The sequence below is a fragment of the Halodesulfovibrio spirochaetisodalis genome (genome assembly GCF_001672295.1).
Lineage (GTDB): Bacteria > Desulfobacterota > Desulfovibrionia > Desulfovibrionales > Desulfovibrionaceae > Halodesulfovibrio > Halodesulfovibrio spirochaetisodalis.
The window spans coordinates 1-57,671 of the sequence record NZ_JXMS01000008.1; the positions used below are offsets into that span (position 1 = coordinate 1).

The following is a 57,671-nucleotide window of genomic DNA, read 5'->3' on the forward strand; positions in this document are numbered from 1 at the left end:
CATGCAGGACAGCCCTTTTTCTTTTTTCAAATATATGTAGAGAAGAGTATTCTTACTAGCGTTCGAGCCAGTCTTCGAGAACTTCTTTGTACTCTTCATCTGTGTATGTCGGCTGATCATATTTACCAGCAATCTGGCGCTGTCTGGATGCTTCAGAAAGGATTACAGCAGCAGCTACAGATACGTTAAAGCTCTGGATCATACCGAACATTGGAATGTACACTTCACCGTCGGCAACTTCCACAAGCTCAGGGTCTGTGCCACGATGCTCATTACCCATAATAATAGCTACAGGCTCTGAAAGATCATAATCGCGGAGCGGTTTAGCACTTGGGGAACAGCTCGTAGCGAGAACCTTCATCCCTTTTGCACGCAAAGACTTCATAAGATCATCAGTATTATCGTGGCGCTCAGTATCCACCCATTTGCGTGCAGAAGCAGACGATTTATTTCCGAGCTTCGGAAACGGAGTATCTGTGTAGTAGAGATGCACCTTAGGCACACCAAAAGCATCACAGCTACGCAGGATAGCAGATACGTTGTGGGGGTCATGTACATTTGCCATAACCAGAGTCAGATCTTTCTGACGAAGTTGTAATACACGCTCAAGCTTTGCAGTTCGTTCAGGAGTTCTTTCTTTTGTCATCTGCACACCATATATCCATGCCCACCGGCATAGTTCCGGCAGCTAGTTTGTTGTTATTGTAATACTGTATGTTGCCGCACAATACACACTGACAACACTTTGTAATCATATGCTCATACGCAGCAATCACAAAAATTTTGTAGACCGTACAATCCAGCAGCACTTCAACCTAATATCCATTTTAGCTGCGGCATACGTTTCTTTCTTGTAATGTTGCGCGAGTTGGGTGTACAGCCTTTTGCAACTCTTGTCACGTAATGGAAACAAGGTGCATCCGCTGATAATTCGTATAGTTTCAGAAAAAACACTTTGAACACCTAATAAAGCGATTTTCAAAAATAAACAGAGTAACTTGCTGCAAATTATATTTTTTTGCACTGAATCTATTGAAATATGCATTATGTGCGAGTAAAAGAACCCCTTGTCTTCTAATCTAATCCAAAGAAGTTAGTAGATATATCATATCCTATTGAACCCACAAGCAATAGCCGAATGTCGATAGTTGTCTTTGTTTATTGAACATTCTGAAGATATATCTCGCTTTGTATCTTTTTGATACACAATTTGTATGAAGGAGTCTTACGCTGTGTTTACCTTTTTGAAATCTAAAGTTTTTTCAAGCCTTAGCCTTGCATTAGCAGGATTGTTGCTTCCTGCCATGGCTTTTGCTTCTGCTTCTGCAGGCGCACCGCATCTTGATGGTGCTTCTCTTTCCGCGTTATGGGTTGTTCCATTCGCGTGTATGTTGCTTTCCATTGCAATCGGTCCAATTGCTGCGCCACACTTCTGGCACAGTCACTTTGGTAAAATTTCTGTATTCTGGGCGCTTTGCTTCCTCGTGCCTTTCACTATGGCGTACGGTTTCTCCCTTGCGTTATACGAAGCACTGCACGCACTTCTGCTTGAATACATCCCGTTTATCGTACTGCTCCTCGCACTGTTTACAGTAGCAGGCGGCGTTCGCCTTAAAGGTAGCCTTGTGGGCACTCCGCTTGTGAACACAGTAATCCTGCTCATCGGTACCCTGCTTGCAAGCTGGATGGGTACTACCGGTGCTGCAATGCTTCTCATTCGTCCACTTCTTCGTGCGAATGCGCATCGTAAATTTAAAGTACACACCGTTGTATTCTTCATCTTCCTCGTAGCAAACATCGGTGGTTCCCTTACTCCTCTTGGTGACCCACCACTCTTCCTCGGCTTCCTGAAAGGTGTTTCCTTCTTCTGGACCACTACTCACATGCTGCCGCTCATGCTGTTTGCTGCTACTATCCTTCTTGCTGTTTACTTCGGTCTTGATACTGTTCTCTTCGCTAAAGAAGGCAAGCCAGTACCTGCTACCGAGTGTTGCGAAGAAGAGACAAAAGAAGCTGTTAAAGGCCGCTGCCGTTTCGAAAACGGTCGTCAGGTATACGACTGCGGTGCAGGTCCTAAACTTGCTCTCGACGGTAAAGTTAACCTCATTCTGCTCCTCGGCGTTATCGCAGCTGTACTTATGTCCGGCATGTGGAACCCGCATGTAAGCTTCAACGTCTACCATGTACATGTTGAACTGCAGAACGTTATCCGTGATATCATTCTCCTGATTATCACAGGTCTTTCCCTTAAACTTACTGACGACGAAAGCCGCCGCCTCAACGACTTCAACTGGTTCCCGATTCTTGAAGTTGGCAAACTCTTCATCGGTATCTTCATGTCCATGATTCCAGCTATCGCTATCCTGAAAGCTGGTGAGAATGGTGCTCTTGCTTCTGTAATCAACATGGTTACCAGCAACGGCGAGCCTGTAAACGTAATGTACTTCTGGCTCACCGGTATCCTTTCTTCCTTCCTGGACAACGCACCTACCTACCTCGTGTTCTTTAACACCGCTGGTGGCGACGCAGTTCACCTTATGGGCGACATGGCAAGCACCCTGCTTGCTATCTCCGCTGGTGCTGTATTCATGGGTGCTAACACCTACATCGGTAACGCACCGAACTTCATGGTTCGTTCCATTGCTGAAGATCAGGGCGTAAAAATGCCTAGCTTCTTCGGGTACATGGCATGGTCCTTCGGTATCCTTATCCCTCTCTTCGTTCTTATCACCTTTGTCTTCATCGCATAGACTCAGGCTTGAATGATTCTAACGCCCCTGCGCACAGCGCAGGGGCGTTTTTTATTGCTTTACTATCAGCCGATAGCCATGTTTTTATCCCCGTTAAATCAAAAGCCCGCACCTCTTATCGACCAGAACAAGCACATACTATCTCAACCAGCCACTGACAGAACTCACGCATCACCAAAATCAAGGCGTCATAACGTCCCATCAGCCTCCTCAATCACTAAGGTAAGCCACTTCCTTTTTATGCATTTTTTAAAAGCACTTTGTTTGATTGACAAACAATTTCCGTTTAGTTAGAGAATCAAACTGTTCAATTCTGTTCACCTTAACAAACGCGCTCTGCACGTAAAAGTGAACGCCGAACAGCATGGTACTTTTTTGTTAATGTACCTTACCCACGTAAATTGATTTGATTTTTAATAACGCTTGAATTGCTGAAAGGAATTTCAAAAAATGTTGAAGTGTAATCCTTACCTTCTGCTGGTAAAAACGCTCACAGTTATTGCCACGTTACTGCTTCCATGCGCTGTGTTTGCAGCTTCCGCAGGTGCACCGCATCTCGACGGAGCAGCGCTTTCCAGCTTGTGGGTTCTGCCATTTGTCTGCATGCTGCTTTCGATTGCAGTATTGCCGTTAGTTGCGCCACACTTCTGGCACAGCCACTTTGGCAAGATTTCTTTATTCTGGGCTCTTTGTTTTCTTATCCCGTTTACTCTTAAATTCGGCTTCTCGCTTGCTCTATATGAAACATTACATGCGCTTTTATTAGAGTATGTTCCGTTCATTATTCTTCTGTTAGCACTCTTTACAGTTGCAGGTGGTGTGCGTCTTACTGGAACTCTGGTAGGCACACCAATTGTGAACACACTTCTTTTACTGATCGGAACCGCACTTGCCAGCTGGATGGGAACAACCGGTGCTGCAATGCTTCTCATTCGTCCACTTCTTCGTGCGAATGCACACCGTAAGTATAAGGTTCACTCTGTTGTTTTCTTCATTTTCCTTGTTGCAAACATCGGTGGTTCCTTAACTCCGCTTGGTGACCCGCCACTCTTCCTTGGCTTCCTGCAGGGTGTGGACTTCTTCTGGACAACAAGCCATATGCTGCTTCCAATGCTTGTTGCGGCATCAATTCTCACCATCGTATACTTCTTTATTGATACATACTTGTTCAATAAAGAGGGTCGTCCAGCTCCTGAAAATGTGGATGCTTCCAGCTCTGAAAAGTTAGGTTTGGAAGGCAAAGTAAACCTTCTTCTCCTGCTCGGTGTCATCGGCGCGGTACTTCTCTCCGGTATGTGGCATCCGAATATTGAATTCAACGTATACTACGTACATGTTGAGTTGCAGAACCTTGTCCGAGATCTGCTTCTCCTTTGTATCACTGGCCTTTCCTTAAAACTCACCAGTGATGAAAGCCGCAGATTGAACGATTTTAACTGGTTCCCGATTATAGAAGTGGGTAAACTCTTCATCGGCATTTTCCTGTCCATGATTCCAGCAATCGCTATCCTGAAAGCTGGCGAGAACGGTGCTCTTGCTTCTGTAATCAACATGGTTACCAGCAACGGCGAGCCTGTAAACGTAATGTACTTCTGGCTCACCGGTATCCTTTCTTCCTTCCTGGACAACGCACCTACCTACCTCGTGTTCTTTAACACCGCTGGTGGTGATGCTGCACACCTCATGGGCGACATGGCGAGCACCCTGCTTGCTATCTCCGCAGGTGCTGTATTCATGGGTGCTAACACCTACATTGGTAACGCACCTAACTTCATGGTTCGAGCCATTGCGGAAGATCAGGGTGTGAAAATGCCTAGCTTCTTCGGCTACATGGCTTGGTCCTTCGGTATTCTTATTCCTACCTTCATTCTCATTACCGTTATCTTTATTTCATAACTTCGAGATTGGATGATTGTAACGCCCCTGTACTCTGCGCAGGGGCGTTTTTTTATTTGTATAAAAAAGCCTTCTTTTTTCTCAAAAAACATGTATTTCAAGGAATTACACCGAAAGACACCTGCACACCAAAATGATTGACTATTCAAATAATATCAAACCCTTAAAACAAAAAACTGATTGCGCAACATGATCGTTTTTTACAAAAACACAATATTGTGTTTGGATTTCATCAAAATATCCTTTCAAACTTACATTTTCATCAAGCTCAGAAAAAACAATCTATCTCCCAAAGCAAGCGCTAACATGCAGAACACGTTGACTCTTTCTCGAAAAGCATAGTATGCGCGAAAGCTAAATCAGTTTTTATAAAACGCTGGGATTGATAAAAGGAGTTTGAGTTTATGTTGATGGGTAAACCTTCTATGCTGTTTGCAAAATTGCTTACAGTCGTTGCAACGCTTCTCCTGCCGTGCGTTGCTTTTGCTTCCGCTGCTTCAGGCGGCCCGCACCTTGATGGTGCGTTGCTGTCCGGCTTCTGGGTTATTCCTTTTGCATGCATGCTGCTTTCTATTGCTGTTTTTCCACTGCTTGCACCGCACTTCTGGCATAGCCACTTTGGTAAAATTTCCATGTTCTGGGCACTGTGTTTTTTAGTTCCGTTCACTATAAAGTTCGGCTTCTCGCTGGCATTATATGAAACTCTGCATGCGCTGCTGCTCGAATACTTTCCGTTCATCATCCTGCTTTTGGCACTCTTTACCGTAGCTGGTGGTGTACGCCTTACAGGCACCCTTGTGGGCACCCCGCTTGTAAACACACTTATCCTTATCATCGGTACTGCTCTTGCCAGCTGGATGGGAACAACCGGCGCTGCAATGCTGCTCATCCGTCCCCTTTTGCGTGCCAATGCACACCGTAAACACAAAGTTCACACCGTTGTATTTTTCATTTTCCTTGTGGCAAACATCGGTGGTTCCCTTACTCCACTCGGTGACCCGCCACTCTTCCTCGGTTTCTTGCAGGGTGTTGCCTTCTTCTGGACAACAACCCACATGCTTGTACCAATGCTCTTTACCGTAACCATTCTTACAGGCGTCTACTTCCTGCTCGACAACTACTTCTTCGGTAAAGAAGGACGACCGACCCCTGAAGGACTGGATGCTTCCAACACCGAGAAACTCGGTCTCGAAGGTAAAGTTAACCTTATCCTTCTCCTTGGCGTAATCGGCGCTGTTCTGCTTTCCGGTATGTGGCATCCGCACGTAACATTCGACGTTTACCATGTTCCTGTTGAACTGCAGAACCTCACCCGTGACGTGCTGCTTCTGGTTATCACCGGTCTTTCTCTCAAACTCACAGATGATGAAAGCCGCATTAAAAACGACTTTAACTGGTTCCCTATTGTGGAAGTAGGTAAGCTGTTTATCGGTATCTTCCTCTCCATGATTCCGGCAATTGCCATCCTCAAAGCAGGTAAAGACGGAGCGCTTGCATCTGTGATCAACCTTGTGACAGGAGCAAACGGCGAGCCTGTAGATGTTATGTACTTCTGGCTTACCGGTCTGCTTTCCTCATTCCTTGATAACGCGCCGACCTACCTTGTGTTCTTTAACACTGCCGGTGGTGACGCTGTGCACCTCATGGGTGAGATGGCAAGCACACTTCTTGCCGTTTCTGCCGGTGCGGTTTTCATGGGAGCCAATACCTACATCGGTAACGCACCAAACTTTATGGTACGTTCCATTGCGGAAGATCAGGGCGTTACAATGCCTAGTTTCTTCGGTTACATGGCATGGTCCTTTGGTATTCTTATCCCGACCTTTGTTATGGTTACCTTTGTATTCTTCTAAATCGACCTTAACTTCAAAAGCCCTCCGGTATGTCCGGAGGGCTTTTTTTGTTAGCATCCTGCTTGTCACAAGAAAACTGTCGATCACTTTTGTGCCTCTATTCCAGTGCTTTTTATCGCGTGTCATTTTTTTAAATTCGTAACACGTTGACGATACCCTTCCCTGAATGGTATCAAACAGCAATCCAATAACCTTACATCCACTGGAAAAGATTATGCACATAGCCGAAGGTGTTCTTCCTCCTGTTATTCTTGCTTCCTGCGCCGCTTTATCCGCAGCCGGAGTCTGTATCGGAGTTAAGAAACTTGATTACGACCGTCTTATGACTACAGCTATTCTTTCGGCTTCATTCTTTGTGGCTTCGCTTATCCACATTCCCATTGGCCCTGTATCCGGTCATCTCATACTGAATGGCCTGCTGGGGTTACTTCTTGGATGGGTTGCTTTTCCAGCCATTCTTGTAGCGCTGGTGCTTCAAGCGATTCTCTTTCAATTCGGGGGCATCACAAGCCTTGGTGTCAATACTCTCAACATGGCATTACCACCGGTAATCTGCTTCTATATTTTCCGACCAATGCTTACTAACGGCTCCACTTCACTACGGTTTGCAGCCTTCTTCTGTGGATTTACCGCTGTTGCGCTCTCTGCAATTTTTACATCTGGCACACTGGCACTGGGCGGAGACAACTTTATCAACTCTGCAAAAATCCTGCTGGCATCAAGCGTTCCTGTCATGATTATTGAAGGGCTTATCACCGCAGTTGTTGTGAGTTTTATTGCTAAAGTCAGCCCGCAATTGTTCCCGTTTACTATCAATACTCCACAGGCATCTCCAACCACACAATCAGCTGCAAGCTCAACTGCTGAGTAATCTATGACGCTTGAATCATTTGCTGAAGGTACAAGCCCGCTGCATTCTATGGATGCGGCTGCCAAGCTTGTCGCAGCTACAATATTTTCTGTCTGCACAGCGTTGTTAACAACCATAGAAGCAGCCTGCGGTGCCTTGCTTATCGGCTTACTGCTACTTGGCATTGCAAAACTGTCTGCACGCACACTGGCAAAACGCTTGCTGTTTGTTAACGCTTTTATCGCATTCCTTTGGCTTACCCTTCCGGTATCAACAGCCGGAACACCCTTATATTCATGGAATGGATTTACCGTTACCCATGAAGGTATTCACATAGCACTACTGATTACACTCAAGTCCAATGCGATTGTTACGGCGTTTATCGCGCTGCTTGCCACATCCAACATTACTGATATTGGTACTGGTCTAGCTAAACTCCGTGTACCACAAAAACTCAGCTTACTCTTCTTGTTCACATGGCGCTATCTCCACGTTATTCTTGAAGAGTATAAGCGCCTGTCTACCGCCGCAACGCTGCGTGGTTTTGTCCCTGGAACAAACAGCCATACATATAAAACCTATGCGAATCTTATCGCAATGGTGCTCATTAAAAGCCATGACAGGGCTGAACGGGTTTCCAACGCCATGAAGCTTCGCGGCTTCAATGGCACATTCCACACTCTGTACACCAGGCAGTCTTCACCTTTTGACTCAATATCAGCCTGTATCATTGCACTTTCCGGCATTGCGCTGCTCGCAGCCGATCATTTCCAGATTATGGAGTTACTCTAATGTCTACCCCGCTACTCTCATTGACAGATATTCATTACATATATGCAGGTACTGCAACACCTGCACTTTCCGGGGCAGACCTTGAACTGACGTCTTCATCTCGTCTTGGAATGCTTGGACACAACGGCAGCGGCAAAACAACTCTCTTCCTTACAGCTATGGGAATACTCAAACCGTCAAAAGGAACTATCACCTATGCCGGAACCCCTCTTGTGCACGAAAAAGACTTCCGCACATTACGGGCTGAAATCGGCTACCTTTTTCAGCGATCAGATGATCAACTTTTTTCACCAACCGTTATTGATGACATCGCGTTCGGCCCTCTCAACTTAGGAAAAACTCCAGATGAGGCCCTTAGCATTGCAGCCGACACGCTCTCCATTGTCGGACTCCAAGGTTTCGAGCACCGGATAACGCACAAGCTTTCAGGCGGTGAAAAAAAAATGGTTGCCCTTGCCTCTGTTCTGGCAATGCAACCTAAAGCACTTCTTCTGGATGAGCCTACCAACGACCTTGATCCGGCAACACGTGAACGATTAATTACAATCCTTGCCGATCTCGACCTTGCACTCTGCATTATTTCACACGACTGGGATTTTCTGGATAAAACCTGCACAAGTTTTCTGAATGTAGAAAACGGCACAACCAAGCCTGCAGAATGTATCCCGCACACACATGTGCACACACATCAAGGCGGAAATGTAGCTCATAAGCATGACTAGCCTTCCGGAGAGTCCTGCACTTTTTTTCTCTCGTCAAAGCCCCTTAGAGGGCTTTTTCAGACGCTACATTTTACGGCACAGCTCTACTCAAAAGACTACGTAGTTCCTTTCGTCTGCGCTGCGGCATTTTCATCAGCCATATTCTGTGCTGCGGCAGAAAGCTCTTTCTGTTGTTCAGGGGTTAAATTCGCACCTTCCGGAACATGAACCCCCACTGTCGGCCGTGCGAATTCAATGCCTTCCTCTTTGAATATCTTGCGCATCTTATCGTAAACAACTTTTCGTATGCTCCACTGCCCGCCCGGTTTTGTCATAAACTTCACGCGCATCCGCAGACCGTATTGCTCAATTGACTTAACGCCTTGAGATTTAATGTCATCAAGCAAGAGTGCATCCAGTTCAGGATCCTCACGAACTTCCTTATTAATCCGTTTCATTATCTGCTTAATTTTTTTCACATCCGTATCAAAAGGAACAAGATACGGAAGCTTCATTATTGCAAACCCGCGGGACATATTCGTAACAAAGCTGATAGTCCCAAACGGGATTGTATAGAGTGCCCCACGTGGGTGACGAAGTTTTAAAGCACGTATTGAAATTTCTTCCACAGTACCCATGGACTGCCCGATTTCAATGTAGTCATTCACACGAAACGCATCGTCCATCAGGAAGAATATGCCCGAGATAATATCTTTGACGAGTGTCTGTGCGCCAAACCCGATGGCAAGACCGAACACACTGGCACCGGCAAGTAACGGAGTTATATCTATCCCCAGTGAAGACAGGATGATGAGCGAGACAACCACCACCAAAAATCCGAACAAAAACTTGCGGAACAATTGAAGCAATGTCGCAAACCTGTCTCCGCCAGCACCACCGCCTTCTCCACCGGTCTCAGCCTCTTCAGTACCGTGCGAATTAATTTTACGTTCAATGGCAACGCTGATGAATGCCCACACCATATACGCAACAACCACTGTAAACAAAATGCCTATAAATGATTGAGCCGTCTGTAATCCTAATCGAACAGGTACCCCCCACATGAAGAGCAGCCACATGAACAGAACCAGAAAAATGGCAATGCGGAAACTGGTCTTCAAAATATTCTGAAAACGTACTGCAGAAAGAAGGTGTGAACCGGAACCATGTATCTCTTCTGCCCCAGCCTGCTCCTTTTCGATGATAAGAGACGCAGTACCACCTGATGCCGCCTCCTCTATACTCCCCGCCTGCACTTCTTCATCTCCTTGCTCACCTTTCTCAATTTGCGCAGAGTCCAGTGCCGCTCCTTCCACAACTTCCGGCTGACATGAACCAGTCTGCAACGCCATAACACTCATACAATCAACAAGCTGCTGTGCCAGCCAATTCGCCACACAATACGCCGGAACGCTCAATATGGTTGCAACAGCTGGAATAACAGCACTGGAGCCACGAACCATCAGTATAACCAGCCAGAACATCCACCCGATAAATAAAGCCGTTATCAGCATAACATGCCAGATGCCTGCAAGCTGATAACGTAAAGAGCCTTCCTGCGTATTCTTACGCAAAGTTTCAGTACCGTTACGGGCTTCCCATATAATCAGCAGTGAGATGCCACACAGGACTAAAAAGCTGGTAATAGCAAGGGACAACAGATACCAGCGTTCTGCTTCTCCTTGTAAAAGAATGAGAAAGGAAATCAGTAAGCCTAGTGCACCTATACGACTTATCCATTGCGTCCATGTATACACCGTCATGGCTGTCTGATTTGAAAGAGGAAGGTACCGGAGACCTTCTGCCTTCGGAACCAGAACAAAACGTGAAAGCAAACCCACAAGGTCAACAATGACCACTGCGATAAACCATGAGATGATAATCGGCTTGGCTTCGCTGCTTTGCTCGTAATAGATAAGATACACAACCAAAATTACAACACTTGAAAGCACAATGCCCATCAAGTCGATACCTGCCCGCATGCCAAGGCGCGATATCTTTCTAAAAAATCCCCATTCTCTAGGTGTCGTCTCTATTATACCGCGTAACTTTCGTGTCTTGCGTCGATACGCAAGGCGTACTCCAAGCCATAGAAGGGATAAAAAGAGCAGCCCCCTGGCAAGACCCGCAAGTGGTACTTTTCCGCTGCCGCTGACTGCGTCGTACAACACATCAGGCATATCCTGCACTGTCTTTGCTGCATCGCCAAACAGGTATTCGTATCTGTCATGCACTCTTGCGAGCATTGCAGAAAAGGATGCAGCAAAGGTTATATCCGGTTTTGCCGCAGCAGTAGCTGCAGCTTCTTTTCTGAGTTCATTGATAAGCAATGCACGCACCTGTTCATCACTCATTCCCGCAAGGATGGCGTCCACCTGCTCACTTGTCGCATTGGCAGGAATCTGCGGTGTCGGCTCCGCTGCCCTACTGATATTCACAAGCAGGCACCCAAGAATAATTAGAACCAGCGCAATAACAATTTGATTACGTATACTCACGGTACTCTCCTGATCATTATCCTGTAATCATACTCCTTTTTCAGCTTTTATTCCCATGACATAAAAAAAGAGCAGAATCTGAGATTCTACTCTTTTTACCGTCCCATGGTTACGTTGCTATGAACTCAGCATGACGTAATCCATATTTATTGTACGGAATGCGACAACATTATTTCTTTTTTAACGGCTTACCACAGCACTGTAACGGCACAGAGCAGTGCTGATCCATCTCACCGTCATTTTTGCAAGCACATGTCTTTTCCACCTTGATTTCCAGATGGCATGAACTGCAATAGTAAATGTCGCCTTTCTTCATTTCATTACAAATTGCCATAAAATCCTCCTTGGAATTGTGAGCAGTGTAGCACAATCAAGGGGACAATGGAGTGTATACTTTTACGTTGTAAACAGCTTTTTGCTTGCATCCGCCCATACCATTTCAGGGGTAATGGAATGCATGCATTTAAAATGGCCTTCAGGACATGTCTTTGGCCCGTGCAAACCACATGGACGACACTCCAAGGAAGTTTCAAGAACAGTCGAAGATTCACCACGCGGATAGAATCCAAGTTCACGAACTGTCGGGCCAAAAATGGCAGTCACCGGTGTACGCTGTGCCCATGCAATATGCATCGGCCCTGAATCATTTGTGACATAACAGTTCAGCTTATTAAGAAAGGCAGCAAGATTAACCAACGTCAGTGCACCGGAAAGGTCAATAAGCCTATCAGAATCCTCTACACCGCTTTTGGTAATTACCTCCTGCGCCATGGACTCTTCGCCCGGCCCTGCAAACACCATGACCTGCGCTCCAGCATCAATAGCTTTTGCTACAACCTCTGAGTAATATTCAGCAGGCCAGCGTTTAGTTGCCCATACAGAACCAGGATGCACGCCAAGAACTGGTGCCGTAATATGCTTTTCCCAAAACGCATCTGCTTCGTCATATCCTGCCTGAGGCAATACCATTTCCGGCCATTCGAGCGTGTCAGTAATAGACAGAGGCTTCACCAGCTGCATAAGCCTGTCTATTTCTTCCAGCTCTGAAAATTTTCTATCTACGGTTGTGGTGTAGAGCCAGTTATTAAACAACGGTCTGTTATACCCGATACGGGTATGCGCTGAAGTCCAACGCGCAATCACACCGCTCCGCAAACTGGTATGGGCAGAAATCCACAGGGAATACTTTTTCTTTGCCAGTTCCCGTCCATAGCTCATTGCAGCAAAAATAGATTTCTGTGAACCGCGTTTATCGTACGCATATACGTTATCCAGTTCCGGCTGAGCAGAAAAAAGAGACTCCACACCTTTGCGGACATAAAAATCAACCGGAGAATCAGGAAATGCAGCTTTAACCGTACGGATGAGCGGCAACGTGAGAACTGCATCTCCTAAAAAGGCAGTATTCCAGATTCCTATTCTGCCCATTTAGACAGCCCCTTTTGCAAACTCATCTGTAATCCACCGGGATGCTGCAGAAAGATCTTTCGCCACAGCAAGAGTCCAGCCATTTTCTGTGGATACTGTTATGTAGCCTGTGGTCTCATCAACTTCCGGCAATTCGAGTTTTTGACGTTCTTTTTCACCTTTACCGGTGAGAACAAGAATAGAGGCGGCTAATCCAGCATTTTTACCAAGATCAACATCTGCCTGCTTATCACCGATCATGACAGATTCTTCTGCCGCCAATCCGTACATGTCTTTCAACTGATTCCACATGCCGATGTTTGGCTTACGACAATCACATTCGTCCTCAGGAGCGTGCGGACAGTACACAGTATCTTCAATCATGGCACCAAACAGCTCTGCAAGTTCATCTAATCGCACTGTGCAGGCATGCAGATCATCTTCTGAAAAATACCCGCGACCTATACCGGACTGATTCGTCAAAACATACAGGCGCATTCCAGCCTGCTGCAATGCAGCCAGCGCTCTGCCTCCGTCAGGAACAAGCTCCACTCCTTCAGGGTCAGATAAGTAATGTTTATCTACAATCACAGTGCCGTCACGATCGAGCAGTATATTTTTAATCTGCGCCATTTATTTTTTCCCTGAGTTTCTGTTATCAGTTATACTGGATTAGCGTTCGCGACTCTTTCGCACGGCATTCTATTTTTTGCAAGAAAATGAGGCGCAGATCACATTTTGCATCACTATTTCATGGTAGAATCTGCTACCTTCGAGAAACATAACATGAATCTCAGACAGTTTTTACACCGTAAGTATATTGCTATCTCCCCAGTAAGTTAATAATAATAACATGTACCGGAGCCAATAGGCCACTCCTGTCAGCGCTTAGGAGTCACTTCCGAGTCCCTGCGCGACAACGTCTGCTGGACTGAAAACGCTTCCTACGCATCGCATCACCAGTCGCAGACAGACCAATATCCGATACTGTTTTTACTTTATCCGAAGGAACTACATGTTTGAGTTAATCACCGCCGTAACATTTTCAATCATAATTTCGGCAACGTGCTCTATTACTGAGGCAATTTTATATTCTGTTCCGTGGAGCCATATAGAGCAGCTCCGAAACTCCGGCTCAAAAGTCGGTAGTACTCTTTTTAAACTCCGCAGCGATGTTGAACGCCCTATTACGGCGATTCTTACACTTAATACTGTTGCTAACACTGCTGGTGCAACTCTGGCAGGTGCCGCGTTCACAAAGGTCTACGGCCCTGACCTTATGCCGTATTTTGCCATATGTTTTACCATCAGCATCCTGCTTTTTTCAGAGATTCTGCCTAAAACAATCGGCGTATCTTACGCACGGCAGCTCAGCTCGTTCATCGCAAAGCCATTAAGTTTTCTGGTGTTCATGCTCACTCCTGTCATTTATGTCTGCTCATGGATGACACGAAAACTCACTCCGTCGCACACGGAACCAAATGCAACAGAAGAAGATATCCGCGCCATTGTAAGCATGTCCAAGCGCGCCGGTGAAATCGAGCAGAGTGAAGCTGATTCCATCCAGAATATTCTCTCACTTGATAACAAGCACGTGCACGAGGTCATGACTCCCCGCACGGTTATCTTTACCCTACCTGTTGCGCTCAGCGTCAAAGAAGCGCAGCAAGAACTGGATATTAAACATTACAGTCGTATTCCTGTGTACGCTGATGACAACGAAGATATTGTCGGCATTGTCATGCGTCGCAGAATATTTGAAGAACTTGCCGCAGGCCGCACCGAAACAAAACTGTCGGAACTCATGCGACCGGTACATTTTGTCCTTGATTCTGTTACACTTGATAAAGTGCTCAGAAACTTTCTCGAACGGCGGGATCACCTTTTTGTAGCCATTGATGAATATGGTGGCGTCAGCGGGGTCGTTTCGCTTGAGGACGTTCTTGAGGAAATTCTGGGTAAAGAAATTGTGGATGAAACGGACAGAGTTGATGACATGCAGCTTCTTGCAAGGAACAAAAGAAAACAACTTGGTAAGAGCAAATTGCCTAAACACTAATAGTAATATATAGCAAATAAGACAAACTACTGTGCCTGATTTCCCTTTTTCTGCTGAAGAACGGAAAAGGTACGGCATATGTCCAAAACTATTTGTTGCAATGAAGCACCAAACCAATTATTCGGAAAAGGCATCTGAACCGGGGGAGAAAGGCTCAGATTGCACGGACATTTTCAGTCCATAAACCCGACACTGTCAGGAGACACTATGGCCAAGAAAAACGGAAAAAGCGTATATATTGCTGCCCTACTGCTTTTTTTAGGCGGTTTGGGGTATTTGCTTTTCACCGGTTTTTCACAGAACAGCGTATACTTCCTCGAAGTTTCCGAGGCTTTGGCAATGACACCGGATCAGCTTGGTTCTGCCCGCCTTTTCGGCACCGTTAAGGCAGACAATATCAAGCGTCATGAGGAGGGTCTGGGAGTCAACTTCATTCTTGAAGATGCCAATGACAAGAGTCTTGTATTACCTGTTGTGTTCAAAGGCGCCGTACCGGATACATTTAAAGCCGGTGCCGAAGTCATTGTTGAAGGTAATATTGATGACGCCACAAAGGCGTTTCAAGCTCGTACGCTTATGACTAAATGTCCATCGAAGTACGAAAAGAAAAACAGGGAATAACCGGCTGCACACCGGTATTACATTCTCTGGTACTACTTCCCCCATCTTGCCGTATATCGGCTGAAGGAGCATTATGCATCTCTTAGCATTTTTGCTGCTGGTGGCGTCTTTGCTGTTTGCCATTGGCTTCGGCGCTGCCGCTGCATTGCAGATTTGGCAGGGACGCTCTACCCTGCTGCACTGGATTGAAAAATCACAGATGATGATCACAACGCTCATCACTGTCAGTTCTTTTATCCTGTTATGGGCACTGGTTAACTTTGATTTTTCAAACTACTATGTTGCAAGTTACACCAGTCTCGATCTTCCTCTTTTCTACCGCGTTACTGCTTTCTGGGCAGGACAGGCAGGGTCTTTGCTTTTCTGGGCATGGTCTGTTGCTCTGTGCGGTATCATTTTCCTTTACACCAACGCGTATCAAGCGCTTTCAGACGGCACAAAAATGTGGTTCTGGATGCTCTTTCTTACGTTTATCGGCTTCTTCTTATTCCTGTTGACCACATGGTCCAACCCGTTTCTCCTCATCAGTCCGGTTCCGGCTGATGGTAACGGCTTGAACCCGCTCCTGCAGAATCCGGGTATGATTTTCCCCCCGCCGCTTCTGTTCCTTGGTTATGGTGGATTCACTATTCCAAGCTGCCTTGCACTTGCACAGGCTCTTAACAGAAAGCAACCAAATGAAGGCAGTTGGACAGACGCTTCCCGCAACATGATCCTGTTTGCGTGGCTTAACCTTACCGCAGGTATTATTCTCGGTTGCTGGTGGTCATACATGGAACTGGGCTGGGGTGGCTACTGGGCATGGGATCCTGTGGAGAACGCATCCCTTATCCCATGGCTCGTAGGGTCTGCATTCCTGCACACCTCTGTTATCGAATCCCGCCGTGGTAAGCTGCACAGAACAAACACATTCCTTGTAGCGCTCACTACCATTTCTGCTGTATTTGCAACGTACCTTGTACGCAGTGGCGTAGTTGAATCGCTGCATGCTTTCGGTGACGGTGGCGTTGGCACACCGCTGCTCATTTTTGTTCTCTTCTTTACAGCGTTATCCTTGTTTGCTTCGATCACCAGCAAAAATCCTAATGCACGACCAATGGCAGAGCTCTTCAGCCGTGAAGGTCTCTTACTGGTTGCTGCATGGTTCCTTATTGCGCTTGGCGTTATCATCCTCATTGCGACAATGTGGCCAGTATTCTCCAAGTTCTTTACAGAAAACCCGCAAGGACTTGATCAGCAATTCTACAACAAAGTCTGTATGCCGCTGGCAGCTATCATTTCAGTACTGTTAATGATCTGCCCGTGGATGAAATGGAAAGGTGGCGTTAAAAGCGGCATCATGCTTGGTGTAGTAACCGCTGTATTTATCGCTACTGGTGCCGCAATGTATTTTGCCGGTTACCAGATTCCTGTTTCCATTCTTGCTGTCGGCTCTGCTGCCGGGTGTATTGCAGGCATTGTTCTTCTGTTTGCAACTGACCCTGCCGCCCGTAACAACCGAGCTATCGGCGCGTATGGTGTACACCTTGGTGTCGCACTTATCGTTATCGGCATCGCATTTTCAGGTCCGTACAAAAAAGAAATTCAGACGCAGATCAGCCGTGGCGAAACCGCGACTCTCGAAGAATACACGTTCAAGTACAAACAGCTGTACGAAGGTGAAGCACGAGAATACATTTTCCTTCAGGCTGAGATCGACGTCTATGAAGACGGCAAGTTGCTAGGCACACTTGAGCCGCAGCGCCGTCTGTATCATAAATTCGGTAAAAACAGATCCTTTGCAGAAGTATCCCTGATCCCGTCCCTTGGTGAAGAGATTTACTCTTCCCTCCTTGGTGCAGATGCCAACGGTAACATCACTGTGACCCTGAGCATTGAGCCGATGGTTAACTGGTTCTGGATTGGCGGTACCCTTATGTGTCTCTTCCCGTTCATCGGGTTCACCCGATTCCGCAAATCTGAAAAGGTAACGGATGCTGCTTAAACTGGACAAGGTTGCCAAATTGTATGGCAACCGTCTGATTATCAAGGATGTTTCCTGCACTATAGAACCGGCCACTGTAACATTGCTTGCCGGTCCTAACGGTGCGGGTAAATCAACCTTGCTGAAGATTATGGCAGGACTTTCCGAGCCTACTGCTGGAAAAGTCGAGCTGAATGTAGAAAATGACAACATCGGGTATGTCGGTCACCAGACTTTCATCTATCCGGACTTGTCTGCCATTGAAAACTTGTCTTTCTGGTCTTCCCTGCATGGAAAGAAAACAGATGAAAAGACACTGCTTGCCGCACTCGACCGTGTTGAGTTGAAACGCTTTGCGTTTGAACGTGCTGGTTGCTTTTCCCGCGGCATGGCACAGCGACTGAATCTTGCTCGCGTCTTCTTGCTCCAGCCTTCCCTTATCCTGCTTGATGAGCCGGGTACAGGGCTTGATGTCCGCTCAATGGGTATCTTGCATAATGAAATCGCTGCTGCAAAAAAACGTGGTGCAGGACTCGTATGGATCAGCCACTCTGTTGCTTCCGACCTTGTGCGCGCAGATATGGTACTTGCAATCCGCGACAAGCAGGTTGAGTACTTTGGCGAAGCACAGGACTACACACCGGAGGCAGTATGCTAAAGGCTGCTGTTTCAATCGCTGCAAAAGACCTTAAGCTTGTGCTTGCACGAGGCACAGGTCTTATTCAGGCTCTCCTACTCGGCTTGCTGCTTATCTTTGTTTTCAGCTTGTCCCAGCAAATTGGTGAAAAAATGAGTGCACAGGCTGCGGCCGCCATTTTCTGGCTGGCATCAGTCTTCTGTCAGGTACTTGTTTTCAATACATTATTCAGCCTCGAAGAACAAAACGGCGCTCGTTTTGGCCTACTCCTTTCACCTGCACCGGTGCAGGCTGTCTGGATAGGCAAAGCGCTTGGCGGATTTGTTCTTCTGCTCTGTGCACAGGCAGTATTTTTACCGGCAACAATTGTCTTCCTTGGTCAATCTGTATCCCACCTGTGGCATATCGGACTGGCAATGCTCATTGCCATTGATCTTGGACTGATATTGCTCGGTGCTCTGCTTGGCGCACTTTCACAGGGACAGGCAGCAAAAGAGTCTTTACTCTCCATTATCCTGTTCCCGTTGCTTATTCCTATTCTTCTTGCAGGCGTACGTATCGGCTCCGCTACATTTTCCGGTATTATTCCGGAAGGTTTCGGCGACTGGCTGGGTATAGCCTGTGCGTTTGACGCACTGTTCGGTGCTGCGGGGCTCTTGCTCTTCGGCTTTATCTACAGTGGCGAAGAATAATAACGCAACACATACTATAAAGACATTGTCAGTAACTGAAGGTTGTTATTATACAAACCTCAGATACACAGATAAACAGTTACAGAGGATATGATGCGAACAAAATGGATAGCACCAGTGGCACTTGCAGCCGCACCGGCAATGGCATTCTGCCAGTACCTCATCTACGAGTATGCCCCTGTCGAACAGGTTATGGGCATTGTACAAAAGGTGTTCTACACTCATTTGCCGCTGGCGTGGTGGTCACTCTTCAGCTTCTTCTGCGTATTCATTGCCTCCATCCTGTACTTGAAAACCCGCAACCGCTTCTGGGATAATTTCGCAGCAGCATCCGCTGAAGTAGGTGTTCTTCTCAGCGGGCTGGCTCTTGTTACAGGTATGATCTGGGGACGCCACAGTTGGGGTGTCTGGTGGACATGGGACCCGCGTCTTACCACAACTCTTGTTATGTGGTTTGTTTACGCTGGCTACCTTATTCTACGCTCCATGTCGCTCTCAGCCGAACGCAAAGCTGTTGTCAGCTCTGTTGTCGGCATTGCAGCATTCATTGACGTCCCTCTCGTATTCCTTTCCGCCCGCCTCTGGCGCTCCATCCACCCAGCCGTTTTCAACAGCAAAACAGGGGGACTGGAGCCGGAAATGAAATTGACTGTTATCACATGTGTTATCTGCTTTGGTCTTGTATGGGCTGTTCTTGTGGGACTTCGTTCCTCACAGATGGCGCTGTCAGACCGTATAGACAACCTGACAACACACGACGAAATATAACTATCTGTCTGAACTGAGTTACAACGGTACTACCAATGAACATGCCTAGCTGGTTATTCATGACGAACATTGCAGTTATTATCAGCACAATTTGCTTCGGCTTTATTTGTGCCGCATTGATCGGTATCCGTTCATCAAAGGTTGCCAGAGCAGATAGAATAGAAGAATTAACACCTCAATATAAAAAATAACTGCCTGAATTTAGCAGGCACCAAGGAGATTCATCATGGAAAGCTCCAACTGGCTCCTCATGGCTAACGTTGCAGTTTGGGTTGGCATTGCAGGCTACCTCTTCGTTATCGCTCGCAAACACTGTGAGTTGAGCAAACGTGTCCGCCAAATGGAGATCATTAATGACTAATGCTCCAGGAAAGCAGCCGAATACGGCTGCAAAAATAGTCCTCGCAGCAATCCTGCTGGGATTTGTTGCAATGCTTGTGACATCGGGTATCTACCGTACCAGCAACCCGAGCCTCACTAAATTTGTCCAGTCCCGTAATGCCGGTTCCGGCGAAGCTAAGACTGACAACTCAGCACACATTGCGGATCTTATGGGTAAACTCAAAACAGATCCGAACAACGTAAAGCTGATTGAAGAAATCGCCCAACACTTTATGGAAGACGGCGAATACAGTCAGGCGCGAAAATTTATTCAGCGTGGCATAACAGCCAAGCCGGGTAATGCACACCTGTTCTATATGCTTGGCATGGCAAACTTTAAGCTGGAAAGTTACACAAAGGCCGCCAAAGCATTTGAAACATCATTGTCTCTGGAAGACGACCCTTCTGCCCGATACAATCTCGGTGTACTGCTTAAGTACTATCTGGATAAACCTGCTGAAGGCAAAATACAGTTCCAGAAAATTCTCGAGTCCGGTGCCGGAAGTGATCTTAAAGCTGCAGCACAAAAAGAGCTCGACGAGAAATAATATGCTTATGTTACCGTAAGATACAAAGCGCATTGCACCTGCAATGCGCTTTTTTTATAGCAGGCACAAAACAGCTCTGAACGTATCTGTCTCATGCTGTATCAGAGTATATTTTCTGACTATTATGCTATAGTGCCTGTGAGATCGGTTTCACTAGCAATAAAAAATATAATCAACCGTTGACATAGCACCCAAGGGCGCATACGCTAACGGGATTACCTAAAGTACTATCCGCCTATGTGAATAGGAAAGAAAGTACTGTACCTCCAGGCCGGTTAAATGCGTGAATTTACGCTACTGTGGCCTTTTTTAATAGCTACCCAAAAATAATTTGGAGACCCACACCATGAGCGTAATCTTAGGCAAAGCACTGACTTTTGACGACGTGTTGCTTCTTCCTGGTTATTCAGAAGCCACGCCGGATCAGGTGGAAATTTCCACCCAGCTCACTAACTCCATCGCGTTGAACATCCCAATGATTTCAGCTGCAATGGATACTGTCACCGAATCTGATATGGCTATCGCAATGGCCAGACACGGTGGCATCGGTGTTGTTCACAAAAACATGCCGCTTGAGCAGCAGTGCCTTGAAGTAGAAAAGGTTAAAAAATCCGAATCCGGAATGATCCTTGACCCTGTAACTGTAGAGCCGTCCCTCACCATCACACAGGCTCTTGAAGTTATGTCTACTTACAGAATTTCCGGCCTTCCTGTCGTTGAAAACGGCAACCTTGTCGGTATTATTACCAACCGTGACGTACGCTTTGTCGACAATCCGGACACTACCCTTGTTTCTGAAATGATGACCAAAGACAAGCTGGTGACAGTTCCTGTGGGCACTACCTTAGAGCAGGCCAAAGAGCATCTCCATAAGCACCGTATCGAAAAACTGCTCGTGGTTGATGCAGAAAACCACCTGCAGGGTATCATCACCATGAAGGATATTGAAAAAGAAATTAAATATCCTAAGGCATGTAAAGATGAGAACGGTCGTCTCCGTGTTGCTGCAGCACTCGGAGTAGGAGCAGATTGTAAAGAGCGCGCACAGGCTCTTCTTGATGCTGGCGCAGATGTTCTTGTTCTTGACTCAGCACACGGTCACTCCAAAAACATTCTTGATGCTGTACAATCTATCCGCACCTCCTTCCCTGAAGCGCAGATTATTGCAGGTAACGTTGCAACCTACGAAGGTGCAAAGGCTTTATTCGAAGCTGGCGCAGACACCGTTAAGGTTGGCATCGGCCCTGGCTCCATCTGCACTACTCGTATTGTTGCGGGCGTTGGTGTTCCACAGATTACAGCGGTTCAGGAATGCTGCAAGGCAGCCAAAGAATTTGGCCGTCACATTATTGCTGACGGTGGCATCAAGTACTCCGGCGACATCGTGAAAGCGTTGTGTGTCGGTGCATCTTCCATCATGATCGGTTCCCTCTTCGCAGGTACAGACGAATCTCCTGGTGAAACTGTTCTTTATCAGGGTCGTCGCTACAAAAACTACCGTGGAATGGGTTCCATCGATGCAATGAAAGCTGGTAGTTCTGATCGTTACTTCCAGGAAAAAAGCAAGAAGCTTGTTCCTGAAGGTATTGTTGGACGTGTGCCGTACAAAGGCCCTGTTCAGGACTCCATCCACCAGCTTTTAGGTGGCCTTCGCTCCGGCATGGGCTACATTGGCGCAAAAACTATTGCTGACATGCCGGAAGTTTCCAAAATGGTTGAAATTTCCGCAGCAGGTCTTCGTGAATCCCATGTTCACGACGTAATTATTACGAAAGAAGCTCCCAACTACCGAGTTGAGAACTAATTTCTCTTTTTAGAGGACATTATGGACGCACTTAGCAAAGTCATTATTGTTGACTACGGCTCTCAGTTTACTCAGCTTATCGCACGCCGCGTACGTGAAGCGGGCGTATACTCTGAGATTCACCCTTGCATCGTAACAGCTGAAGAAGTCAAGGCAATGAACCCTTCCGCTGTGATTCTTTCCGGCGGTCCTTCCAGTGTAGGTGACGAAGACGCTCCTGCTCTCGATATGGGTCTGCTCGAACTTGGCGTACCAGTACTCGGTATCTGCTACGGTATGCAGCTGCTCGCCCACAACCTTGGTGGCGAACTCGCAAGCTCTGAGACCCGTGAGTACGGCCCTGCAGACTTCAACATGACTGCAGACTGCCCGCTGTTTGCTGACCTCAACCGTGAAGATTCCTTACGTGTATGGATGTCCCACGGCGATAAGGTTAAATCTGTACCGCCTTCTTTCGAGATCATCGGTTCTACAGAAACTCTTGAAGTTGCTGCTATGGCGTGTGTAGAAAAAAATATTTACGCACTCCAGTATCATCCGGAAGTTCACCACTCCGAGGGTGGCGACATTATGATCAACAACTTCCTCTTCAAGATTGCAGGCATAAAACCGGACTGGACCATGTCCGGCTTCATTGACGCTGTAATTAAAGATTGTCAGGAAACTGTTGGTCCTGAAGGCAACGTTGTTTGCGGCCTCTCCGGTGGCATCGACTCCACTGTTGTTGCTGTTCTTCTGAACCAAGCAATCGGTCATCGCCTCCACTGCATCTTTGTAGACAACGGCCTGATGCGTCAGAACGAAGTTGAAGAAGTTTCCAGCTACCTGCGCGAACACTTCGACCTCAACCTTACTGTTGTTGATGCACGCGACCGTTTCCTTTCCAAGCTTGAAGGCGTGGAAGATCCAGAAGAAAAACGTAAGATCATCGGCTACGAATTCATCGAGGTATTCGATGCAGAAGCAGCACGTATTGAAAACGTTAAATTCCTCGCACAGGGCACCCTGTACCCTGATGTGATCGAATCCATCTCCCACAAAGGGCCTTCTGCTGTAATTAAAAGCCACCACAACGTTGGCGGTCTGCCTGAAGATATGGAACTTGAACTCATCGAACCTCTTCGTGAACTGTTCAAAGATGAAGTGCGTAAAGTTGCTATCGAACTCGGCATGCCTGACTCCGTAGTATGGCGTCATCCTTTCCCTGGTCCTGGCCTTGCTATCCGTATTATTGGTGAAATCACTGATGAACGCCTTACTATTTTGAGAAAAGCAGACAAAATCGTACAGAACGAGTTGACTGCATCCGGATGGTATCGCAAAGTGTGGCAGGGCTTTGCTGTTCTGCTGCCGCTTAAGACTGTTGGGGTTATGGGTGACGGCAGAACCTACGAAAACGTTATTGCCCTACGTATTGTTGATAGTGTAGATGCTATGACAGCGGATTGGGCACGTCTTCCTTCCGAGCTGCTTGAAAAAATCTCAAGCCGCATCATCAACGAAGTTGTTGGCGTGAACCGCGTTGTTTATGACATCTCCTCCAAGCCACCGAGCACTATCGAGTGGGAATAAGCCAACCTTAGCTAATTGGGCGTGACTGCATGTTTGGAATCGGTACTACAGAAATACTGGTTATTCTTGTTGTAGCACTTATTGTGCTGGGTCCTAAGAGCTTGCCGAAAGTGGCAAGAACTCTCGGGAAAGGTCTTGCGGAATTCCGCCGCGTATCTACTGATTTTCAGCGTACTATCAACACTGAAATCGCATTAGATGAGCACGAAAAAGAGAAAAAAGCTGCTGAAAAGAAAATTTTCGGTGACGAAAACTCGAAAGCGGAAGCAAAATCTTCCCCTGAAACGGCTGAAGCACAGCCTGTTCAGGAACCGACCGGAAACCTTGCTGTAGCACCGGATAATGCAGAACCACAACCTGCAGCTGAACCTGTTGCTTCCACTAAGACCGAGAAGGAACCGGCATAATGAGCGGCGATAAAAAAACAGACGCTCAGCCTTCTGAAGCAGACGAAAACGTATCTGAAAACGAACGCGGCAACGAAACAGACTCCGCTGAAGAAAGCCAATCTGCTGATACCGCACGTAATGAAGGTAACGATGACTCTGACCCTTCTGCTGAGATGGACTTCTCAGACGGTCCCCGTCCTGATCGTATCGAAGATTTCGACGAAGAAGATATAGATAACACCGCGTCCGGAGCACACGATGCTCCGGACAGCGGTGATTCTGAAGATACAGAGCAAGATGCTTCCACTGCTGTCACTCTCACCGACCGTATTGATGCGATGGATGAGGAGGAAGACGAGGAAGAGGAAGAAGAGTCCATGACCCTTCTTCAGCATCTTGATGAGCTTCGTGTGCGTTTAAAGCGCATCAGCTTTGCCATCATTCTCGGTTGTCTTGCCTGTTACAGTTTTGCTGAAAAGCTCTTTGATTATCTGGTAATGCCGATGGTTGCAGTTATGCCGGATCAAAGTTCTTTCATCTACACAGCGCCGCACGAGGCGTTTGTGACCTACCTTAAAGTCGCTGCTCTGGCAGGTTTTTTTGCTGCCAGTCCATATATTTTCTATCAAGTCTGGGCATTTATTGCCCCTGGGCTCTATGAAGAAGAGCGAAAGTACATTGTACCTATAGCATTCTTCTCTGCCGCCTGCTTTATCGGCGGCGGCGCATTTGCCTACTTTATTGTATTCCCGTTTGCTTTTGAGTTCTTCATGAGCTTTAATACAGGGAATATTCAGGCTATGCTTAAGCTCAATGAATATCTGAGCTTCTCCATGAAGCTGATTTTTGCCTTCGGACTTGTATTTGAGATGCCACTATTTGCTCTTTTCTTGAGCAGATTGGGAATTGTAACAGCAACCATGATGCGTAAAGCACGTAAATTTGCTATTCTTTTTTCATTCATTCTGGCTGCTATTCTTACACCACCGGATGTTGTCTCCCAGCTCCTCATGGCAGGCCCATTGATGATTCTGTATGAAATCTCAATCATCATCGCTGCCCTCTTCGGCAAGCGTAAGGCTTCTGAGGAAACTGAAGAAGATAACGAAGGCGAAGAAGCAATGGCAGAGTAAGACCGCTGGCAACTTTGTTTTTTCTAAAGTTGTCATCTATCTTACCAACACTCTTAGGTGTACACAGGCCGGGCTTTTGCCCGGCTTTTAACCATCTACCTGACGAAACTTGAGGAAGAAGTATGACTCAACGTACCGCAACCATTTCAAGAGACACCAGTGAAACTAAAATATCACTTTCTCTTACTCTGGACGGAGCCAGTAATGTAGACGTGAAAACAGGTTGGGGCTTTGCCGACCATATGCTCACTCTCATCGCATTCTGGGGCGGATTTGATCTCCAAATTCACTGTGACGGAGATTTACACGTTGATGCACATCATACACTCGAAGACATTGGTATCTGCCTTGGCAACGCGCTTCGTGAAGCCCTTGGAGACCGAAAAGGTATCAACCGTATCGGCATGGCAAAAGTACCAATGGATGAATCCATCTCTGAAGTGAACATCGATATTTCCGGACGTCCTTATCTTGTTTATCGTGGCGATGATCTACTGCCACCTGTTATTGCCGGTGATGAATCCGACCTTTGGCGTGAGTTTTTCAAATCTGTATGCTACGGTGCAAGAATAAACATGCATATTTCTTACCTTTATGGTAAAAATGGGCACCACCTGCTCGAATCAGCATGCAAGGGTCTCGGGCTTGCACTGCGCATGGCTGCTTCCTGCGATAGAAATCAACTACTCAGCACCAAAGGGAGTCTAGATTAATGCAAAAAACATTTCGCCATACCGGACTTATTCTTTGCGTTCTCGGCCTGTTTCTTATTGCCGGATGCGGCAAATCAAAAACAACGGCACAATTACCTCCGCTGACTATGGGTGTGGCTATGTTTACCCAGCCAACCAATACCGGCGAACTGCTTGCAGGGTACATCCCTTCTGACCAGTTCAGAGTTTCTCCTGAGACACTGGATACATTGAATGCTGATTTCGAAAAACTTTTGTTAACAGAAACTAAACGTATCTACCTGCGCGGTGCAGCTGCTCGTCAGTGCTTTGAAATCACGACAGCGCAGCGCAGCGAAGATCCGGTAAATGCGTTACAGTTCTGGAATCAGGTTGGCTTATGCATGAAGGTTGACGTTCTTATTATTCCTCAGGTCATCGACTGGACCCCTCGTCAGGGTGGCGAAATGGGTGCATTCCAGTCTGCCGGTGTTAATATGGACTTCTATGCATTGCGCGTAAGTGCTAATGAACCTTCTCTTTCACGTTTTCACTTTGAAGAAACTCAAGAAAGTCTTTCTGCAAATCTTCTTAATATAGACAAGTGGTTCCAACGCAAGGGTAAGTGGATTACTGCGGAACAGCTTGCTGAAGAAGGAATGCGTCAGGCTATAACGGAGCTTGGTCTGTGATAATTTTTCCTGCTGTAGACATTAAAGGCGGACAGGCAGTTCGTCTTAAACAGGGTAAAGCCGATCAGGAAACAGTATTTTCCTCTGATCCGGTAGCAATGGCAAAGAAATGGCAGGAACAAGGCGGTAAATGGCTCCATGTAATCGATCTCGATGGTGCTTTTTCCGGTGAACCAGTCAACCGCGATCTTATTAAAAACATCTGCTCAAGTGTAGATATGCCAGTTCAGCTCGGCGGAGGAATCCGCGATCTGGAAACTGCGAAGGCATACCTTGATGCCGGTGTTTCCCGTCTCATCATCGGTACAATTGCTCTTACAGAACCGGAACTTTTCGGCTCTATTTGTAAAGCATTTCCGGGAAAAATCGGTGTCTCTCTTGATGCTGAAGGCGGCGTACTTAAAACCAAAGGCTGGGTAGAAGACAGCGGCCTCACTATTTATGATGTTCTCCCGCGCATGGAAGAACAGGGTGTAGCGTTTATCATCTACACAGACATTGACCGCGACGGTATGCAGACAGGTGTTAACCTGCCGGCACTTACCAAACTGGCACAGACATCATCTGTTCCAGTAATCGCAGCAGGCGGTGTTGCAACACTTGAGGATATTAAGGCACTCTACCCGCTGACCAAAGAAGCCAACCTTGAAGGTGCTATCTCCGGTAAAGCTATCTACACTGGAACTCTTGATCTTAAAGAAGCTTCCGACTGGATTGCGACGCAGAACTAGTTCTTCTTTCTATACAACGCTGAAGGCGAACCCGATTCAAGGGTTCGCCTTTTTTTATGCTTTCAGCCTCCCGACATTACTTGTAGACTAAGTTCCAGATTGTATAACAGTCCATTGCTGCTCTACTGCGTATACTGGGGAAGTCATCGAATTACTCTGAACTGGACAGATACAGCCTATGAAAAAAATCTTAGCCGCTGATATCGGCGGGACAAACAGCCGTTTTGCAGCCTTTACACTCCAAGGTACTACGTTGCGTCATGAGAGAAGCATCTGGCTTTCCACCAATGCTGCTGACAGCTTTGAGCACTTGCTGGATCTGTTATCCAACTCCAATTTTGAATTGCAGCCACCTAAGGCGGATGCTGCTGTCTTTGGTGTTGCTGGCCCTGTTGTGGACGGACTGCGCAGCTCCCCTCCGAATATTCAGTGGGATATTGACCTGACAGCCCTTCCTAAAAAATTTCAATGCGCCAGTACACTTCTTATCAACGATTTTCTTGCACAAGCATATGCAGCCTTCACTCCAGCTTTTGAAGACGCTACAGAAGTTGTTTCGGGCACCGCCGCCACGAATTGTCCTGTGGCGATTCTTGGAGCCGGTACAGGACTTGGCAAATCAATTCTTGTACCTGACGGTAAAGGAAAATACATCCCTGTTCCCTCAGAGGGCGGCCATAGTTTTTTCCCGTTCATGACAAAAGAAGAACTTGAATATGCTGATTTTATACGTAAAAAAACAGGATCAGCAAAGGTCATTCAGGAGCACGTCCTTTCAGGCTCAGGACTTGAACATCTTTTCGAATTTCATACCGGCGAGAAAGCCACTTCACACAAAGTTGTTTCACATTTTACCGAATACCCGATTGTACTGGAATGGTTCGCACGGTTTTACGGACGAGTTTGCCACAACTTTGTGCTGGATACATTTGCCCTCGGTGGCCTTTACATCACTGGCGGTATCGCAGCAGGTAACCCCATAGTCATTCAACAAAAAGAGTTTGAAGAGTCGTTCCGTAACTGTGAACAGTATGGAAATATCCTCTGTAATGTGCCAATAAAAATTAATGAGAACGAAGAATCAGGTCTATGGGGCGCAGCCCGTTACGCAGCAGACCACCTCATACACAAGACCGCTTCCCGTACGGAACGAAAAGGATAAGGTTATGACAGCAATTCAAGCAAAGCGTCTCGCAATTGTAACCACTATTGCCCTACTGTTTTTCATCGTCTGGTACTTTAATCTGACGGAATACCTTACTCTTGAATATATTAAAATGAAGCAGGACGCTTTCAGAATGCTGCATCAGGATCATATGTTTCTTGTCGTCGGCGGTTTTATTTTGATCTACATACTTGTTACCGCATTATCCATACCCGGTGCTGCTATTATGACACTGGCAGCCGGTGGACTGTTCGGCTTCTGGACGGCTCTTATTGCAGTATCCTTTGCCTCGACAATCGGGGCTACCCTCGCCTGTTTTGTTTCACGTTATATCCTGAAGGACTGGGTGCAAAAATCGTTTGGCAGCAAAATTAAAAAAATTGATGATGGAATAAAAAAAGAAGGTGCTTTCTATCTCTTCACAGTCCGTCTTGTACCTATTTTTCCATTCTTCGCTGTTAACCTTGTCATGGGAATCACCAGCCTGCCGCTGCATACATTCTTCTGGGTATCGCAACTTGGTATGCTTCCGGGCACAGCAGTATTCGTTAACGCTGGCAAGCAGCTTGCCACGATAAACGACGTGGCCGATGTTCTTCAGCCAGTACACCTTATCTCGTTTGCCCTGCTGGGCATATTCCCTCTCATTGCTAAATTTCTGTTAAAATTTATCCGCAAAATTAAAGAGAGCAATTGATATGGCTACATATGATTTTGACCTCATCATCATAGGCAGTGGAGCGGCAGGACTTACCATTGCATCCGGCGCAGCACAGCTCGGGGTAAAAGTCCTGTTGATAGAAAAAGATGAACACATGGGCGGCGACTGTCTGCACTATGGCTGTGTACCAAGCAAGACACTCATAAAATGTGCTAAAGTACGCCACCAGATGGCAACGGCAGAACAGTACGGCCTCCCTGCTCCAAAACTTGAGCCAGTAGACTTTTCCAAGATCGCGAAACACATCAAGTCAGTTATCGAAACCATTCAGCCACATGACTCTCCAGAACGTTTTGAAGGACTTGGCGCTACTGTTCGTTTCGGCACTGCCTCTTTCAGAGATCCAAATACGATTTCTCTGGTGCCGCGCGATGGGAGCAGGCCGGAACATATTTCAGCAAAAAGCATTGTCATTGCTGCTGGTTCGACTCCCTCTTCACCACCTTTTAAAGGGCTGAATCAAGTCGAATACCTCACTAACGAAACAGTCTTTTTTCAAGACACACTGCCCCAAAAACTTACAGTCATTGGTGGAGGCCCTATAGCTGTTGAGATGGCACAATCCTTCCAAAGACTGGGGGCGGAGGTGACATTACTCCAACGCTCTGCACATATTCTGTCCAAAGAAGACGCCGACATGGCGGAAATTATTGAAACATCCCTTCGCAATGACGGCATCAATGTCATCACCAACACCAGCATTGAAGAGATAACACAGAATACTGATGGAATATCTGTTCATTTTGGAACTGCTGAACACCCTACGCAAAAAGTAACCAGCGACAAACTGCTTATAGCTCTTGGCAGGGCACCTTCCGTCGAAGCACTTAACCTGCAAAACGCAGACGTAGAATATTCTGCTAAAGGCATCCCTGTTGATTCCCGCATGCGCACCAATGTTCCACACATTTATGCAGTGGGCGACATTACCGGCCAATACCAGTTTACCCATGCAGCTGGATACGAGGGAGGGATCGTTATCGCTAATGCCGTATTCAAACTCCCTCGCAAAGCTGACTACACGTTTCTTCCGTGGGTTACATATTGTGAACCGGAGCTGGCTTCCGTCGGCTACAATGAAAAGCGTGCTCAAGCTGCTGGTATTGAATACACCGTCCACACAGAGTATTTTGCACAAAACGACAGGGCTCTTGCTGAAAATCAGCCGGAGGGAAAGCTCAAGCTTCTGCTGGACAAAAAAGAACGCATCCTCGGCGTTCAAATTGCAGGAATCCATGCTGGTGAATTGATCAACGAATGGATCGCGGTGCTTGGTGGAAAAGTATCGCTTGCTACACTTGCTGGTGCTGTTCACCCGTATCCGACCGTCAGTGAAATCAATAAAAAAGTAGCTGGAACGCTCCTCAGTAAAAAAGTGTTCTCGCCACTGACGCGTAAGGTACTCCGTACCCTTTTCCGTTACCGCGGAGACGTGTAGTAAAAAGGCTGCATCCAGATGGATGCAGCCTTTTTATTTTCTTATTTCAATCTCTATTGTGCAATACAACAACGTTTAAATTGCTACTGTTTCAACTCAGCCATAAGAGACTCCAGCTCCACAGCCTGTGTTCGAACATCATGCACAGATCGGCTGAATACGCTCATAGAATCAGTCGTGCTGGTTGCGATATCACTTACTTCCAGCACTGCAGTGCTTATCTGTTCACTGGTTGCAGACTGCTGTTCAGAGGCAGTTGCAATGGAACGAATACTGTCTGCCGTTTCAATAGCCATTGCATTAATCTCTGTGAGTACCACAAGAGCCTTATCTGAACCGCTGGTCGTAATTTCGACAGATTTATCCATCTCATTAGCAACAGAGGTTGTCCCCTCTACACCACGCTGAATGCCGCCCACCTGATCGATAACCTCTCGGGTTGCCACCATAGTCTTTTCTGCCAGCTTACGTACTTCGTCGGCTACAACAGCAAAACCACGTCCTGCTTCGCCTGCTCGTGCCGCTTCAATAGCAGCGTTCAGTGCAAGCAGGTTAGTCTGGTCTGCGATATCTGAAATAGTCGAAATAACGCCGCCAATGCTTTCGGCCTGAACACCGAGATCTGTAATAACGCCTCGCAGGTCTTCTGCACTCTGTGCTACGGAACCAATGGCATCTTTAAGTTCAGCAATAACAACAGCACCTTCATCGGAACGCCCACGAGTCTCATCTGCCTTATGTGCAGCATCACTGGCGTTACGTGCAATATCCAGAACAGTAGAGTTCATTTCATCAATGGACATAGCAGTATCAGAAATTCGAGAACGCTGCTCATTGGCACCCTCTTCAATCTGACTGATCTGGTCAGTCAAAGACTCCGTAGTAGCCACAACTGACCTCATGGTTACGCTGGACTTATTGGCAGTTGCAATAATGCGTGAAGATATTTTTTGAATATCTTCCTCACGTGCTTCAACTTGTGCACGGGCGCTTTGTGCTTCATTGGTGCTGCGTTCTGCAATTGTGGTCTTTTCTTCTGCTTCCTGAATCTGCTTACGCAAGCTTTGCACCATAGAATTCAATGCACGGGCAAGCAAACCAAGCTCATCTACCCGCCTAATATCAAGATCAGACACAGCATCAGGATCATGTCCCACACGCTCTGCAACGCCGGACACTATACTCAGTTCACGAGCAGTTTTAGCGTACCCAAGACAAACAGTAATAAGAAGTGAAATAACAACAAGAATGGTCGCAATAACAGCGTAGTAAAGAGTACTGAATGCTTCATCAAACTCTGCTGCGGACTGCGCTTTTACTTCTTCATAATATTTTTCAACAACAGCGAACCCTTCAAATGCAGGTTTATCGCTGATTTTTACTACAGCATCTATCTGAGCAGGTGTTTTCCCCTCGCTCCACAATCGTTTAACAAGCTTAACGTTTTCAAAATAGTTATCCATTACCCCTTCGATCTTATCGAGGGCTTCCTTTTCCGCAGGGGTAATATCACGAAGTTTTTCGTACCTGTTTACTGCGTCAGAAATTGCCTGCTGGTTTCCTGTAACACGGTCATAGTATTTATTAGTCCCTCGCAATACATAGTTTTTAAAGTTATGGATAATACCACCATAACCAAATTGGGACTTCATCGTCAGCAGCAATTCCTGACGGGTTGCTACACGTTCAGAAAAATCATCATAGGCAGCACCGAGATGTTGCAGCGTATAATACAAGACAGGGGCAGAAATAAGAACTGTAACCACCCCCACTAACAGAAAATTAGATGCCTTACGTTTAATATTCATAAGCCCTGAAAGCCCCCATGATTTTACCTGATCAAATGACAGAACAGCAGAAAATATCTGCTTCCCCTACATTTATCATGTTAAATAACTTGCTAAAACGTTCCACAGCATTGCGATAATAATATTATTGCCGACCACAAATGCTGTGCTTTTAATGGCGCAGTCTCTGACTCCAGCGTAACGAGCCATCACCTAAAAAAATTCCGACACAGTCTTATCGGCATTTTTGTATAGACTTTAGCGATAAATTTTATAACGGCACCACTACAAGCTGTTGTACTGATGACCACAAAACAAAAAAGCCGACATTTGTCGGCTTTTTATATTCAATATATGAGTAACGCTTGGTTATTCGTAAGTAAAACCTTTGTTACCCGACAAAATAGGATATGGGAGCAATTGCGATACCATGATCATTTTCACATCCCCCTTATCCGGCTCCACAGCAGCAAGAATGCCACGTCCGAACTCGAATAAGAACTGTCTGTCTTCTGCAGTAGGAGCTACAACGGAACCATCAGCAGCTAATGCCGCAACTGCACGGAAATCGTACTCACCATCAGCAATCGCTTTCAGCACGGCTGTTTTGATAGCTGAAATATTTTCCTTTGCTGTCTCAACATTACATCCAACATACATTTTACCGGAGCGCGTAAGCACTGCAGCGCCCACAGGAGATTTAGTATATGGAGCATAGGCGTTCACGGCTGCTTTAGAAGCTTCATCAAACAAATTGCTCAGTTCATCTTCCTGAAGCTCCGGCACAAACCATTTACGGTAAATTCTGTCATATTCGCCTGTAGCAACTACACGCTGAAAACCCTTATTAACCATCTCCAGAATGCGGCCTTTATCACGGTTAACCGCAATGTAGGAATCTGTAATGCGCAGCAAGCTGCCAACCGGACTGATTTTTCCATATCTAAAGCGCTTCAGGTAATAGTATGCTGTCTGCTCAGGCCCGCAGTAGGCTTGAACCTGATCACGGCCAAGTGCATGAATTGCATCTACTTTACTTGGGAATGCTTTAACATTCATACCGCCGAACTCTTCCAGAACACGTTGCTGGAAAGAACCGCGCTTTACTGAAACGGATTGTCCGCGAAGTAAGGTAATATTACCAACTCTGTTGGTAGCTTTCGTGAAAAGACGTACCTTCATTGGAAGCGTTGGTTTTTCACTGAAATTAAAAAGCAGGCTGCGCTGTTTAGTCTTTGCCATCCCTGTAGATAAATCAATTGCACCGGAAGAAAGTTCCATCAACACATGATCCCAGACAAGCGGTCTGGTCACCAGTTTAACATTCTGTCCTTTAAAAATAGCGCGAATAAGGTCAACATCGAACCCGACAGCTTTCCCTTTTGCTTCCTCAAATGAAAACGGCGGGAATTCTCTGTCAAACCCATACACAACCTTAATTGGCGCTTCTGCGTATGCATGCGGCACAACAACAAAAGAACATACACTCAGGGCAATGCCCATAAACACAGCTAAAAATCGACAGCGCATTCCTATCTCCTGAAAAAACATGCTTCGCGGTAAGCCTGTATCGCTTTCTTTAACAATAGTAGTTTCACCCTCTCACTGCCTGTATTGGCATACAAAAAGGCAGTCTCCATACTCTTCGGCATGATCACAAAAAACTGTAATTAATGCCTGAAGGGTCGTAAGACTACCTTTAGTATATTGGTTCGCTAATTCTGTTTCAGAATACGGATTATTTGTTTAACTTTTTCCGGTTCCCGTTTATACACTGCGCCTGCATAACGTTTAATCGTTTCAGCAACGGTTTCTCCACTGGTAAGAGTTGTTTCAAGATCTGGCAATTCTGGCAATTCCATCTCCTGCAACTCTTCACGCGGTAACAGCAAAATACACAGATCATCTCCCGGAATACATCCGGCTTCGCTATTTACGGTACCTACTGCGCGCTGTTTAGCCGTTTTCTCCACATCCATCTCTCGCACAACACTGAGTACCTGTGTTGGGGAATGGTCACGATTCACCTTTTTGATGCGTTCATTCAACTCATCGCACCACTCAAGATATCTATAATACCCTGTTGTCTTTCCGTATTTCTCCGCAGTATTTTTCCTGTAAGTTATGCCGTGCAGAAAGAAATCAAAAGCATTCAGCATGCGGGTATACGTTTCAAGGACGCACTTTCTATAACGCCCCTCAGTCGTAAGAGCGAATGGCACAGGCATACTCAACCACGGATCTGACTCTTCTATACGTGACACAAACTCCGGTGAAACACCTATTGCGCGCAGCATATTTTCCAGATCCTCTCTGGAGGTAAGCAGTGCCTGCAGTTGACCACAAATATTGAGTGCACGTTGTTCAGAAAGCCTGATGTCACTTTCTACAAACTCAAAAAGTGCACGTTCATCATCAATTGCTATACGCGCCCCAAAAAAATTACTCGCTATATCTGTCATCACTTCCCCCCGTAGGGCGGAAGAAAGAGTATCAAAGTCTGCCACTGGTACTGCCTCCTGTTATTATTCTATTCTACCCTGCGCACTGACAATCTAGCAAGGACTGCTTGCTATGCCTTTACTGCAATGGTAGCGAAGGCAAAGGGAGTACATCATATGCATATTCCAGAATTATCAGCTGAAATATCAGAACTTGGCGAAGTTCTGCGTCAAAAAAAATACATGCTCGGCACTGCAGAGTCCTGCACCGGTGGACTTATCTCCATGCTGCTGACTGAAGTTTCCGGTTCCTCTGACTGGTTTTCAGGCGCTATTGTCTCATACGCAAATGAAATAAAAGAAAAGATTGTACATGTACCGCACGAAACGCTTGTTCAATACGGCGCTGTAAGCAAAGAAACTGCTTTGGCCATGGCACAGGGAGTACAGTCCGCTTTGGATGTGGATGTCGCGGTCTCGGTAACCGGAATTGCAGGCCCTACTGGCGGTTCAGCAGAAAAGCCCGTGGGAACAGTATGGATTGGGTACGCCATTGGCACACAGTTATTTACTCAACACCATGTGTTCAGTGGTGACAGAGCTGATGTGCGATACCAGACAGCTATGGCAGCGATTACAACACTGCTGCATGAATTAACGCGCTAACCACTAGTTTAAAAAAGAAAAAGGCAGTCAAAAGACTGCCTTTTTCTTTACAATTCTATCCTGCAATTGCCCATTGCTGTCTGTATACAGTGCTGGCTGCACACAGCTTGTTCTTTCAGGATAAGAACGGCTCACCGTAGATACTATACGAGGTAGTCACCACGGTTAATTTTAAACTGTTCGGTCACGGTCATAACCTCAAGCTCATTGCGTACGTCATCCAGCTCAGGGAAGTCGGCTTTCAGAGACGGTGCAGTCTGTTTGAGTGTTGCAAGGTTATGTGCAAGCTCCTTAAGGGTTCCAAAGGCGCCTTTAAGATCCGGTGTACCCTGTGAACTGATCTGTGTGGAATATTTTTCCCATTGGTTCAGGATTCCTTCCAGATCATCAGCTACTTTTTTCGGATCTACAGCTGCCGGAGCAACGTCCTTCTGCTCTGCATTCAAACGCGGGTCAAACGCTATGGAGCGAGTACCGGGAGGCAACATTGCCTCTGTTGCAGACTTACTCTGCAACTCAAGTTCCTGTGAAAGCAGATTGTGAAAACCGTCTGCAGCCCGTTTAGGAGCTTTGGTTGCCTGACTCTGCTTCGCTATCGATGTGATGTGTTCTGTAGTATTAATTCTCATAACAATATCCCCGGCGATTAGGATTTGCTGTGAATGAAGCAAAGAGCTTGCCAAAACTCACGAACCCTTGAAAACAGTATATTTTTATTTTCCGGACTATTTTTGCACGGAATTTTCTGCCCATTATCCGGAAGCAAATGCATGCAACTGCTGCAAAGTACATAAGAACGTTATCCTTGTCTATCTTCGCAGAGTATGTGTATATGAAGTATAAAACAACGTAGATAACCGCTTTAGACAGATACTCGAGATCCTTCAGGAGGCAGTATGGTTGCTATTAAAAAAGCTGTTGTGGCTGTTGATTTTTCTGACGAAAGTACCTACATCGCAGAATATGCAAAACTTTTTGCTGAGAAATTTGACGCTGAACTTATTGTTGTTTACGCGGCTCCTTCACTTAACCAGTACGTCGGCTTCCATGTGCCGCCGAATACAATCGAATCTTTTGTAGGTGAAATTGTTACCGGTGCTGAAAAAAGCATGGGTGACTTTTTAGAAAAACATTTTGCAGGCATAAAAACCACCGGTAAAGTTGTTACCGGCTTTGCTGCTGAAGAGATTCTGGAAATTGCTGCCGACGAAAATGCTGATCTTATCATTATGGGCACACACGGAAGAACGGGTATAGACAGACTCCTGTTCGGCTCCGTAGCTGCCAAAATTGTTCGCGGTGCAGATATTCCGGTACTTACAGTACGACCGGATTTTGACAAGTAACGCACTGGTACTTGCGGTATACATTTTAGTAGTCTATTCAAAAGGACGACTCTGGACGGGTCGTCCTTTTTTGTTATGCGACAATAATCCGTCCATAACGTGCTCAACTATTGTCCGGCAAACCGGCAACTGCGTTCATTTTCTACTGTATATAATTAGAGATAACAGAGAAATACGGTACACGCAGTATGTCAGAACGTATTGAAGAAACATTGGGAAAGGGGCAATACATGAGCTCGAAACTATGTGTATGTGAAGCAATCCGTGATGAGGTTAAAGGATTTTCTCCGTATACAGCGGGAAAATCTATTGATGAGGTAAAACAGGCATACGGTCTGGACACCATTATCAAACTTGCGAGTAACGAGAATCCGCTGGGAACATCCCCGCGCGTTCAGGATGCCATCAAACTGTATGCAGACTACGCATTCCGCTACGGTCAGGTAGGTACTCCGAATCTTATCTCTGCAATTGCACAGCATTTCCATATTCACGAAGACTCCATTGTCACCGGAAACGGTTCTGATGAAGTCATCGACATGCTCATTCGCGTAAAAGCGACCCCGGGTAAAAGCAACATTGTCGCTTTTGATCCTTGTTTTTCCATGTATCAGGTACTGTCCAACCTCTGCGCTGTGGAGTTTCGTCAAGCTCAGCTTAAAACAGACTTCACGTTTGACTGGGATGCTCTTCTCAATCTCGTAGACGACAATACCTCCATTGTATTCATCACCACACCGGACAACCCTTCCGGCTATGCGCCTCCGGTAGAGGAAATTCTTTCCCTCCACTCCAAACTGCCTGAGTCCTGCCTTTTAGTGGTAGACGAAGCTTATATGGATTTTGCTGAAGATCTTGAGACATACTCTATGCTGCCACGCCTTGCTGAGTATGAAAATATATGCGTTCTGCGCACCTTCTCAAAATGCTTCGGACTGGCAGGCCTGCGACTCGGTTTTGGTGCCATGCATCCAAACCTTGCAGAATATCTGCGCCGCATCCGCGCACCGTTCAGCGTAAACGTACTTGCTGAGCAAGCCGGCATTGCCGTACTGAGCGATACACCTTTCATTGAAGAAACCCTGCGCGTAACCCGCGAAGGACGAGAATATCTTACGAATGAACTCCGTGCGTTAGACTTTACGGTTTACCCGTCACTAGCAAACTTTATTATGGTGGAAGCCCCTGTTGACGGCAGCTACCTTAATGAAGAGCTGCTTAAGCGCGGACTTATTATCCGCCCTCTCGTAAAGGGCTACAATCTTCCTAAACACTTGCGTATTACCATCGGCACTGCCCATGAAAACCAAGTGCTTATTTCTGCTCTCAAGGAGATTCTTAATGCAGAATAACCTGCGCGTCGTAACTCTCGACGGCCCTGCCGGTGTTGGCAAAACCACTCTTGCCAAACGTGTTGCACAGGAACTTTCCATCGCGTACCTCGATACCGGAGCCATGTTCCGCATTTTTGGCTGGAAGTTCGGCGAAGCTGCTCCTACCATGACTGAAGAAGAACTCGAAGCGCACATTGCTCAATACACCTTCTCTCTTTCAGGCTTCGGGTTCGATTCTGTCCTTTCTGTTAACGGCACACCGGTAGGTGATGAAATTCGCACAGAAGAAGTAGCAGCCCTTGCCTCTTCCGTTGCCAAACTGCCTGTTGTGCGTACTGCACTTAAGCGGGTTCAGCGGGAAATCAGCACTAACACTTCGCTCGTTGCTGAAGGAAGAGACATGGGGACTGTGGTGTTCCCTTCTGCAAAATACAAGTTCTTCCTTGATGCAACCGCAGAAGAGCGCGGTGCACGCCGTTTCAAACAGTTGCAGGAACTGGGGCAGCCAGCAGACCTTGAGCTCATCATTTCCCAGATTAAAGAGCGTGATAAGCAGGACAGAACCCGCACCATTGCACCTCTTATTCCTGCTGAAGATGCGCATATTATTGACACCACCGAACTTGATATTGATGGCGTCTTCACTGCCATCATGCAATTTTTTGCTGACTAACTAAAAACAACACAACCTATTAAAAACTCGTACGGAATATTTTTCTGTACGAGTTTTTTTAATGCCTCCTCTCATGCTCCCCACTCAGACACTGTACGCATAATGTAATAGTATTCTTTACGTGCATTAACTGGTTACTAACCATAAATACTCTATACTTCACGAAAGCTGCGCAGCATGCATCTAGCAGCAACCTTAACCATTTTATAGCACACTCAATGCCAACAGGCTGAATAACACCAGCCAAGATGCAACAAACATCTTTTTACACATGACAACATACAGATATGGCATACTTCACTCATGGAATGCACACGACACCTCTTTACCTACTCTACAACTCATTCCTCATCACTACACAAACAACAACCATATAGTATGAAACCCATTCTCACAGAAGCAGAACTACGCTTTCTGCTCACCAAAAAAGAAATCAGCGAGACACAGCTACGGCAGGTCGAACGTCTCGAGATGTGCGCATCTGTTCTCAGGGCGCTCCGAGTCCTGTACCCAGAAAAAGTACAGACATACATCGCCCTGTTCATTTTTTTCTCAATACTCAATCCGCTGGAGCACAAACTTATTACCCCACTAAACCCGCAGATGCTTCTTCTCAGCGTAACGCTCCTTACCAACTGTATCGGGCTGGTCGTGTTAAAGACAAACGGCGCTGAATGGATCACAACCAGCCTCACAAGCGTTCAAACTGGAATGCTTCCCCCAGCATCTGCGTGCCGCTCTGCCATAATTACTCTAGCAGCATCACTGTTTCTGCTGCCCGGCATTGTTTTCAGCATAATGGCCACAATACTTATTGTCCCGCCCGTAACAACGTTATTAGCTAACACACTGCATCAGCACCTTCTCGGTAAATTTGAATAAAAAAAGCCCCTGTCGTTGACAGGGGCTTTACTCTTTCTGGACGGCAACTCAGGTTATGCACGGCTTTTCGGTAGAATGAGGTTAAGAATAATACCGATGATACCGGCAAGGCCGATACCTTTGAGGCTAAATGCACCAGCATGGAATGCCATACCGCCAACACCGAACACCAAGATAACTGCCATGATCGCAAGGTTACGTGGCTCCATGAGATCCTGACCAGCACGAACAAGGGAGTTCATACCTACAACTACGATTGTACCAAAAAGCAGTACAAGAATACCGCCCATTACAGGAACAGGAATAGTTGAAAGTACAGCACCGAGCTTACCCACGAATGCAAGACAGATTGCAACAATCGCTGCCCATGTCATGATACCCGGGTTAAAAGATTTGGTCAGCGCAACAGCACCGGTTACTTCAGAGTAGGTAGTGTTTGGAGGACCACCAAGCATAGACGCAAAGGTAGTCGCAATACCGTCACCGAACATGGTACGATGAATACCCGGTTCTTTAATGTAGTTCTTGCCGGTAACAGCACCAATGGCCAGAACGTCACCAACGTGCTCAATTGCAGGGGCAATTGCAACAGGCACAATGAATAAAATAGCTTCCCAATTCCACTCAGGCGCTACGAAATCCGGTACGGCAAACCATGGTGCATTGATAACCGGAGAAAAATCTACGATGCCGTAAAAGAGACTTAATGTGTACCCTACTACGATACCGCTAAGAATAGGGATAAGTCTGAGCATTCCCTTACCGCACAATGACACCAGAATCGTTGTACCAAGAGATGCCATGGAAATAATAAGCGCGGTTGGTTCTGGAATAAGCTGAATAGCACCGTCACCTGTTTTTCCAAGTGCGTTGAATACAGCTACCGGTGCGAGCATAAGGCCGATAACCATAACAACCGGACCAGTAACAATCGTTGGCAGCACGCGTTCGAGAATCTGCGGCCCCTGAACTTTAATCAGTACTGAAAGCCCCATGTAGAGGAAGCCGGAAGCAGCAAGACCACACATGGTCGCCGGAATTCCCCAAGTCTGTACGCCAAAAATAATCGGCGCAATAAAAGCAAAAGAAGATGCAAGAAAGATTGGTACTGAACGTTTGGTAACAAGCTGGAACAGCAAGGTACCTGCACCGGCGGTAAAGAACGCCACGTTCGGGTTAAGACCTGTGAGCAACGGAACCAGTACAAGAGCACCAAATGCTACAAACAGCATCTGTGCACCAAGCAGGCAGTCTTTAAGCCTGAAAGAATATTCCGTATTTACGTTTGACACCATTCCCTCCTACATTGAGTTTCATACAACTCTTTTTTCAATCTAAAGTACAACATATTGATTTTAAACAACATAGATGTACTACCCACTATCCTGACCGCCCAAAAAAAGAGCACCCTTCCCCGAGTTCAAACCTTCATAGAAGGCAGGAACAGGGGGTCAAATGCTCTTCCCGTTCAAAAACGGATCGAAACTCTACTTGGTTCCGAAAATCTTATCACCGGCGTCGCCGAGACCCGGTAAAATATATCCTTGCTCATTGAGTCGTTCATCCACAGATGCAGTGTAAATATCTACGTCAGGATGTGCTGCAACAACGCGTTCAACACCTTCTGGTGCTGCCACGAGGAACAGACCGATGATTTTTTTGCATCCAGCTTTTTTAAGCAGATCGATGGTAGCGATAAGGGTACCACCGGTTGCAAGCATAGGATCCAGAATAATCGCGGTACGCTCTTCAATGTTTTTTGCGAGCTTAACGTAGTATTCTTCAGGCTCAAGAGTTTCTTCATTACGGAACATACCCACAACGCTAACTTTAACGCCAGGGATCATATCCATAATTCCGTCAAGCATACCAATGCCTGCACGGAGAATTGGAACTACGGTAGCTTTCTTTCCTTTAATCTGGTCTACTTCTACAGAGCCAGCCCATCCTTCGATGGTGCATTTCTCAGTTTCGAGACTTTTAGTAGCTTCGTAGGTAAGAAGACGACAAATTTCATTGGAAAGTGCACGGAATTCTGCAACAGAAATATCTGCTTCACGAATTCGTCCGAGTTTATGTTTGACCAGCGGATGGTCAACCACGTAAACAGCCACATCGGCCTCCTTGAGCGATTGCTTGAAAAAAGCGGCCTAAAAGACCGCGCCTAAACGAATGACATATACTCCAAATAATTGTCAGTGGTCAAGAAACAATAACAACAAGCTAGAAATATTATGACAACACCCGAAGAATACAGCGAATTTTCAGAAAATGAACACCTTGTCCCTGAGCATTTCAACGGCATCAGACTCGACAAATATTTAGGAGATATCCTTAAAGATGAAGGCATTAGCAGAGAAAAAGTTAAAAAACTCATCAAGGACGGTCTGGTCAAGATAGACGAAAAAAAATGCGCAAAGCCGAACACAAAAATTTTTTCCGGCATGCGCCTGTCTGTTTCCATTCCTGTTGTGCAAACGTGCATTGTGCCTGAAGAAGGACACATAGAAATTCTGCACCGCGATGAAGACCTCATTGTACTTAACAAAGAAGCCGGCCTCACTGTACATCCATGCCCTAGCTGTCCAGAAGGTACACTGGTGCACCGCCTCGCGCATGTCATTCCTGAAATCACGCAGATGGAAGGCTTCCGCCCTGGCATTGTACACCGAATAGATAAAGACACGTCCGGCCTGCTTATTGTCGCACTCAACGAGAAAACACGCCTCGCCCTTTCTGAAGAATTTGCAGCACGCACTATTTCTAAAGAATATCTGGCACTTGTACATGGCACACCGCCGCAATCAGGCGAAATCAAGGAACCGATCGGGCGCGACCCGAAAATGAAAATTCGCATGGCTGTTGTCCCCAATGCCAAAGAAGCTCACTCTGAATTCCGAACTCTGTATTCCGACCCGAAAGGAAAATTTTCACTGGTCGCTGTAAAGATTTACACAGGCAGAACACATCAGATCCGTGTACACATGAGCCACATCGGGTATCCATTATGGGGCGACACCCTTTACGGAGGCGGTGTTAAAGAAAACTCCCCACTTGCACCATTTGCCAACCGCCAGATGCTGCATGCATGGAAGCTCGACTTTGAACACCCGACAACCCAGAAGCACATGTCCTTTACCTGTCAACCACCGGAAGACTTCACCGCACTCATTGAACGACTGACACTGTCTGTGCAGCGTGTAGCGCTTACCGGAATGCCGGGCTGCGGCAAATCTGCTGTCCTTTCCGCCCTCACGGAGAAAGGTATCGCCACATGGAGTGCGGATTCCATTGTTCATGATCTTTATAAAAATGGCGCTGACGGCTGGTATGTACTCAGAGGCAGATTCGGCTCTGAAGTGGCACCGGATGATGAACCGGTCAACCGCAAAGCCCTTTTCGCCAAAATGCAGGAAAAAACATCAAGCAGAAAAGAAGTTGAACAACTCATCCACCCTTTGATCCTGCATGACCTCAACCTCTTCTGGCAAAAACATGCAGCAGACCCGTTTGCTGTGGCAGAGATTCCGCTACTCCATGAATCACACTGGGATCGGGAAGTGGATATTATTGCCGGAGTTCGCTGCGATAAAGCAGCTCGTCAGGGAAGACTACAGAGCACCAGAGGCTGGAGTGACGATCTCATTGCTACCATGGACTCGTGGCAATGGGCTGAAGATGATAAGATGAACGCATGTCATATTATTCTTGAGAACAACGGTTCTCTTGAGGAACTCAACAACTCGGTGGATAAATTTATTGAAGCTGTCATGCGTGTGCGCGCTAAAAAATTACAGCAGACTGTTGAGGCAATTACTGTTTTGTGGAGTAATTAGCTGCTACTCATAGATAATAATCGTGCAAGAGACATTTAAAAGAAACTGTTGATAACGTCCCTGCCGGCCAAATTGAAACAACGCATTGCAGCATAAGGGATACAAAAATTCAGGGACAACACACATCGCAATATATGCGAGCGCCAGACTTTTTTGAAATAATGCTGTAAGGTGCGGGGTTGTCATCAATCTGGTTTAAAAGTCTCTTGCACACAACAACATGTAGGCGTATTGCACCCTCATGGCTAAAAAGACGTTACTTCCTTTTGTGCTTCCTGTTGCAGCCTTCGGCACCACCATAGTTGTTGGTGCAATACTATTGTACGAATTTTCTGCAACAGGAGCTATGAGCTGGATTGATGCACTCTTCACTGCTACGTCCGCAGTATGCGTAACAGGGCTTTCCGTGCTTGACCCTGCATCCTCACTGACTGATGGGGGACAAATTACGCTGCTAACCCTTATCCAGCTGGGTGGGCTGGGCATTATGACTTACTCAAGTCTTGCCCTGTTTCTATTAAGAAGACGGGTTACCCTCACAGACAGACTCGCTGTAGGTCAGGCACTCCTGCACAACACGTCCTTTGACCTTGGACGCTTTTTGCTTCGGCTTGCTGCCATGACCTTCACCATTGAAATTGCAGGAGCTATCTCTCTATACTTTTTCGGAGATGGCAGGTTCACTGTTTTTTCCTCCATCTTTCATGCAATTTCAGCATTCTGCAATGCGGGCTTTTCCCTCTTCCCTGACAGCCTCATGAGCATGGCAACAAACACAGGGGTAAACCTTACTGTCATGCTGTTGATTATTCTGGGCGGACTGGGATTTGCCGTTCTTGATGAAATTGCCCTCTGGATACGTCAAGGACGCAGAAAGCAACTTTCCTTTATTACCAAGATAATTCTTTCTACTTCCGCTATCCTTATCGTGGGCGGAACTGCAGCACTGTTAGTCTCCCGCATTTCGTACGCACCTGACGAATCCTTTGTAACAACGCTGCTTACCTCTTTGTTTCAATCCGTTTCTGCCCGTACAGCCGGTTTCAACACTGTAAACATGGCAGAGATGACGAATCTGTACCTACTTTTTATGATTTTTTTAATGGTCATAGGCGGGGCACCGGGTTCATGTGCAGGCGGGATAAAGGTTACAACATTCCGTGCTCTGTGTGCCTTCATGATGGCTCAGGTGCGAGGAAGAGAACAAGTCGCAATAGGAAACAAGGCACTGGATTCGAAAACAATCAACAAGGTTGTGACACTTGTTTTCGGTGTCACTATGATTATTGCTCTTGCCACAATAGCCTTGAACCTGACCGAGGGAGGCAATCTGTCCCACTCAGAATTGCGCGGACAGTTTTTAGAAATATTTTTTGAAGTTATCTCAGCATTTGGTACAGTAGGACTTAGTCTTGGGCTGACTGCCAAGCTCACAACGGCAGGTAAATGCATCATCATTGCTCTGATGTTTATTGGACGCATTGGTCCCATCTGGCTGCTGACAATGTTGCAACAATTCCAATCAAATATCCGGTATCGAATTCCGGAAACAGACATCCCTATCGGCTAGGAGCGTTGAATAATGAAAAAAGCAGAAGTCGGCATTATCGGACTGGGGAAATTCGGCAGTGCACTTGCTGAGTTTTTGTCCGAACTCGGACACACAGTTATCGGCGTGGACAGCTCCTCCAACGCCACCAAGAAAACAGAAGAATTCCTGTCACAGACATATCAGGCTGACGCAACAGACGATAATGTTCTCAAGCAGCTACGTTTCATGGATCTGGATGAAGTCATCGTCAGCGTCGGCAAATCAATGGAAACATCTATCCTCATTGTGCTGAACCTTCAGGAAATGGGAATAAAACGTCTTGCGGTAAAGGCTATCAGCCACGAGCATGCTGTTGTGTTGCGCAGACTTGGTGTTCACACAGTCATCCAACCGGAAAGAGATGCAGCAAGTCAATTTGCGCACCGCATTGCAAATCCGGGCATGCTTGACTTGCTACCTCTGGGCGGAAATATCCTTCTTCAAGAACTGGAAGTTAACAACTGGGTCGGAAAAAGCCTGATTGATCTTGGACTAACAAGCTTCGGGGTTATGGTTGTTGCCATCAAACGAAAAGGTGAAAAAGAATACGAATTCGTTCCGGCAGCGGACAGGACTCTGGAGGAAGGTGATATCCTTGTCGCCATCGGCAAAGAGTCTGACCTGTTAAAGCTCGACTCGTAGTCCGCAGCACCTGAAGCGTAACATACCAATACAAAACAACCCGAACAACAGAGTCTAAACTCAGTCGTTCGGGTTGTTTTGTATTCAAAATATATTCAGCAGAGCAATGAATGAATACAGCTACTCTGCACCAAACACATTGTAAAATGCTTCCGCATTATCCCCGGGAATCTCTGCATACAGCTTTTTGATTTCAAGAATAGCAGGTAACTGCTGGACAAAAATATCTACAAGTTCCGGATCAAAATGCTTACCGGAATTTTCCTTAATAAACGTTACAGCATCGTCCACTTCCCATGCTTTCTTGTACGGACGTTCTGTTGTCAGCGCATCAAAGACATCTGCCACCGCAACGACACGTCCCGAAAGTGGAATATCTTCTCCAGAAAGATTGTACGGATAGCCTGTTCCGTCCCATTTTTCATGGTGCGTCAGAGCAATTTCCCGTGCCATGGAAAGTAAACGGGACGGATGGTTTCCTATAATTTCAGCACCATATTCAGGATGCTTACGCATTATTCTCCACTCTTCATCAGTCAGCTTTCCACGCTTACTCAAGATTGAGTCAGGAATACCAATCTTTCCGACATCATGCATCGGTGCCGCCTGAAAAACTAGCTGCACCCAATCGCTGTCTGCATCCAGCTGCTGAGCAATGATTCGAGTGTAGTGGCTCATGCGGATAACATGCAAACCGGTTTCGTTGTCCTTATATTCAGCAGCCTGTCCAAGACAACGAATTAGCTCCAGCCGAGTATTCTCCAGTTCCCGTGTCCGTAACAGGACAAGTTCTTCCAGATGATGTTTCTGGTCTCTGAGCGCAAGGTGTGTACTCACTCTTGCATTTACTATAGCAGGAAGCACCGGCTTGGTGATGTAATCTACTGCACCAAGCTCCAGCCCACGGGTCTCATTATCTGCCGAATTCTTAGCCGTAATAAATATGACTGGAATATCTGCAGTTGAAACATCTGCTTTAAGCTGCCGACATACCTCATACCCATCCACATCCGGCATAACAACATCAAGCAACACCATGTCAGGTTGCGGAACGGTTCGGGCTATCTTTAACGCCCTTTCGCCTGTACGCGCAGCCTTTACCCTATACTGCGGGTGCAGAATAGTACGCAATATCTCGATATTTTCCGGTGCATCATCAACAACCAGAACCGTTAATTTGTCTTGAGTCACAGAACAACCCCCATAACTTGCCTACGTTCAACACATACCAATCGGCTAACTTACTGCTGATACTTACTCACAGCACAACATTACTCATCATACCCATATGTAATACACAACACGCACATTAGCTACGATGCTATTGCAGAGACTTCTGCTTCAAACTGATCTAGCAGTGCAAGTGCATTTTCAAAATCATAATCACGCACCATTTCAACCATGCTTTCCACAAGCTCCTGAACCTCAGGCTCAGCGCCAACAGTATGCTGTATATTCTCTATTACATCAACAGCTTCTGCATCATCATCGTGTAACAATTTACGCAGTTTTGCTAACGCTCCCTGCATATCTTTTTTACTCAGCAACGACTCATATGTTATCGAAGACAACATAAGCTGCTGTCGTATGTCAGTCACTGTAACAGCAAGCAGGCTTCCCAGTGTATTCACCAGCTTCCGCTGAACAGAATGTGGCTTCTCAGCCTGAATACTGGATTCAAGGTCAGCAGCGATATGTTGAATGTCACTTGCACCAACATTCCCTGCAACACCTTTTAACGTATGTGCATGCCGTATTGCGGCCTCGCTATCTCCTTCCTGCAACACTTCATTCATTACAACACTAAAATCTGCCTGTGTTTCTGCAAAACGGACAAGCAGTCTGCGGAGCAAAGCCTTATTCTGCTGACAGGTGCGTAACCCTTTTTCTACATCGATTCCTGCAATCTCTGGAAAATCTTCCTCAAGCATACCAGCATGTTTTAATAACTTTGCAGAGAATTTCGGAGTAATCCATCGAGCCATTTTACTAAACATGTCAGAGAGTTCGAGCGGCTTTGCAATGTGATCATTCATCCCGGCTTCCAGAACTTTTTCTCTATCAGAAACCATCGCATTCGCTGTCATAGCTATGATCGGTAAATCTACAAACCTGCTGTCTTCCCGAAGCCTGCGGGTTGCTTCATACCCATCCATTACCGGCATCTGACAATCCATCAGCACACCATCAAATGTTCTTTCTTCCAGAAGGGCAATCGCTTCTTCGCCATTTTCCGCCACGGCCACAGTCATTCCGTTAGCTTCCATCAACTCAACAGCAAGCTCCTGATTCACTTCATTATCTTCAACAAGCAGCACTGTAGCACCTGCAAGTTTACGCACTGACGAATCTACCCTATTTTGCCGATCAGCATCACGGGTTGGTAAAGCTACCTCTTCTCCATCAGAAGAAGCCAACACTCGCAATAACGATTTTTGGGTCAACGGCTTCATAACAAAAGCATCGATAATTCCATTCTGTGTTGCATGCTGCGCAACTTCACGCCCGAATGCCGTTACCATTATGACCTCAGGACAAATCCTGTCTGCATACTGCTCTTTAATAAGAGTAGCCGTTGTAATACCGTCCATATCCGGCATTCGCCAGTCCAGGAAGATTGTTGTGTACTGATCTATAGCTTCAGGACGCTGCACCTTCTCCACCGCATCTCTTCCGTTTTCCGCAACATCAACAATGTAGCCGAGCTCAATGAGCATTGCAGATAAGATTTCTCGTGAAGTTTTACTGTCATCAACAACAAGTGCTCTGCCACCAGCAGCAGACAGTTTTGGCAAAAGCACTGCTGAGTTGTCATCAACATCCAGCTGAACCGTAAAGGAAAATGTAGTGCCAGCCTTAAACTCACTCTCAACCCAAATTTCACCGCCCATCAGCGTTACCAGCCTGCGGGCAATAACAAGACCGAGGCCGGTACCACCGTAGCGTCTGGTCGTTGATGCGTCTCCCTGCGAAAAAGATTTGAATAATTTTTCTACTTGCTCCTGCTTCATCCCTATTCCGGTATCCTTCACAGCAAACAGTAATAAAATTTCACTGCCGGAAACACGCTCAACATTCACAGAAACGACAACCTCACCCTCTTCTGTAAATTTAACAGCATTATTTCCGATATTGACGAGAACCTGAGTCAATCGGAGCGGATCTCCCACAAGCTCGTGTGGAACATCGGGAGCAACGTTAAAAAGTAACTCAAGCCCCTGCTCTTCCGCCTTCAAGCCGACAATTCCAGCCACGTCCTGCATTACATCATCAAGAGTGAACGGCACTCCCTCCAATTGCATTTTCCCTGCTTCAATTTTTGAAAAATCCAAAATATCGTTGATAATTCCTAGTAACGAATATGCCGCCCTATGCACCTTTTCAATAAAGTTACGCTGGCGATCATCTAACTCTGACTGCAAGGCCAAGTGCGACATACCCAAAATGGCATTCATCGGAGTACGAATTTCGTGGCTCATATTGGCAAGAAATTCACTTTTTGCATTAGAGGCTTCTTCAGCTGTAACTCTGGCAGACTCCAGTTCCATTTCCATGCGCTTACGTTCTGTAATATCGGTAAAGACAATAACGCACCCTTGGATACCATCTTCACTCACAATCGAACGCGATGTGTATTCCACAGGGAAGACTACACCATATTTTGTGACAAAAAATTCGTTCCTGTTTGTCGCGGTGTATCCTTGATTCAATGCTTCATAAATTGGCGAGGCGGATGTTTGCTCTGCCAGTACAGCTTCTTTATCAACTAAAATTTGACCAAGAATTTTTTTACCGACGATTTCACTGCTGGAATACCCCAATAAAGACAGAGCAGCGTCATTGGCGAACATAACCTTTCCGCGGTTATCCAGACCAAGCAGCCCCTGCCCGACAGATTTCAAAATAAGACGCCACTGCTTTTCAAGCTCCTCAAGTTCGTTCGTACGCTCCTGAACCATGTTCTCCAACTTATCCTTGGACTGCCTCAAGGTGCGGTTTGCTTTTCGCCCTAGGCTCAACGTGAACAAAATTGAAGGAATAGTAAAAGAAAGCATGAGGATCATCATGGCAATGACACTATACTTAAAACGCGTAAACTGACTCAGAACCTCTGAAGCACGAGCTTCACTGACCAGACCTATATTCAACCCCTCGATCCAGCGGGCAACACCTACTACCAGTTCGCCTTTCTTATTTTTATATTCAACGAGTCGCATACCTGGCTGCACTTTAACATCTTCGTAGGAACTAAGCACAAACGGCACATCCATATCTACAAAAGCACTCAGGTGTGATCGATGCTGCTCGGGCGGTAAAAAGCACTGGTCATAGATAATCCTTCCTCTGGCATCGACAGCAAACACATTGCCACGGCGCTCCAAGCTTCCATTACGAATAGGCATATGAAAGTTATCGTCCACATCCAACTCTGCTGCGAGCACTGCAATAGGTCTCCGTGTGTTATCTACAATAGGCATCAGTAGGTACATCACGTGCTCATCAGTGCCGGAAGCAGTTAGCCTGAAATGGCAGGGAGGAACAAACACAGTCTGGCCGGCTAACACTTTTTGGAATAATGCAGGATGGTTCTGGGCAATGGTGCTTCCGCCGCTTTTTCCTGACCCGATAATCACATCTCCCTTTATGGACAGCAACATACGGGACTGGTCACCTGATAGCACATTGTATTGTTCCCAGTAGGTTTTCAGTTTTTTCAATGCAGCCTGATACTCGCTGGACTCTTTCTTACCGGATAAAGAGGTCACCTGATCCACAAACGTAAAAAAGACTTTTCTTCCGGCTATGTACTGAAGAATTCGCGAATGTGAATCCACCATGCGCAATAACCGAGTTTCAGTTACTTTTAAGGCTGTTTCCAATGCCTGCTCTTCTTTCTGAAGAATATCTTTCTTGCTTTCTGAAAGGATAAACCACGACGTTCCAATACAAAACAGCACAAATAGTGCAATGGCCAGCATCAACAGCCTTGCAAAGCTGAAAGACCCAAATGCAAGCCCTTCATCTTCCTCCGACCCTTCATTCAGAGTTCGAACAATCTGATACAGAATCAAAAGGACAATAATAAATAGCAAGATCAGCAGCGCGATATTTCGCCCAAAAGTATCCTCCCCCTTTGTAGCTTGCGAACTGGTCTCCTGCGCCAGAAGATATTGCTTTGTCAGTTCGTCTTTTTCTGCTTCTGTTATGGAATTAAGTGTCTTTTCGAGAATTGAATTAAGGTAAGGATTCTTTTTTGTTGTAAAGAAATGTAGCGACTGCGAAGGGAATTCATTTTGTGGAACAGCCTTGATACCGGTCACCCCGCTTTCTCTTTGCGTATACAGCACTGCCATATGTGCATCAATTAACGCATCAACTTCATTGTTCAATAACATCGCAATAGAATCGATAAGAGACGGAGTATTCACAATCGTTATGTCAGGATAGCGGGAATTAAGTAAGGTTGTCATAATATACCCTTTAACAATGGCAACCTTCTTACCTCTGAGATCACTAACCTTTTTTATTGAGGTATTATCATCCCGTACAAAAATAAAATCCCGCACGCTCATAAATGGAGAAGTAAAATTTCCCAGTTTGTCGCGTGAAGGATGGTAGTAGATATTAGGAAGCAGATCTATTTCACCACTGGAAAACTGCTCCATCAGATCAGAAAATTCTCCCTGTATAAACTCAAACCGAACCGGAACACGCGCACTGATCTTCTCCAACAGATCAATAACAATTCCTCGCGCCTTTCCTTCAGACAAGAAGTAATTAAAGGGGGGCCACTGTTCGATCCCCACTCGAACTACCGGATTTCTCTCAATCCATTCCTGCTCTTTGTCTGTCAGCCATACTTCTCTATTAGCTCCCTCCTTTGCCAAGGGATCATCATAAAAAAGTTCAAGTCGTCCAATGTTTATGTCATCGTAAAAAATAGAGGCTGTAAACTTAGGATATTGCTGAGCTGTTAACGGAATGGTTTTATTAAAAAAACCAATAGTTCGGGTTCTATGGTATGTGAAAAAAGGCGTATTTGAGGTTGTATCAACAATGCGCAATGCTTTAATTTCGGGTGTTTTCTTTATGATAACGGAGAGAGTTTCTTCTAGTTGGGCTCTATCAAGATTATACAAAAAAACTGCACTTAAATGCGATAACTCTGTCGCAAGTGCAGAACCTGTTTGCCCAAATCGAGCGTGCCCACCAGTACTTTCTCCGAAAGCCACTGTCTTCACAGCAACAATCAGCAGTACGGTAGCGATTATCATAAATACAGTTCGCAGCAGCTTCATCACCACACCAACAACCCTTTTACTCCAGTCAAGTAACCCCTGTTATGCCCCACAGGCTGTTCTAAAAAACATTTGCTGTCACAACACAATACGCAAAGACCAATCTAGTCCTATTTTCAAGTTCCAGCATGCTCCTTACTATACCTATCCAGCAAGGCAGCAAGACGTCCGTCCTCTTTCATTCTGACGAGAGCAGCATCAAGTCTCGGTAGCAGTTCTAGGTTTCGCTTGTGTAGACGCAGGCGCATATTGTGTGTCGAAATAGGTTGAGAGGCTGCAATATGGTACAACTGTCCCTGCGCCAAATAGCGGTAAATATCCAAGGGCATTATGGTGTAATCACACCGTTTTTTATCAATCATTTTAAGCAGCTGAGCTTCACAAAGAAAATCTTGACGATTTATGTTCCCGCTAACAGCAGGTTTACTGAAACCAATCACACCGCAAAATTTATCACCGGACGGGACGTTTTTCTGTGCATCAAAACTTCCTTTTGCTGCACTCGTTACATACACCTCTTCGGAAAGCATAAATGGTACAGAATAAACAGAATTTTCAACTTCACCCTTCTCTCTTCTCCATTGCGGCGCTATCCCCATTTCAACATCCAGCTTACCGGCAACCATGTATAGTCTTAACCGTGCCTTTGGCAGTGCTTTAAATGTAAAATGAATTTCGGTGTCTTTTTCCAGTTCGTGCAACACCTCAATAAAAATACCGTGATACTCTCCTGCACTGTCTTTCCAAAAATATGGTGGGCGATCGACGTTCATTAAACCGACCACAAGTGAGTCAGCACTTGCATTTACACAAGTACTCAACACACAGCATACAACTGCAATACACAGCAAAAAACGGTTCATTACACCCATCCCCCGTCTTATCGGCTCATTTCAACAGTTCTTCAGGTCATGAACTAAAAACATCTTTCGCAACTCATACCCTCTATACTCAGTGTTGTTGTCTTTTCTATAAAAGTAACCACTGCAAAAAATTCACTCGTCGCTATGCAAAACTTTTTTGCACTCTGCTTTCTCTGCTGGAACAAATTAGCTCAGGCTATATGTATATACATAAAGACACGCAGCTAGCCATTGCTCAAAATTGGACTGCACCATACTGTTTCATACAGAGTTTTACTGAATTATCAAAGCACTAATCGTTTTTTTCTGCACAATATTTTTCAATAAAAAAACACACTGTAGCTTTATTCCCGACTATCGCTTGCACCTTTTATTCACAATCGACACAGTATAGCCTCTGCAGAATTTTCTATTGTACTAGGCAACACAGTTTGAATAGTTTACCGTAAGGCATGATCCCACTCCATGACTCAATCCCCCGTGTTCACAAGCCTTACATGCTGTATGCCATAATGACTGCATGCTTTGCTGTCTTTTTATTTGAAAAAACATTGCCTCAGGATTACCTGACAGAATTTTTTTATTTATACGGTGTAGTTCCGGCAAGGTTCACGAATCCCGAGTGGGCTGTGCGGATGCACTTTCCCCCCGACGCAGACTATGTATTCATTACACATCTATTTATCCACGGGGGTTGGCTGCACATCATATTCAACATGTGGTTTTTATGGATATTCGGAGATAATATTGAAGATGTAATGGGCCCAGTGCGGTTTCTTCTCTTCTATCTGACCTGCGGCATCGCTGCCATAGGGATCAATATATTGTTCACACCTACCAGCATGACTCCAGTGGTAGGTGCCTCCGGTGCCATAGCGGGAGTCATGGGCGCATACTTTCTGCTTTACCCGCACGCCAGAGTTCTTACACTCATTCCCGTAGTCATTATTCCGTTCTTCTTTAACCTTCCGGCAGTATTCTTCTTACTGCTTTGGGTTGTCATCCAGTTGATATTCGGCATCATTTCGCTGGGTGGCCATGCAGAAACATCAATTGCATGGTGGGCGCACGCAGGCGGGTTTGCATGCGGCTTCATCCTGCTTCCGCTTTTCAGAAAAAAGAACCGCTGCTACTACTGTATAGTGCCCGAAGGTACCCCGCCGGTTCGCCCGGAAGTTCTCTCTCCTAAACCGGGAGACATCCCTCCTTCAGAAGAGTGATTAGCCACCGCTTACCAACTGCTGGTGATCTATTCCTCACGCAAAACACGATTGACTTGAGCCGATTGATACCGCATAACGGGACGTCCAGTTACACTTAAGATGACTGAAAAAGAATCCCGTAAGGACGGTTCTCTCATGCTTGAAATTAAAAACCTTCACGTTAACATCGGCGATAAAGAGGTTCTTAAAGGAATTGACCTTATTATCGAAGACGGTGAAACGTTTATTCTGTTCGGCCCAAACGGCTCCGGTAAAACAACACTGCTTATGACCCTTATGGGCTTCGGTAACTACACTGTTACTGAAGGGCAGATCATTTATAAGGGACAAGACATCACCTACGCTCCAATGTATGAGCGCGCCCGCCTCGGTATCGGTATGTCTTTCCAGCGCCCTCCTACAATTCACGGCCTCAAGACCAGCCACCTTGTAAAGATGTGCGGACAGGGACGTGACGTTGATGTTGAAGGTCTTGCAAAGAAAGTGAACTTCAGCAGTTTCCTCGACCGTGACATTAACGCAGGTTTTTCCGGCGGCGAAATTAAACGCTCCGAAATGCTCCAGCTGATGGCTCAGCGCCCGGACCTGATCTTATTCGACGAGCCTGAATCCGGTGTTGACCTTGAAAACATGGCTCTTATCGGTAAAACCGCTAAGAACCTTCTTGATGGTCTGACTGAAGGCTGCACTATGAAAAAAGCAATGCAGCGTTCCAGCACTTCCGGTCTCATCATCACCCACACTGGTCACATTCTCGAATACGTTAATGCTGACCGTGGTCAGGTCATGTACAACGGCAAGCTTTGCTGCGAAGCAAACCCACGTGACATTCTTGATCATATTTCCAACCACGGATATCAGGAATGCCTGCGCTGTCTTTCCGCTGAAACCGGTGAGATTCTTGATCTCTCCAGCTTTAACGAGGCTTCCTAGATATGAAAAAAATCGATCTTTCCCAGTACCGTGCAGATGGTGCTACCGAAGCTGCCATTGAAGATTTCTCCGGCTTTTCTGCTGAAGATAAAGAACGCCTGCTGTTTGCAGGTATCGATGTAGAAAATCCAAGTGAATCCGGCGCATTCATGCACCTGAACCACTCTGGAGTCCATTGCAAGACCAAGCGAGAAGGTCTTGAAGTTATGGATATTAAGAGTGCCCTCGAAGAATTCGACGGCCTTCCAGACTACTACTGGCAGCTTGTTGATAAAGATAAAGACGAATTTACCAAAGCAGCGCATGACAACCTGCATGGCGGTTACTTCATCCGTGCTAAAGCCGGTGCAAAAATCACCGAACCAGTTCAGTCATGTCTGTTCATCGATAAAGCGGGTATCTCCCAGAACGTACACAACATCGTTGTTGTCGAGGAAGGTGCAGAGCTTCACATTATCTCCGGCTGTGCAACTGCGCACGGTGCTAAAGAATCTGCTCATCTCGGTATCTCAGAGTTTTACGTTCACAAAGGCGGCAAGCTCACCTTCACCATGATTCACAACTGGAGCGAAGATACAGCTGTACGTCCACGCTCCGCAGGTGTTCTGGAAGAAGATGCGGTATTTCTCAGCAACTATGTACTGCTCAAGCCGGTAAAAGATTTGCAAATGTACCCTAAGCTTACTCTGAAAGGTGAAAACTCCGTTGCACGATTCAACTCCGTTATCGTTGCACCGGAAGGCTCCTACATTGACTGCGGTAACCGCATTGAAATGCAGGCTCCAAACACCCGTGCGGAGATTATTGCGCGTACCCTTACCACCGGTGGTACTATCATCAACCGTGGTTATATTGGTGCCGATGCTGTTCCTGCACGCGGTCACCTCGAGTGTAAAGGTCTTATCCTCGGTGGCGGACGTATTCATGCAATCCCTGAACTTGATTCCGATCAGGACGGCGTAGAGCTTTCTCACGAAGCTGCCGTTGGCAAAATTGCTCAGGAAGAAATTGAATACCTTATGGCTCGCGGTCTCGATGAAGACGAAGCAACATCCACCATTGTTCGCGGATTCCTTAACGTGGACATGGAAGGACTTCCTAAAGAACTGCAGGAAGCAATTGAGCAGCAGATTGATGAACTTGATGCAGGCGATGCAATGTAGACTGCCCTGAGTTCAGCTAGTATATATATCCCTCTGATGCACTGCTTCAGAGGGATTTTTATATATAACGGCATGAGAAACTATTTTAAAATACAATATGATGACTATGGTTAGGCTATGCATTCAGTGCCAACCTATACCACGAGCTCAGGGAGGCCTATTGTGAAACGTGTTACCATCATTTTTTCAGCAGTTCTATTCACATTCATGCTCTGCTTAACCCAGACGGCAATGGCAAATGACAAATGCCTTGACTATGCGACCCCACTGGCCACTTCTGCAAAACTGCTTGCAAAATCCATCGCTGCCACAACAGAAGCTCTTGTCGCTGTCAATGAACGTGCAAATGCTAATGAAATCACTTCATTTAACGACTTTGTTGCCTCCGCACAAGAACGCTCAGAGCAAATGGTACGCGACCTGAATGAAAAGCAACAGAGAATTATGGAGCGCGCAGAATCCAGTAAAGACTACACGCTTTGCAAAGAAGACATGCAAGACGAGCTTGATGAATTGAAAGAACTTTCAGCGCAGGCTAAAGACCTGCTGGTAGAACTGAAAGATTCCATTAAAGACATGCTTAGCGAACTAAAGGGAGCTTTCTTCGGATAACCTCCCTCTTCAACCACAGGAAGGAGCTATGAAAGTTCTAGGCATTCTCGGCAGTCCGCGTCCTGATGGGAACAGCTCTACGCTGGCAAAACGGTTTTTAAAAACTGCAAAGGGGCGCGGTGCTGCTACGCGTATATTTTATCTGAATGACCTCGAATATAAAGGATGTCAGGGCTGTTACTCCTGCAAAGGAGACCTGCGGCACTGTATTCTGGAAGACGGGTTGCAGCCTGTCCTGAATGCAATGCACGAGGCCAACATTATTGTACTGTCCTCTCCGAATTATTACGGAGATGTGAGCGGTCAAATGAAGAAATTCATTGACCGTACTTTTTCTCATCTCACTGTAGACTTTATCAAAAGCGATAAAAAAAGCAGGCTTCCAAGCGGGAAACATGCTGTATTTATTGTGACTCAGGCCTCTGGAGAAGACACGTCCAAAGATATTCTGGACAGATATTACAAGCTCAAACACTATCTGGAGTTTGAGGCTATGCATTTTTTGCTAGGCTCAGAGCTTACATATACCAAACGGGTGCAGGAACGTCCGGAGTTACTTGCAGAGGCAGCAAACCTTGCACATGCCCTTATCCGATAGTCAGCACTCTGCGTCCGGCAATTTTTTTATTGCGCTGCATAAACTCATCC

General features: G+C 46.2%; 53 protein-coding genes (1 of these 53 running past the window's edge). 38 read left to right on the plus strand and 15 right to left on the minus strand.

The annotated features are described in order from the left end of the window. Nucleotides 1-55: 55 nt before the first annotated feature. A complete protein-coding gene (locus tag SP90_RS05840; protein WP_066853547.1) occupies nucleotides 56-646 on the minus strand; it encodes a TrmH family RNA methyltransferase in 591 nt (196 codons plus the stop codon). A gap of 658 nt (nucleotides 647-1,304) precedes the next feature. Here SP90_RS05840 and SP90_RS05845 point away from each other — a divergent pair. The 6 genes from SP90_RS05845 to SP90_RS05870 all read left to right on the plus strand — a co-directional run bounded on the left by SP90_RS05845 (nucleotide 1,305) and on the right by SP90_RS05870 (nucleotide 8,863). Then, nucleotides 1,305-2,750 carry a sodium:proton antiporter gene (locus SP90_RS05845; protein ID WP_231895537.1) on the plus strand — a complete coding sequence of 482 codons (1,446 nt, stop codon included), beginning with the start codon at nucleotides 1,305-1,307 and terminating at the stop codon, nucleotides 2,748-2,750. 450 nt (nucleotides 2,751-3,200) lie between these two features. Continuing rightward, nucleotides 3,201-4,646 (plus strand): sodium:proton antiporter, encoded by a 1,446-nt coding sequence (locus SP90_RS05850; RefSeq protein WP_066853552.1) that lies wholly within the window; start codon nucleotides 3,201-3,203, stop codon nucleotides 4,644-4,646. 425 nt (nucleotides 4,647-5,071) lie between these two features. Continuing rightward, on the plus strand, nucleotides 5,072-6,499 hold the full coding sequence (locus tag SP90_RS05855) for a sodium:proton antiporter (RefSeq protein ID WP_066853724.1): 1,428 nt from the start codon (nucleotides 5,072-5,074) through the stop codon (nucleotides 6,497-6,499). Between the two features lie 214 nt (nucleotides 6,500-6,713). Continuing rightward, a complete protein-coding gene (gene cbiM, locus SP90_RS05860) occupies nucleotides 6,714-7,370 on the plus strand; it encodes a cobalt transporter CbiM (RefSeq protein WP_066853555.1) in 657 nt (218 codons plus the stop codon). A 3-nt stretch (nucleotides 7,371-7,373) separates the two neighbouring features. After that, entirely contained in the window at nucleotides 7,374-8,141 is a 768-nt protein-coding gene (cbiQ, locus tag SP90_RS05865) for a cobalt ECF transporter T component CbiQ (protein ID WP_066853557.1), read from the plus strand. After that, nucleotides 8,141-8,863 (plus strand): energy-coupling factor ABC transporter ATP-binding protein, encoded by a 723-nt coding sequence (locus SP90_RS05870; protein ID WP_066853559.1) that lies wholly within the window; start codon nucleotides 8,141-8,143, stop codon nucleotides 8,861-8,863. Before cbiQ ends, SP90_RS05870 begins: the two co-directional genes overlap by 1 nt. 95 nt (nucleotides 8,864-8,958) lie before the next feature. On the opposite strand, the gene SP90_RS05875 is transcribed toward SP90_RS05870, so the two are convergent. The 4 genes from SP90_RS05875 to SP90_RS05885 all read right to left on the minus strand — a co-directional run bounded on the left by SP90_RS05875 (nucleotide 8,959) and on the right by SP90_RS05885 (nucleotide 13,380). After that, a complete protein-coding gene (locus SP90_RS05875) occupies nucleotides 8,959-11,340 on the minus strand; it encodes a mechanosensitive ion channel family protein (RefSeq protein ID WP_066853561.1) in 2,382 nt (793 codons plus the stop codon). Between the two features lie 169 nt (nucleotides 11,341-11,509). Further along, nucleotides 11,510-11,674, minus strand: coding sequence for a hypothetical protein (locus SP90_RS16705; protein WP_197498765.1), 165 nt, complete (start codon nucleotides 11,672-11,674; stop codon nucleotides 11,510-11,512). Between the two features lie 62 nt (nucleotides 11,675-11,736). Next, a complete protein-coding gene (locus SP90_RS05880) occupies nucleotides 11,737-12,768 on the minus strand; it encodes a glycosyltransferase family 9 protein (protein ID WP_066853563.1) in 1,032 nt (343 codons plus the stop codon). Further along, the gene (locus SP90_RS05885; protein ID WP_066853565.1) at nucleotides 12,769-13,380 is read right to left on the minus strand and encodes a D-glycero-alpha-D-manno-heptose-1,7-bisphosphate 7-phosphatase; all 612 of its coding nucleotides are present in this window, start codon (nucleotides 13,378-13,380) and stop codon (nucleotides 12,769-12,771) included. Between the two features lie 382 nt (nucleotides 13,381-13,762). Between SP90_RS05885 and SP90_RS05890 the strand changes: the two genes are divergently transcribed. From SP90_RS05890 to SP90_RS05975, 19 genes are all read left to right on the plus strand, one after another. Beyond that, nucleotides 13,763-14,806: a hemolysin family protein gene (locus tag SP90_RS05890; protein WP_066853567.1), complete on the plus strand. Its 1,044-nt coding sequence runs from the start codon at nucleotides 13,763-13,765 to the stop codon at nucleotides 14,804-14,806. A 207-nt stretch (nucleotides 14,807-15,013) separates the two neighbouring features. Then, on the plus strand, nucleotides 15,014-15,427 hold the full coding sequence (locus SP90_RS05895) for a cytochrome c maturation protein CcmE (RefSeq protein WP_066853570.1): 414 nt from the start codon (nucleotides 15,014-15,016) through the stop codon (nucleotides 15,425-15,427). A gap of 73 nt (nucleotides 15,428-15,500) precedes the next feature. Then, on the plus strand, nucleotides 15,501-17,411 hold the full coding sequence (locus SP90_RS05900; protein ID WP_066853573.1) for a heme lyase CcmF/NrfE family subunit: 1,911 nt from the start codon (nucleotides 15,501-15,503) through the stop codon (nucleotides 17,409-17,411). Then, nucleotides 17,401-18,048 (plus strand): ABC transporter ATP-binding protein, encoded by a 648-nt coding sequence (locus tag SP90_RS05905; RefSeq protein WP_066853575.1) that lies wholly within the window; start codon nucleotides 17,401-17,403, stop codon nucleotides 18,046-18,048. Before SP90_RS05900 ends, SP90_RS05905 begins: the two co-directional genes overlap by 11 nt. After that, nucleotides 18,042-18,719: a heme exporter protein CcmB gene (locus tag SP90_RS05910; RefSeq protein WP_066853577.1), complete on the plus strand. Its 678-nt coding sequence runs from the start codon at nucleotides 18,042-18,044 to the stop codon at nucleotides 18,717-18,719. The genes SP90_RS05905 and SP90_RS05910 overlap by 7 nt, the downstream gene beginning before the upstream one ends. 93 nt (nucleotides 18,720-18,812) lie before the next feature. Then, on the plus strand, nucleotides 18,813-19,487 hold the full coding sequence (locus SP90_RS05915; protein WP_066853579.1) for a cytochrome c biogenesis protein: 675 nt from the start codon (nucleotides 18,813-18,815) through the stop codon (nucleotides 19,485-19,487). A gap of 59 nt (nucleotides 19,488-19,546) precedes the next feature. Continuing rightward, complete coding sequence (locus tag SP90_RS16870) at nucleotides 19,547-19,678, plus strand: hypothetical protein (RefSeq protein WP_269449353.1); 132 nt, start codon at nucleotides 19,547-19,549, stop codon at nucleotides 19,676-19,678. A gap of 35 nt (nucleotides 19,679-19,713) precedes the next feature. After that, on the plus strand, nucleotides 19,714-19,848 hold the full coding sequence (locus SP90_RS05920) for a CcmD family protein (protein ID WP_066853581.1): 135 nt from the start codon (nucleotides 19,714-19,716) through the stop codon (nucleotides 19,846-19,848). Next, a complete protein-coding gene (locus tag SP90_RS05925) occupies nucleotides 19,841-20,416 on the plus strand; it encodes a tetratricopeptide repeat protein (RefSeq protein ID WP_066853583.1) in 576 nt (191 codons plus the stop codon). Before SP90_RS05920 ends, SP90_RS05925 begins: the two co-directional genes overlap by 8 nt. 346 nt (nucleotides 20,417-20,762) lie before the next feature. Then, nucleotides 20,763-22,220 carry an IMP dehydrogenase gene (gene guaB / locus SP90_RS05930; protein ID WP_066853585.1) on the plus strand — a complete coding sequence of 486 codons (1,458 nt, stop codon included), beginning with the start codon at nucleotides 20,763-20,765 and terminating at the stop codon, nucleotides 22,218-22,220. Nucleotides 22,221-22,241: 21 nt separating this feature from the next. Continuing rightward, entirely contained in the window at nucleotides 22,242-23,792 is a 1,551-nt protein-coding gene (gene guaA, locus SP90_RS05935; RefSeq protein WP_066853587.1) for a glutamine-hydrolyzing GMP synthase, read from the plus strand. 29 nt (nucleotides 23,793-23,821) lie between these two features. Next, complete coding sequence (gene tatB / locus SP90_RS05940) at nucleotides 23,822-24,199, plus strand: Sec-independent protein translocase protein TatB (RefSeq protein ID WP_066853589.1); 378 nt, start codon at nucleotides 23,822-23,824, stop codon at nucleotides 24,197-24,199. A gap of 359 nt (nucleotides 24,200-24,558) precedes the next feature. Then, complete coding sequence (gene tatC / locus SP90_RS05945) at nucleotides 24,559-25,314, plus strand: twin-arginine translocase subunit TatC (RefSeq protein WP_066853726.1); 756 nt, start codon at nucleotides 24,559-24,561, stop codon at nucleotides 25,312-25,314. Nucleotides 25,315-25,436: 122 nt separating this feature from the next. Further along, entirely contained in the window at nucleotides 25,437-26,027 is a 591-nt protein-coding gene (gene hisB / locus SP90_RS05950) for an imidazoleglycerol-phosphate dehydratase HisB (protein ID WP_066853591.1), read from the plus strand. After that, entirely contained in the window at nucleotides 26,027-26,677 is a 651-nt protein-coding gene (locus SP90_RS05955) for a hypothetical protein (protein WP_066853593.1), read from the plus strand. Before hisB ends, SP90_RS05955 begins: the two co-directional genes overlap by 1 nt. Continuing rightward, on the plus strand, nucleotides 26,674-27,408 hold the full coding sequence (hisA, locus tag SP90_RS05960) for a 1-(5-phosphoribosyl)-5-[(5-phosphoribosylamino)methylideneamino]imidazole-4-carboxamide isomerase (RefSeq protein ID WP_066853595.1): 735 nt from the start codon (nucleotides 26,674-26,676) through the stop codon (nucleotides 27,406-27,408). Before SP90_RS05955 ends, hisA begins: the two co-directional genes overlap by 4 nt. A 178-nt stretch (nucleotides 27,409-27,586) precedes the next feature. After that, nucleotides 27,587-28,570 carry a glucokinase gene (locus SP90_RS05965; RefSeq protein WP_066853597.1) on the plus strand — a complete coding sequence of 328 codons (984 nt, stop codon included), beginning with the start codon at nucleotides 27,587-27,589 and terminating at the stop codon, nucleotides 28,568-28,570. Nucleotides 28,571-28,574: 4 nt separating this feature from the next. Continuing rightward, nucleotides 28,575-29,270 carry a TVP38/TMEM64 family protein gene (locus tag SP90_RS05970; protein ID WP_066853599.1) on the plus strand — a complete coding sequence of 232 codons (696 nt, stop codon included), beginning with the start codon at nucleotides 28,575-28,577 and terminating at the stop codon, nucleotides 29,268-29,270. Nucleotide 29,271: 1 nt separating this feature from the next. Continuing rightward, nucleotides 29,272-30,732 (plus strand): dihydrolipoyl dehydrogenase family protein, encoded by a 1,461-nt coding sequence (locus SP90_RS05975; RefSeq protein ID WP_066853601.1) that lies wholly within the window; start codon nucleotides 29,272-29,274, stop codon nucleotides 30,730-30,732. 83 nt (nucleotides 30,733-30,815) lie between these two features. Here SP90_RS05975 and SP90_RS05980 read toward each other — a convergent pair whose 3' ends face one another. The 3 genes from SP90_RS05980 to SP90_RS05990 all read right to left on the minus strand — a co-directional run bounded on the left by SP90_RS05980 (nucleotide 30,816) and on the right by SP90_RS05990 (nucleotide 35,026). Then, nucleotides 30,816-32,540, minus strand: coding sequence for a methyl-accepting chemotaxis protein (locus SP90_RS05980; protein WP_066853604.1), 1,725 nt, complete (start codon nucleotides 32,538-32,540; stop codon nucleotides 30,816-30,818). Between the two features lie 348 nt (nucleotides 32,541-32,888). Continuing rightward, on the minus strand, nucleotides 32,889-34,049 hold the full coding sequence (locus tag SP90_RS05985; RefSeq protein ID WP_066853606.1) for a cytidine deaminase: 1,161 nt from the start codon (nucleotides 34,047-34,049) through the stop codon (nucleotides 32,889-32,891). A 185-nt stretch (nucleotides 34,050-34,234) separates the two neighbouring features. Then, the gene (locus tag SP90_RS05990; protein WP_066853608.1) at nucleotides 34,235-35,026 is read right to left on the minus strand and encodes a hypothetical protein; all 792 of its coding nucleotides are present in this window, start codon (nucleotides 35,024-35,026) and stop codon (nucleotides 34,235-34,237) included. A 111-nt stretch (nucleotides 35,027-35,137) separates the two neighbouring features. Here SP90_RS05990 and SP90_RS05995 point away from each other — a divergent pair, with 111 nt between their 5' ends. After that, on the plus strand, nucleotides 35,138-35,626 hold the full coding sequence (locus tag SP90_RS05995; protein ID WP_066853610.1) for a CinA family protein: 489 nt from the start codon (nucleotides 35,138-35,140) through the stop codon (nucleotides 35,624-35,626). A gap of 143 nt (nucleotides 35,627-35,769) precedes the next feature. On the opposite strand, the gene SP90_RS06000 is transcribed toward SP90_RS05995, so the two are convergent. Further along, the gene (locus SP90_RS06000) at nucleotides 35,770-36,255 is read right to left on the minus strand and encodes a hypothetical protein (RefSeq protein WP_066853612.1); all 486 of its coding nucleotides are present in this window, start codon (nucleotides 36,253-36,255) and stop codon (nucleotides 35,770-35,772) included. Nucleotides 36,256-36,522: 267 nt separating this feature from the next. On the opposite strand from SP90_RS06000, the gene SP90_RS06005 reads away from it, so the two are divergent. The 4 genes from SP90_RS06005 to SP90_RS06020 all read left to right on the plus strand — a co-directional run bounded on the left by SP90_RS06005 (nucleotide 36,523) and on the right by SP90_RS06020 (nucleotide 39,861). Then, nucleotides 36,523-36,972, plus strand: coding sequence for a universal stress protein (locus SP90_RS06005; RefSeq protein WP_066853614.1), 450 nt, complete (start codon nucleotides 36,523-36,525; stop codon nucleotides 36,970-36,972). 230 nt (nucleotides 36,973-37,202) lie between these two features. Beyond that, entirely contained in the window at nucleotides 37,203-38,324 is a 1,122-nt protein-coding gene (gene hisC, locus SP90_RS06010; protein ID WP_066853728.1) for a histidinol-phosphate transaminase, read from the plus strand. Then, nucleotides 38,314-38,979 (plus strand): (d)CMP kinase, encoded by a 666-nt coding sequence (cmk, locus tag SP90_RS06015; RefSeq protein WP_066853616.1) that lies wholly within the window; start codon nucleotides 38,314-38,316, stop codon nucleotides 38,977-38,979. The genes hisC and cmk overlap by 11 nt, the downstream gene beginning before the upstream one ends. A 378-nt stretch (nucleotides 38,980-39,357) precedes the next feature. Then, nucleotides 39,358-39,861: an FxsA family protein gene (locus tag SP90_RS06020; protein ID WP_066853618.1), complete on the plus strand. Its 504-nt coding sequence runs from the start codon at nucleotides 39,358-39,360 to the stop codon at nucleotides 39,859-39,861. Between the two features lie 53 nt (nucleotides 39,862-39,914). On the opposite strand, the gene SP90_RS06025 is transcribed toward SP90_RS06020, so the two are convergent. Continuing rightward, nucleotides 39,915-41,156, minus strand: a complete 1,242-nt coding sequence (locus tag SP90_RS06025) for a uracil-xanthine permease family protein (protein WP_066853620.1) — start codon at nucleotides 41,154-41,156, stop codon at nucleotides 39,915-39,917. 192 nt (nucleotides 41,157-41,348) lie between these two features. Further along, on the minus strand, nucleotides 41,349-41,975 hold the full coding sequence (gene upp, locus SP90_RS06030; RefSeq protein WP_066853621.1) for a uracil phosphoribosyltransferase: 627 nt from the start codon (nucleotides 41,973-41,975) through the stop codon (nucleotides 41,349-41,351). Nucleotides 41,976-42,095: 120 nt separating this feature from the next. Here upp and coaE point away from each other — a divergent pair, with 120 nt between their 5' ends. The 3 genes from coaE to SP90_RS06045 all read left to right on the plus strand — a co-directional run bounded on the left by coaE (nucleotide 42,096) and on the right by SP90_RS06045 (nucleotide 45,930). Continuing rightward, nucleotides 42,096-43,697: a dephospho-CoA kinase gene (gene coaE / locus SP90_RS06035; RefSeq protein ID WP_066853623.1), complete on the plus strand. Its 1,602-nt coding sequence runs from the start codon at nucleotides 42,096-42,098 to the stop codon at nucleotides 43,695-43,697. Between the two features lie 241 nt (nucleotides 43,698-43,938). Next, a complete protein-coding gene (locus tag SP90_RS06040) occupies nucleotides 43,939-45,267 on the plus strand; it encodes a TrkH family potassium uptake protein (RefSeq protein WP_066853625.1) in 1,329 nt (442 codons plus the stop codon). 12 nt (nucleotides 45,268-45,279) lie between these two features. Then, nucleotides 45,280-45,930 (plus strand): potassium channel family protein, encoded by a 651-nt coding sequence (locus tag SP90_RS06045; protein WP_066853627.1) that lies wholly within the window; start codon nucleotides 45,280-45,282, stop codon nucleotides 45,928-45,930. Between the two features lie 120 nt (nucleotides 45,931-46,050). Here the strand turns inward: SP90_RS06045 and SP90_RS06050 are convergent, their stop codons facing one another. The 3 genes from SP90_RS06050 to SP90_RS06060 all read right to left on the minus strand — a co-directional run bounded on the left by SP90_RS06050 (nucleotide 46,051) and on the right by SP90_RS06060 (nucleotide 53,002). Beyond that, complete coding sequence (locus SP90_RS06050; RefSeq protein ID WP_066853628.1) at nucleotides 46,051-47,121, minus strand: HD-GYP domain-containing protein; 1,071 nt, start codon at nucleotides 47,119-47,121, stop codon at nucleotides 46,051-46,053. Between the two features lie 122 nt (nucleotides 47,122-47,243). Then, a complete protein-coding gene (locus SP90_RS06055; protein ID WP_066853630.1) occupies nucleotides 47,244-52,229 on the minus strand; it encodes a response regulator in 4,986 nt (1,661 codons plus the stop codon). Nucleotides 52,230-52,345: 116 nt separating this feature from the next. Further along, the gene (locus SP90_RS06060; RefSeq protein ID WP_197498766.1) at nucleotides 52,346-53,002 is read right to left on the minus strand and encodes a substrate-binding periplasmic protein; all 657 of its coding nucleotides are present in this window, start codon (nucleotides 53,000-53,002) and stop codon (nucleotides 52,346-52,348) included. Between the two features lie 542 nt (nucleotides 53,003-53,544). On the opposite strand from SP90_RS06060, the gene SP90_RS06065 reads away from it, so the two are divergent. From SP90_RS06065 to SP90_RS06085, 5 genes are all read left to right on the plus strand, one after another. Next, on the plus strand, nucleotides 53,545-54,312 hold the full coding sequence (locus SP90_RS06065; RefSeq protein WP_066853634.1) for a rhomboid family intramembrane serine protease: 768 nt from the start codon (nucleotides 53,545-53,547) through the stop codon (nucleotides 54,310-54,312). Between the two features lie 138 nt (nucleotides 54,313-54,450). Next, complete coding sequence (locus SP90_RS06070) at nucleotides 54,451-55,248, plus strand: ABC transporter ATP-binding protein (RefSeq protein WP_066853730.1); 798 nt, start codon at nucleotides 54,451-54,453, stop codon at nucleotides 55,246-55,248. Nucleotides 55,249-55,250: 2 nt separating this feature from the next. Further along, complete coding sequence (locus SP90_RS06075; protein WP_066853636.1) at nucleotides 55,251-56,411, plus strand: SufB/SufD family protein; 1,161 nt, start codon at nucleotides 55,251-55,253, stop codon at nucleotides 56,409-56,411. Nucleotides 56,412-56,573: 162 nt separating this feature from the next. Beyond that, on the plus strand, nucleotides 56,574-57,023 hold the full coding sequence (locus SP90_RS06080) for a hypothetical protein (RefSeq protein ID WP_066853638.1): 450 nt from the start codon (nucleotides 56,574-56,576) through the stop codon (nucleotides 57,021-57,023). Between the two features lie 28 nt (nucleotides 57,024-57,051). Continuing rightward, nucleotides 57,052-57,621 carry a flavodoxin family protein gene (locus tag SP90_RS06085; protein ID WP_066853640.1) on the plus strand — a complete coding sequence of 190 codons (570 nt, stop codon included), beginning with the start codon at nucleotides 57,052-57,054 and terminating at the stop codon, nucleotides 57,619-57,621. On the opposite strand, the gene SP90_RS06090 is transcribed toward SP90_RS06085, so the two are convergent. Next, nucleotides 57,611-57,671, minus strand: the final stretch of a protein-coding gene (locus SP90_RS06090; protein WP_066853642.1) for an NAD(P)-dependent alcohol dehydrogenase. 905 nt of this gene lie beyond the right edge of the window; the window shows 61 of its 966 coding nt (coding positions 906-966); its start codon lies beyond the right edge, outside the window; its stop codon occupies nucleotides 57,611-57,613. The two genes, SP90_RS06085 and SP90_RS06090, sit on opposite strands and share 11 nt — an antisense overlap.

What these genes read in the sequence shown, in the direction of transcription:
- SP90_RS05840 (WP_066853547.1), bottom strand. Translation starts at nt 646, where the DNA reads ATGACAAAAGAAAGAACTCCTGAACGAACTGCAAAGCTTGAGCGTGTA.
- SP90_RS05845 (WP_231895537.1), top strand. Translation starts at nt 1,305, where the DNA reads ATGGCTTTTGCTTCTGCTTCTGCAGGCGCACCGCATCTTGATGGTGCT.
- SP90_RS05850 (WP_066853552.1), top strand. Translation starts at nt 3,201, where the DNA reads ATGTTGAAGTGTAATCCTTACCTTCTGCTGGTAAAAACGCTCACAGTT.
- SP90_RS05855 (WP_066853724.1), top strand. Translation starts at nt 5,072, where the DNA reads ATGCTGTTTGCAAAATTGCTTACAGTCGTTGCAACGCTTCTCCTGCCG.
- cbiM (WP_066853555.1), top strand. Translation starts at nt 6,714, where the DNA reads ATGCACATAGCCGAAGGTGTTCTTCCTCCTGTTATTCTTGCTTCCTGC.
- cbiQ (WP_066853557.1), top strand. Translation starts at nt 7,374, where the DNA reads ATGACGCTTGAATCATTTGCTGAAGGTACAAGCCCGCTGCATTCTATG.
- SP90_RS05870 (WP_066853559.1), top strand. Translation starts at nt 8,141, where the DNA reads ATGTCTACCCCGCTACTCTCATTGACAGATATTCATTACATATATGCA.
- SP90_RS16705 (WP_197498765.1), bottom strand. Translation starts at nt 11,674, where the DNA reads ATGGCAATTTGTAATGAAATGAAGAAAGGCGACATTTACTATTGCAGT.
- SP90_RS05880 (WP_066853563.1), bottom strand. Translation starts at nt 12,768, where the DNA reads ATGGGCAGAATAGGAATCTGGAATACTGCCTTTTTAGGAGATGCAGTT.
- SP90_RS05885 (WP_066853565.1), bottom strand. Translation starts at nt 13,380, where the DNA reads ATGGCGCAGATTAAAAATATACTGCTCGATCGTGACGGCACTGTGATT.
- SP90_RS05890 (WP_066853567.1), top strand. Translation starts at nt 13,763, where the DNA reads ATGTTTGAGTTAATCACCGCCGTAACATTTTCAATCATAATTTCGGCA.
- SP90_RS05895 (WP_066853570.1), top strand. Translation starts at nt 15,014, where the DNA reads ATGGCCAAGAAAAACGGAAAAAGCGTATATATTGCTGCCCTACTGCTT.
- SP90_RS05900 (WP_066853573.1), top strand. Translation starts at nt 15,501, where the DNA reads ATGCATCTCTTAGCATTTTTGCTGCTGGTGGCGTCTTTGCTGTTTGCC.
- SP90_RS05905 (WP_066853575.1), top strand. Translation starts at nt 17,401, where the DNA reads ATGCTGCTTAAACTGGACAAGGTTGCCAAATTGTATGGCAACCGTCTG.
- SP90_RS05910 (WP_066853577.1), top strand. Translation starts at nt 18,042, where the DNA reads ATGCTAAAGGCTGCTGTTTCAATCGCTGCAAAAGACCTTAAGCTTGTG.
- SP90_RS05915 (WP_066853579.1), top strand. Translation starts at nt 18,813, where the DNA reads ATGCGAACAAAATGGATAGCACCAGTGGCACTTGCAGCCGCACCGGCA.
- SP90_RS16870 (WP_269449353.1), top strand. Translation starts at nt 19,547, where the DNA reads ATGACGAACATTGCAGTTATTATCAGCACAATTTGCTTCGGCTTTATT.
- SP90_RS05920 (WP_066853581.1), top strand. Translation starts at nt 19,714, where the DNA reads ATGGAAAGCTCCAACTGGCTCCTCATGGCTAACGTTGCAGTTTGGGTT.
- SP90_RS05925 (WP_066853583.1), top strand. Translation starts at nt 19,841, where the DNA reads ATGACTAATGCTCCAGGAAAGCAGCCGAATACGGCTGCAAAAATAGTC.
- guaB (WP_066853585.1), top strand. Translation starts at nt 20,763, where the DNA reads ATGAGCGTAATCTTAGGCAAAGCACTGACTTTTGACGACGTGTTGCTT.
- guaA (WP_066853587.1), top strand. Translation starts at nt 22,242, where the DNA reads ATGGACGCACTTAGCAAAGTCATTATTGTTGACTACGGCTCTCAGTTT.
- tatB (WP_066853589.1), top strand. Translation starts at nt 23,822, where the DNA reads ATGTTTGGAATCGGTACTACAGAAATACTGGTTATTCTTGTTGTAGCA.
- tatC (WP_066853726.1), top strand. Translation starts at nt 24,559, where the DNA reads ATGACCCTTCTTCAGCATCTTGATGAGCTTCGTGTGCGTTTAAAGCGC.
- hisB (WP_066853591.1), top strand. Translation starts at nt 25,437, where the DNA reads ATGACTCAACGTACCGCAACCATTTCAAGAGACACCAGTGAAACTAAA.
- SP90_RS05955 (WP_066853593.1), top strand. Translation starts at nt 26,027, where the DNA reads ATGCAAAAAACATTTCGCCATACCGGACTTATTCTTTGCGTTCTCGGC.
- SP90_RS05965 (WP_066853597.1), top strand. Translation starts at nt 27,587, where the DNA reads ATGAAAAAAATCTTAGCCGCTGATATCGGCGGGACAAACAGCCGTTTT.
- SP90_RS05970 (WP_066853599.1), top strand. Translation starts at nt 28,575, where the DNA reads ATGACAGCAATTCAAGCAAAGCGTCTCGCAATTGTAACCACTATTGCC.
- SP90_RS05975 (WP_066853601.1), top strand. Translation starts at nt 29,272, where the DNA reads ATGGCTACATATGATTTTGACCTCATCATCATAGGCAGTGGAGCGGCA.
- SP90_RS05980 (WP_066853604.1), bottom strand. Translation starts at nt 32,540, where the DNA reads ATGAATATTAAACGTAAGGCATCTAATTTTCTGTTAGTGGGGGTGGTT.
- SP90_RS05985 (WP_066853606.1), bottom strand. Translation starts at nt 34,049, where the DNA reads ATGCGCTGTCGATTTTTAGCTGTGTTTATGGGCATTGCCCTGAGTGTA.
- SP90_RS05995 (WP_066853610.1), top strand. Translation starts at nt 35,138, where the DNA reads ATGCATATTCCAGAATTATCAGCTGAAATATCAGAACTTGGCGAAGTT.
- SP90_RS06000 (WP_066853612.1), bottom strand. Translation starts at nt 36,255, where the DNA reads ATGAGAATTAATACTACAGAACACATCACATCGATAGCGAAGCAGAGT.
- SP90_RS06005 (WP_066853614.1), top strand. Translation starts at nt 36,523, where the DNA reads ATGGTTGCTATTAAAAAAGCTGTTGTGGCTGTTGATTTTTCTGACGAA.
- hisC (WP_066853728.1), top strand. Translation starts at nt 37,203, where the DNA reads ATGAGCTCGAAACTATGTGTATGTGAAGCAATCCGTGATGAGGTTAAA.
- cmk (WP_066853616.1), top strand. Translation starts at nt 38,314, where the DNA reads ATGCAGAATAACCTGCGCGTCGTAACTCTCGACGGCCCTGCCGGTGTT.
- SP90_RS06020 (WP_066853618.1), top strand. Translation starts at nt 39,358, where the DNA reads ATGAAACCCATTCTCACAGAAGCAGAACTACGCTTTCTGCTCACCAAA.
- SP90_RS06025 (WP_066853620.1), bottom strand. Translation starts at nt 41,156, where the DNA reads ATGGTGTCAAACGTAAATACGGAATATTCTTTCAGGCTTAAAGACTGC.
- coaE (WP_066853623.1), top strand. Translation starts at nt 42,096, where the DNA reads ATGACAACACCCGAAGAATACAGCGAATTTTCAGAAAATGAACACCTT.
- SP90_RS06040 (WP_066853625.1), top strand. Translation starts at nt 43,939, where the DNA reads ATGGCTAAAAAGACGTTACTTCCTTTTGTGCTTCCTGTTGCAGCCTTC.
- SP90_RS06045 (WP_066853627.1), top strand. Translation starts at nt 45,280, where the DNA reads ATGAAAAAAGCAGAAGTCGGCATTATCGGACTGGGGAAATTCGGCAGT.
- SP90_RS06055 (WP_066853630.1), bottom strand. Translation starts at nt 52,229, where the DNA reads ATGAAGCTGCTGCGAACTGTATTTATGATAATCGCTACCGTACTGCTG.
- SP90_RS06060 (WP_197498766.1), bottom strand. Translation starts at nt 53,002, where the DNA reads ATGAACGTCGATCGCCCACCATATTTTTGGAAAGACAGTGCAGGAGAG.
- SP90_RS06065 (WP_066853634.1), top strand. Translation starts at nt 53,545, where the DNA reads ATGATCCCACTCCATGACTCAATCCCCCGTGTTCACAAGCCTTACATG.
- SP90_RS06070 (WP_066853730.1), top strand. Translation starts at nt 54,451, where the DNA reads ATGCTTGAAATTAAAAACCTTCACGTTAACATCGGCGATAAAGAGGTT.
- SP90_RS06075 (WP_066853636.1), top strand. Translation starts at nt 55,251, where the DNA reads ATGAAAAAAATCGATCTTTCCCAGTACCGTGCAGATGGTGCTACCGAA.
- SP90_RS06085 (WP_066853640.1), top strand. Translation starts at nt 57,052, where the DNA reads ATGAAAGTTCTAGGCATTCTCGGCAGTCCGCGTCCTGATGGGAACAGC.